General features: G+C 70.1%; 50 protein-coding genes (1 of these 50 cut by a window edge). 22 read left to right on the forward strand and 28 right to left on the reverse strand.

The genetic code is table 11. From position 1 onward, the window contains the following. The 3 genes from ASF44_RS19130 to pdxH all read right to left on the reverse strand — a co-directional run. Window positions 1–902 (reverse strand): sugar ABC transporter substrate-binding protein (locus tag ASF44_RS19130; protein WP_056901120.1); only part of this gene is annotated, 902 nt, incomplete at its 3' end. A 239-nt stretch (window positions 903–1,141) separates the two neighbouring features. After that, window positions 1,142–3,529 carry a bifunctional diguanylate cyclase/phosphodiesterase gene (locus ASF44_RS19135; RefSeq protein ID WP_156374597.1) on the reverse strand — a complete coding sequence of 796 codons (2,388 nt, stop codon included), beginning with the start codon at window positions 3,527–3,529 and terminating at the stop codon, window positions 1,142–1,144. Window positions 3,530–3,709: 180 nt separating this feature from the next. After that, window positions 3,710–4,357: a pyridoxamine 5'-phosphate oxidase gene (gene pdxH, locus ASF44_RS19140; RefSeq protein WP_056900844.1), complete on the reverse strand. Its 648-nt coding sequence runs from the start codon at window positions 4,355–4,357 to the stop codon at window positions 3,710–3,712. Window positions 4,358–4,444: 87 nt separating this feature from the next. Here pdxH and ASF44_RS19145 point away from each other — a divergent pair, with 87 nt between their 5' ends. The 4 genes from ASF44_RS19145 to ASF44_RS19160 all read left to right on the forward strand — a co-directional run bounded on the left by ASF44_RS19145 (window position 4,445) and on the right by ASF44_RS19160 (window position 8,470). Further along, window positions 4,445–5,017 carry a TetR/AcrR family transcriptional regulator gene (locus ASF44_RS19145; protein ID WP_056900845.1) on the forward strand — a complete coding sequence of 191 codons (573 nt, stop codon included), beginning with the start codon at window positions 4,445–4,447 and terminating at the stop codon, window positions 5,015–5,017. 83 nt (window positions 5,018–5,100) lie between these two features. Beyond that, on the forward strand, window positions 5,101–5,559 hold the full coding sequence (locus ASF44_RS19150) for a (2Fe-2S)-binding protein (RefSeq protein ID WP_056900846.1): 459 nt from the start codon (window positions 5,101–5,103) through the stop codon (window positions 5,557–5,559). A gap of 53 nt (window positions 5,560–5,612) precedes the next feature. Continuing rightward, on the forward strand, window positions 5,613–7,829 hold the full coding sequence (locus ASF44_RS19155) for a xanthine dehydrogenase family protein molybdopterin-binding subunit (RefSeq protein ID WP_056901121.1): 2,217 nt from the start codon (window positions 5,613–5,615) through the stop codon (window positions 7,827–7,829). Between the two features lie 107 nt (window positions 7,830–7,936). Continuing rightward, the gene (locus ASF44_RS19160) at window positions 7,937–8,470 is read left to right on the forward strand and encodes an NTP transferase domain-containing protein (protein WP_056900847.1); all 534 of its coding nucleotides are present in this window, start codon (window positions 7,937–7,939) and stop codon (window positions 8,468–8,470) included. Here the strand turns inward: ASF44_RS19160 and ASF44_RS19165 are convergent. Continuing rightward, window positions 8,454–8,999, reverse strand: coding sequence for a gamma-glutamylcyclotransferase (locus ASF44_RS19165; protein WP_056900848.1), 546 nt, complete (start codon window positions 8,997–8,999; stop codon window positions 8,454–8,456). The genes ASF44_RS19160 and ASF44_RS19165 overlap by 17 nt on opposite strands. A 229-nt stretch (window positions 9,000–9,228) precedes the next feature. On the opposite strand from ASF44_RS19165, the gene edd reads away from it, so the two are divergent. The 7 genes from edd (at window position 9,229) to ASF44_RS19200 (ending at window position 15,673) form a co-directional block, all read left to right on the forward strand. Next, on the forward strand, window positions 9,229–11,073 hold the full coding sequence (gene edd / locus ASF44_RS19170; protein WP_056900849.1) for a phosphogluconate dehydratase: 1,845 nt from the start codon (window positions 9,229–9,231) through the stop codon (window positions 11,071–11,073). After that, window positions 11,064–11,708 (forward strand): bifunctional 4-hydroxy-2-oxoglutarate aldolase/2-dehydro-3-deoxy-phosphogluconate aldolase, encoded by a 645-nt coding sequence (gene eda, locus ASF44_RS19175; RefSeq protein ID WP_056900850.1) that lies wholly within the window; start codon window positions 11,064–11,066, stop codon window positions 11,706–11,708. The genes edd and eda overlap by 10 nt, the downstream gene beginning before the upstream one ends. A gap of 138 nt (window positions 11,709–11,846) precedes the next feature. Further along, window positions 11,847–12,824: a tripartite tricarboxylate transporter substrate binding protein gene (locus ASF44_RS19180; RefSeq protein WP_056900851.1), complete on the forward strand. Its 978-nt coding sequence runs from the start codon at window positions 11,847–11,849 to the stop codon at window positions 12,822–12,824. A 31-nt stretch (window positions 12,825–12,855) separates the two neighbouring features. Next, the gene (locus ASF44_RS19185; protein ID WP_056900852.1) at window positions 12,856–14,037 is read left to right on the forward strand and encodes a CaiB/BaiF CoA-transferase family protein; all 1,182 of its coding nucleotides are present in this window, start codon (window positions 12,856–12,858) and stop codon (window positions 14,035–14,037) included. Between the two features lie 40 nt (window positions 14,038–14,077). Continuing rightward, window positions 14,078–15,073 carry a tripartite tricarboxylate transporter substrate-binding protein gene (locus ASF44_RS19190; protein WP_056900853.1) on the forward strand — a complete coding sequence of 332 codons (996 nt, stop codon included), beginning with the start codon at window positions 14,078–14,080 and terminating at the stop codon, window positions 15,071–15,073. A gap of 95 nt (window positions 15,074–15,168) precedes the next feature. After that, a complete protein-coding gene (locus ASF44_RS19195; RefSeq protein WP_056900854.1) occupies window positions 15,169–15,441 on the forward strand; it encodes a BrnT family toxin in 273 nt (90 codons plus the stop codon). Continuing rightward, window positions 15,401–15,673 carry a BrnA antitoxin family protein gene (locus ASF44_RS19200; RefSeq protein ID WP_056900855.1) on the forward strand — a complete coding sequence of 91 codons (273 nt, stop codon included), beginning with the start codon at window positions 15,401–15,403 and terminating at the stop codon, window positions 15,671–15,673. Before ASF44_RS19195 ends, ASF44_RS19200 begins: the two co-directional genes overlap by 41 nt. Before the next feature lie 27 nt (window positions 15,674–15,700). On the opposite strand, the gene gloA is transcribed toward ASF44_RS19200, so the two are convergent. Continuing rightward, window positions 15,701–16,111, reverse strand: a complete 411-nt coding sequence (gene gloA, locus ASF44_RS19205; protein WP_056900856.1) for a lactoylglutathione lyase — start codon at window positions 16,109–16,111, stop codon at window positions 15,701–15,703. A 35-nt stretch (window positions 16,112–16,146) separates the two neighbouring features. Next, on the reverse strand, window positions 16,147–16,689 hold the full coding sequence (locus ASF44_RS19210) for a PaaI family thioesterase (RefSeq protein WP_056900857.1): 543 nt from the start codon (window positions 16,687–16,689) through the stop codon (window positions 16,147–16,149). A 204-nt stretch (window positions 16,690–16,893) separates the two neighbouring features. Here ASF44_RS19210 and ASF44_RS19215 point away from each other — a divergent pair, with 204 nt between their 5' ends. After that, complete coding sequence (locus ASF44_RS19215; protein ID WP_235579288.1) at window positions 16,894–20,688, forward strand: EAL domain-containing protein; 3,795 nt, start codon at window positions 16,894–16,896, stop codon at window positions 20,686–20,688. A 20-nt stretch (window positions 20,689–20,708) separates the two neighbouring features. On the opposite strand, the gene ASF44_RS19220 is transcribed toward ASF44_RS19215, so the two are convergent. Next, entirely contained in the window at window positions 20,709–21,347 is a 639-nt protein-coding gene (locus tag ASF44_RS19220; protein WP_056900859.1) for a 2-dehydro-3-deoxy-6-phosphogalactonate aldolase, read from the reverse strand. Between the two features lie 4 nt (window positions 21,348–21,351). Continuing rightward, entirely contained in the window at window positions 21,352–22,248 is an 897-nt protein-coding gene (locus tag ASF44_RS19225) for a 2-dehydro-3-deoxygalactonokinase (RefSeq protein WP_056900860.1), read from the reverse strand. A 72-nt stretch (window positions 22,249–22,320) separates the two neighbouring features. On the opposite strand from ASF44_RS19225, the gene ASF44_RS19230 reads away from it, so the two are divergent. Continuing rightward, window positions 22,321–22,704 carry a hypothetical protein gene (locus ASF44_RS19230; protein ID WP_056900861.1) on the forward strand — a complete coding sequence of 128 codons (384 nt, stop codon included), beginning with the start codon at window positions 22,321–22,323 and terminating at the stop codon, window positions 22,702–22,704. A 5-nt stretch (window positions 22,705–22,709) separates the two neighbouring features. Here the strand turns inward: ASF44_RS19230 and ASF44_RS19235 are convergent, their stop codons facing one another. Then, a complete protein-coding gene (locus tag ASF44_RS19235) occupies window positions 22,710–24,449 on the reverse strand; it encodes a DEAD/DEAH box helicase (RefSeq protein WP_056900862.1) in 1,740 nt (579 codons plus the stop codon). Between the two features lie 259 nt (window positions 24,450–24,708). Here ASF44_RS19235 and ettA point away from each other — a divergent pair, with 259 nt between their 5' ends. Then, entirely contained in the window at window positions 24,709–26,370 is a 1,662-nt protein-coding gene (gene ettA / locus ASF44_RS19240; RefSeq protein WP_056900863.1) for an energy-dependent translational throttle protein EttA, read from the forward strand. A gap of 12 nt (window positions 26,371–26,382) precedes the next feature. Here ettA and ASF44_RS19245 read toward each other — a convergent pair whose 3' ends face one another. Beyond that, on the reverse strand, window positions 26,383–27,735 hold the full coding sequence (locus tag ASF44_RS19245; RefSeq protein ID WP_056900864.1) for a TAXI family TRAP transporter solute-binding subunit: 1,353 nt from the start codon (window positions 27,733–27,735) through the stop codon (window positions 26,383–26,385). Continuing rightward, complete coding sequence (locus ASF44_RS19250; protein ID WP_056900865.1) at window positions 27,732–28,745, reverse strand: P1 family peptidase; 1,014 nt, start codon at window positions 28,743–28,745, stop codon at window positions 27,732–27,734. Before ASF44_RS19250 ends, ASF44_RS19245 begins: the two co-directional genes overlap by 4 nt. Before the next feature lie 139 nt (window positions 28,746–28,884). Here ASF44_RS19250 and ASF44_RS19255 point away from each other — a divergent pair, with 139 nt between their 5' ends. Then, the gene (locus ASF44_RS19255) at window positions 28,885–31,059 is read left to right on the forward strand and encodes a bifunctional diguanylate cyclase/phosphodiesterase (RefSeq protein WP_056900866.1); all 2,175 of its coding nucleotides are present in this window, start codon (window positions 28,885–28,887) and stop codon (window positions 31,057–31,059) included. A gap of 9 nt (window positions 31,060–31,068) precedes the next feature. On the opposite strand, the gene smpB is transcribed toward ASF44_RS19255, so the two are convergent. Further along, a complete protein-coding gene (gene smpB, locus ASF44_RS19260; protein WP_056900867.1) occupies window positions 31,069–31,545 on the reverse strand; it encodes an SsrA-binding protein SmpB in 477 nt (158 codons plus the stop codon). A 69-nt stretch (window positions 31,546–31,614) separates the two neighbouring features. On the opposite strand from smpB, the gene ASF44_RS19265 reads away from it, so the two are divergent. Next, entirely contained in the window at window positions 31,615–32,058 is a 444-nt protein-coding gene (locus ASF44_RS19265; RefSeq protein ID WP_056900868.1) for a type II toxin-antitoxin system RatA family toxin, read from the forward strand. A gap of 73 nt (window positions 32,059–32,131) precedes the next feature. Then, a complete protein-coding gene (locus ASF44_RS19270) occupies window positions 32,132–32,473 on the forward strand; it encodes an RnfH family protein (RefSeq protein ID WP_056900869.1) in 342 nt (113 codons plus the stop codon). A gap of 3 nt (window positions 32,474–32,476) precedes the next feature. Here the strand turns inward: ASF44_RS19270 and ASF44_RS19275 are convergent, their stop codons facing one another. After that, a complete protein-coding gene (locus ASF44_RS19275) occupies window positions 32,477–32,953 on the reverse strand; it encodes a DUF4124 domain-containing protein (RefSeq protein ID WP_235579276.1) in 477 nt (158 codons plus the stop codon). 117 nt (window positions 32,954–33,070) lie between these two features. Between ASF44_RS19275 and guaB the strand changes: the two genes are divergently transcribed. The 3 genes from guaB to guaA are packed head-to-tail and all read left to right on the forward strand — an operon-like array spanning window position 33,071 to window position 36,757. Beyond that, a complete protein-coding gene (guaB, locus tag ASF44_RS19280) occupies window positions 33,071–34,540 on the forward strand; it encodes an IMP dehydrogenase (protein WP_056900871.1) in 1,470 nt (489 codons plus the stop codon). 34 nt (window positions 34,541–34,574) lie between these two features. Then, entirely contained in the window at window positions 34,575–35,072 is a 498-nt protein-coding gene (lysM, locus tag ASF44_RS19285) for a peptidoglycan-binding protein LysM (protein WP_056900872.1), read from the forward strand. 59 nt (window positions 35,073–35,131) lie between these two features. Next, window positions 35,132–36,757, forward strand: coding sequence for a glutamine-hydrolyzing GMP synthase (guaA, locus tag ASF44_RS19290; protein WP_056900873.1), 1,626 nt, complete (start codon window positions 35,132–35,134; stop codon window positions 36,755–36,757). Window positions 36,758–36,836: 79 nt separating this feature from the next. Here guaA and ASF44_RS31215 read toward each other — a convergent pair whose 3' ends face one another. From ASF44_RS31215 to ASF44_RS19325, 8 genes are all read right to left on the reverse strand, one after another. After that, window positions 36,837–37,328, reverse strand: coding sequence for a hypothetical protein (locus ASF44_RS31215; RefSeq protein ID WP_156374599.1), 492 nt, complete (start codon window positions 37,326–37,328; stop codon window positions 36,837–36,839). Between the two features lie 14 nt (window positions 37,329–37,342). Further along, complete coding sequence (locus ASF44_RS19295; protein WP_056901122.1) at window positions 37,343–38,626, reverse strand: TIGR02679 family protein; 1,284 nt, start codon at window positions 38,624–38,626, stop codon at window positions 37,343–37,345. Continuing rightward, window positions 38,613–42,758 carry a TIGR02680 family protein gene (locus ASF44_RS19300; protein ID WP_056900874.1) on the reverse strand — a complete coding sequence of 1,382 codons (4,146 nt, stop codon included), beginning with the start codon at window positions 42,756–42,758 and terminating at the stop codon, window positions 38,613–38,615. The genes ASF44_RS19295 and ASF44_RS19300 overlap by 14 nt, the downstream gene beginning before the upstream one ends. Before the next feature lie 56 nt (window positions 42,759–42,814). Continuing rightward, window positions 42,815–44,065, reverse strand: coding sequence for a TIGR02678 family protein (locus tag ASF44_RS19305; protein ID WP_056900875.1), 1,251 nt, complete (start codon window positions 44,063–44,065; stop codon window positions 42,815–42,817). Next, complete coding sequence (locus ASF44_RS19310) at window positions 44,062–45,600, reverse strand: TIGR02677 family protein (RefSeq protein WP_056900876.1); 1,539 nt, start codon at window positions 45,598–45,600, stop codon at window positions 44,062–44,064. The genes ASF44_RS19305 and ASF44_RS19310 overlap by 4 nt, the downstream gene beginning before the upstream one ends. Beyond that, window positions 45,597–45,809: a hypothetical protein gene (locus ASF44_RS19315; protein WP_156374600.1), complete on the reverse strand. Its 213-nt coding sequence runs from the start codon at window positions 45,807–45,809 to the stop codon at window positions 45,597–45,599. Before ASF44_RS19315 ends, ASF44_RS19310 begins: the two co-directional genes overlap by 4 nt. Before the next feature lie 152 nt (window positions 45,810–45,961). Continuing rightward, a complete protein-coding gene (locus ASF44_RS19320) occupies window positions 45,962–46,807 on the reverse strand; it encodes a nucleotidyl transferase AbiEii/AbiGii toxin family protein (RefSeq protein ID WP_056900878.1) in 846 nt (281 codons plus the stop codon). Continuing rightward, a complete protein-coding gene (locus ASF44_RS19325; protein ID WP_056900879.1) occupies window positions 46,804–47,415 on the reverse strand; it encodes a type IV toxin-antitoxin system AbiEi family antitoxin domain-containing protein in 612 nt (203 codons plus the stop codon). The genes ASF44_RS19320 and ASF44_RS19325 overlap by 4 nt, the downstream gene beginning before the upstream one ends. 459 nt (window positions 47,416–47,874) lie before the next feature. Here ASF44_RS19325 and ASF44_RS19330 point away from each other — a divergent pair, with 459 nt between their 5' ends. Further along, window positions 47,875–49,122: a D-alanyl-D-alanine carboxypeptidase family protein gene (locus ASF44_RS19330; protein ID WP_235579278.1), complete on the forward strand. Its 1,248-nt coding sequence runs from the start codon at window positions 47,875–47,877 to the stop codon at window positions 49,120–49,122. A gap of 91 nt (window positions 49,123–49,213) precedes the next feature. Here the strand turns inward: ASF44_RS19330 and madM are convergent, their stop codons facing one another. Beyond that, on the reverse strand, window positions 49,214–49,978 hold the full coding sequence (madM, locus tag ASF44_RS19335; RefSeq protein WP_056901124.1) for a malonate transporter subunit MadM: 765 nt from the start codon (window positions 49,976–49,978) through the stop codon (window positions 49,214–49,216). Window positions 49,979–49,983: 5 nt separating this feature from the next. Next, window positions 49,984–50,397 carry a malonate transporter subunit MadL gene (madL, locus tag ASF44_RS19340; protein WP_056900880.1) on the reverse strand — a complete coding sequence of 138 codons (414 nt, stop codon included), beginning with the start codon at window positions 50,395–50,397 and terminating at the stop codon, window positions 49,984–49,986. A gap of 281 nt (window positions 50,398–50,678) precedes the next feature. Here madL and ASF44_RS19345 point away from each other — a divergent pair, with 281 nt between their 5' ends. After that, complete coding sequence (locus tag ASF44_RS19345) at window positions 50,679–52,805, forward strand: RecQ family ATP-dependent DNA helicase (protein ID WP_235579279.1); 2,127 nt, start codon at window positions 50,679–50,681, stop codon at window positions 52,803–52,805. Window positions 52,806–52,924: 119 nt separating this feature from the next. Here the strand turns inward: ASF44_RS19345 and ASF44_RS19350 are convergent, their stop codons facing one another. From ASF44_RS19350 to ASF44_RS19370, 5 genes are all read right to left on the reverse strand, one after another. Continuing rightward, window positions 52,925–53,344 carry a YeeE/YedE family protein gene (locus ASF44_RS19350; protein ID WP_056900882.1) on the reverse strand — a complete coding sequence of 140 codons (420 nt, stop codon included), beginning with the start codon at window positions 53,342–53,344 and terminating at the stop codon, window positions 52,925–52,927. A 10-nt stretch (window positions 53,345–53,354) separates the two neighbouring features. Then, window positions 53,355–53,915 carry a YeeE/YedE family protein gene (locus ASF44_RS19355; RefSeq protein ID WP_369820942.1) on the reverse strand — a complete coding sequence of 187 codons (561 nt, stop codon included), beginning with the start codon at window positions 53,913–53,915 and terminating at the stop codon, window positions 53,355–53,357. A gap of 9 nt (window positions 53,916–53,924) precedes the next feature. Continuing rightward, window positions 53,925–55,652: a cation acetate symporter gene (locus ASF44_RS19360; RefSeq protein WP_056900884.1), complete on the reverse strand. Its 1,728-nt coding sequence runs from the start codon at window positions 55,650–55,652 to the stop codon at window positions 53,925–53,927. Beyond that, window positions 55,649–55,966, reverse strand: coding sequence for a DUF485 domain-containing protein (locus ASF44_RS19365; RefSeq protein ID WP_056900885.1), 318 nt, complete (start codon window positions 55,964–55,966; stop codon window positions 55,649–55,651). The genes ASF44_RS19360 and ASF44_RS19365 overlap by 4 nt, the downstream gene beginning before the upstream one ends. Window positions 55,967–56,065: 99 nt before the next feature. After that, window positions 56,066–56,536, reverse strand: the 3' portion of a protein-coding gene (locus ASF44_RS19370; protein ID WP_056900886.1) for a response regulator transcription factor. It continues 276 nt past the right edge of the window; 471 of the gene's 747 nt are visible here — the last part of the coding sequence; the start codon falls outside the window, past its right edge; the stop codon is at window positions 56,066–56,068.

Below are 56,536 nucleotides of genomic sequence, written 5' to 3' on the forward strand. Positions count from 1 at the left end.
GCGGGCATGCCGGCCTGCGGCGTCTTGGCGGCCAGGGCCTTGAGCGCCGTCTCGATGCCGAACACCGCCTGCTTGGCCGCGAACTGGTCGGCCGTGGCCAGCACGCGCCCGTCCTGCAGCATGGGCTTGATCGCGCTGATGTTGTCGTAGCCCACCACCGCCACCTTGCCGGTCTTGCCCGCTGCCTTCACGGCCGCCACCRCGCCCAGCGCCATCGAGTCGTTGCCCGCCAGCAGCGCCTTGAGGTCCGGGTGCTCGCGCAGCATGCTGGAGGCCACCTGGTTGCCCTTGTCGATCTCCCACTGGCCCGACTGCACGCCCACCACCGTGATGCCKGCGGCCTTCATCGCGTCCTGGTAACCGAGCGTGCGCTGCTGCGCGTTGAAGGTGGTGGACACGCCCTCGATGATGCCCACCTTGTCGCCACTCTTGAGCGTCTTGGCCAGCGCATCGCCCACCAGCTTGGCGCCGGCGCGGTTGTCCGGGCCCACGAAGGGCACGGACAAGCCCTTCTCCTTCAGGGCCGCCGCATCGAGCCGGTTGTCGATGTTGACCACCAGCACGCCCTTCTCGGACGCGGCCTTGATGGCCGGCACCAGGGCCTTGGAGTCGGCCGGGGCGATGACCAGCGCATCGACCTTCTGGGCCACCATCTGCTCGACGATGCGGATCTGCGCGGCCGCGTCCGTCTCGTCCTTGATGCCGTTGGCCARCAGCGTGTACTGCTTGGCGTTGGCCTTCTGGTGCGCCTTGGCGCCTTCCTCCATGGTCAGGAAGAACTCGTTGGCCAGCGACTTCATGACCAGGGCCACCTTGGGCGGGCTCTGKGCCCAGGACGGTGCGAAGGCCAGGACACCGGCCAGGGCCAGCGCGGAGGTGAGGGTGCGGCGGGTCGGGTGCATGCGTGTCTCCTTGTGATGCGTGCCGGAACAGNCCACCTTGGGCGGGCTCTGGGCCCAGGACGGTGCGAAGGCCAGGACACCGGCCAGGGCCAGCGCGGAGGTGAGGGTGCGGCGGGTCGGGTGCATGCGTGTCTCCTTGTGATGCGTGCCGGAACAGRCAGGCAATATAGGGCTGCAAAAACGTTTGCGCAAACGTTTGCGACTCGGGATTTTCCCGGGCAGCGCAGCGGCTCCTGGAATCAGGCCGGCCGCTGCGCGGCGGCGTCGGCCATGTCGGTTGCACTGCCGTCCACGCAGGCCGGCGCGCCGAACAGGTAGCCCTGCACGGTGGTGCAACCCAATGCGCGCAGCACCTGGAGCTGCTGGGCCTGCTCCACGCCTTCGGCCGTGATGTCCAGATGCATGTTGTTGGCCAGCAGCACGAGGGAGGCGATGATGGATTGGGTCATGCCACCGGCAGGCTCGTGCGGCAGGGCCGCGGCAAAGGACTGGTCGAGCTTGATGCGGTCGAACGGCAGCTCGCGCAGCTGCGCCATGGACGAGTAGCCGACGCCGAAGTCGTCGATGGCCGTGCGCACGCCCAGCGTGCGCAGCCGCTGCAGTGCTACGCGCGCCCCTTGCGCGTCGCGCGCCAGCGCGGTTTCGGTGACTTCGAGTTCCAGCCGAGACGGCGGCAGGCCCACGCGGCGCAGCACGTCCATGACGTCTTCGACGAAGCTCGCGCAGGCCAGCTGCACGGCCGACGCGTTGACGGCCACCAGCTGGTGCCGCGGCCACGACATGGCATCGCGGCAGGCCTGCTCCAGCACCCACAGGCCGATCTGCACCACGATGCCGGACTCTTCGGCGACCGGGATGAAGGACGCGGGCAGCAGCCGGCCGTGCCGCGGGTGGCGCCAGCGCACCAGCGCCTCGTAGCCCTGCACGCGCAGGGAGCCGGCGTCGCGCAGAGACATGTAGTCGATCTCGAACTCGCCGCGTGCGACGGCCTGCGCCAGGTCGCCCACCATGGCCAGGCGTTCGCGCAGGCGGTCGCTCATGCCGGGCGCATGCAGGCGCGCGGCGTCGCGCCCGGCGTTCTTGGCCACGTAGAGGGCCGTGTCCGCCTGGCGCAGCAGTTCGCTGGCGCCGAGGACGCCGTCGGTCCACGAGGCGCCGATGCTGGCGCGCACGTCGATGTGGTCGTCGCCGATGCGCTCGCGCGTGCGCAGCGCGGCGAGCAGGCCCTGCATGCGCCGCTCGATCTCGCGTGCGCAGCCCTGCACGGGCAGCGTGCGCAGCAGCATCGCGAATTCGTCGCCGCCCAGGCGCGCCAGCGCATCGCCCTCGCGCGTGGCATGGCGCAGGCGGCGCGCCACCGAGCACAGCAACTGGTCGCCCGCGGCGTGGCCTAGGCTGTCGTTGACGGTCTTGAAGTGGTCCAGATCGAGCAGGGCCACGGCCCACCGGCCGCCGGTTGCCTGCTGGCGCTCGGCTTCCTCCACGAAGGCGCGCCGGTTCGGCAGGCCGGTGAGGGCGTCGTGGTGCGCCAGGTAGTGCAGGTGCTGCTCGCGCATGCTGCTCTCGGCCTCCCGCGCACGCGCGTCGGACACATCGACGCCCACGCCGCGCCAGCCCGTCCAGGCGCCGTCGGCGGCATGCAGCGGTTTGGCGCTCAGCGTCCAGCTGCGCAGCTCACCGCCGACGCGCGCCTCCAGCACCACGCCGCTGAACGGCTCGCCTGCGGCCAGCAGGCCGCGCAGTGCAGCGGCGCCCACCGCGCCATCGCTGCGGACCTCGAGCATGCGTTGCTGCGCGAACAGGCTGTCCAGCGGCCGGCCGAGCAGGCGGTCCTGCCCGAGCCCGAGCAGGTTGCACAGCCGCAGCCCCACGCGGGTCAGCTCGCCCGCGCGGTTGCTTTCCCACAGCCAGTCGCGCGCATCGGCCTCGAAGTCGCGCAACAGCAGGCCGACGATGTGGCGCTCCTGCTCCGCAGCCTGCTCGGCCGCGATGCACCGCACGAACAGGCGCGATGCGAACAGCAGTGCCACGGCCAGGATGAGCGCGTAGCAGCACAGCAGGGCGATGGTGACGCCCTGCGCCAGATAGCCGATCTGCGCCACCATCAGGCAGGCCACCACCGTCAGCACCGACAGCCAGATCAAGGACAGCAAGGGGGTGGTGATGCCCACCAGCACGCCCGCGGCGATCAGCCCGGGGGTGTAGGCGCTCAGCAGAAGGCGGCTGGCGTCGTCGCCCGCCTGGAGCGCGCCCACGTAGATGCCGATGCCCGAAAGCACCGCGCTCGCTGCGCACCAGAGCGCGGACACATGCATGTCGCGCAGCCCGAGCAGCCGTCCGCCCGGTCCTGCGCTGCGCAGCGCCATGATGGCGTGGCCGGCCCAGGCCACATGCGCGAGCAGGAAGGCGGCCACCCACGCTGGCCACGCCTCGCGTCGCACGAACGGCCACAGCGCGTACAGCACCATGCCGGCGGTGCAGATGTTCGACGCGACATACCAGGGCACGACGTGCAGCAGGTTGCGCATCTGCCCGTTCACGAGGATGGTGCGCACGTGGGCCGTGGCGTCGGGCAAGGCCCAGCACCCGCGCAGGCGCTTCCAGTGCATACCGATTCGATCGATCATGGCGGTCACCTCCGGATCGCGGCACCAGCGATCCATTGCATACGGTGATGATGATCATAGATTCATGCATGCCGAAGGTGGCCTGCCGTTGCGTTCGCGCCGCCTGCGGAGCGCGTAGGGCACGCGGCGTGTGAGAAGGGCAGGGCTTGGCCGGCCAGCCCGCTGGCCGCCCGGCGCGGCTCAGGGCGCCAGGCGCTCGCGCACCCAGCCGCCGCCGTCCTGGCGGTAGTGCAGCCGGTCGTGCAGCCGGCTCTTGCGCCCTTGCCAGAACTGCCATGCGGTCGGCACCAGCCGGTAGCCGCCCCAGTGCGGCGGGCGCGGCGGCCGGAGCAGGAATTGCGCGCCGTACCGGGCGGCATTGGCCACCAGCACGCCGCGGCCGGAGATCACTTGGCTCTGCGGACTGGCCCACGCGCCGATGCGCGAGTCCAGCGGGCGGCTGTCGTAGTAGGCGTCGCTCTCGGCGGCGCTGGTCTTCTCCACCACGCCTTCGATGCGCACCACGCGCTCGAGCTCGACCCAGTGGAACTGCAGCGCCGCGTAGGGGTTGCCTGCCAGCTCCTGGCCCTTGCGGCTCTCGTAGTTGGTGTAGAAGACCAGGCCACGCGCGTCGTAGCCCTTGACGAGCACGATGCGGGTGGACGGGCGCAGGTCGCTGCCCACGGTGGCCAGGGTCATGGCGTTGGGCTCGGGCACCTGCGCCGCGACGGCCTCGCCCAGCCACTGGTCGAACTGTTGCAGCGGGTCGGCGTGCGAGGCCGATTCGTCGAGTTCGGCCCGCTCATAACTCTTGCGCAGCGCCGCGATGGAGGTCTGGAGTTCGCTCATGGGCGCGGATTGTGCAGCGTCCGCCCTGCGATGGCCGCTGCAGGCACCCATTGACGACTGAATATTCATTCACCTAAGATCGCGGCCGTGAAACCCAAGGACGACGACAAGCAACAGGCCATCGCCGACGCGACCTTCGCGCTCGTGGCGCAGGTCGGTCTGTCGGGCCTGACCATGGCGGCGATTGCGCGGGAGGCCGGCATCGCCACCGGCACGCTGTACGTCTACTACAAGTCCAAGGAAGACCTGCTCAATGCCTTGTACGAGGAGGTCAAGGGCGCGCTGGCGCGGCTGATCACCGAGGAGTCGGTCGCCTCCATGCCGTTCCGCGCGCGCTTCCAGCGCAACTGGTTGCTGCTGCTGCGGCACCGCCAGGCCCACTATGCGGAGACGGTGTTCATGGAGCAGTACTACAACTCCCCGTGGTTCAGCGAGGCCTCGCGCCAGTTCTCGGCCCGGTTCACGGGCGAGTGCCTGGGCTTCTTCGACGAGGCGCGCGCGCAGCAGATCGTCAAGGACGTGCCCACGATGCTGCTGGCCTCCAGCTTCTTCGGCTCGGTGCGCGAGACCGCCAACCTGCTGCGCAGCGGCGATCTGCCCGACACCGAGCCGGCGCTGGCCCAGGCGTTCTCGATCTTCTGGGACGGCATCAAGGCCTGAACACCGCATGGCGGCCTGGCCACAAGAACACATAAAAGAATGAACATTCATTCGTCTAACCACCCCACCCAAGAAAGGTCCCCATGGCCACGCTGAACATCAACGGCAAGGACGTCCAGGTCGACGTCGACGACTCCACCCCCATCCTGTGGGCCCTGCGCGACACGCTGGGCATGACCGGCACCAAGTTCGGCTGCGGCGCCGCGCTGTGCGGCGCCTGCACCGTGCACATGAACGGCGCGGCGATCCGCTCGTGCGTGACGCCGATCGCCGCTGCGGCGGGCCAGAAGATCACCACCATCGAGGCCGTCACCGCCGAGCGCGTGGGCAAGGCCGTGCACGAGGCCTGGGTCAAGATCGACGTGGCGCAGTGCGGCTACTGCCAGAGCGGCCAGATCATGAGCGCCACCGCGCTGCTGCAGGCCAATCCACGGCCCAGCGATGCCGACATCGACGCCGCCATGGCCGGCAACATCTGCCGCTGTGGCACCTATGCGCGCATCCGCGGCGCGATCAAGGACGCAGCCGCGTCGCTGGCCTGAAACGGGAGCCCACCATGCATCTGCAAGACACCTCGGCTGACCAGATCCGCGCCATGCTGCCGCCCATGCTCGCGCGCCGGCTCGACGACGGGAACGACGTGGCCGGCCTGCCGCGCCGCAGCTTCCTCAAGATCGGCGCGGCCACCGGCTTCGCGCTGGGCATCTTCCCTCTGCTGGCCGATGCGCAGGGTCCGGCCACCGTGGCGCTCAAGCCCGGCCAGCAGCCGGCCGCGTTCGTGAAGATCGCGCGCGACGGCACCGTCACCGTGACCGTCAACCGCCTGGAGTTCGGCCAGGGCACGCACACGGGCCTGGCCATGGTGCTGGCCGAGGAGCTGGACGCCGACTGGAGCCGCGTGCGCGCCACCCATGGCGACGCGGCCATCGCCTACGCCGACCCGGCCTATGGCATGCACCTGACGGGCGGCTCCACCGCCATCAAGAACTCCTACACCCAGTACCGCGAGCTGGGCGCCCGCACGCGCGCCATGCTCGTGCAGGCCGCCGCCACGCAATGGGGCGTGCCGGCCGCGTCGCTGGCGACCGAGCGCGGCGTGGTCATCGGCCCCGGCGGCAAACGGCTCGAGTACGGCGCGCTGGCTGAGGCGGCCATGCAGCTGCCCGTGCCGACCCAGGTCACGCTCAAGGACCCGAAGAACTTCAAGCTGATCGGCCAGCCCACGGGCCGGCTCGACGCGCAGGCCAAGTCCAGCGGCCGGCAGAACTTCGGCATCGACGTGCGCCTGCCCGGCATGCTGACGGCCGTGTGCCAGCACCCGCCCGTGTTCGGCGGCAAGGTGGCGTCGCTGGACGATGCTGCCGCACGCGCCGTGAAGGGCGTGAAGGCCGTGCTGCGCGTGCCGCTGCACGATGGTGGCGAGGGCGTGGCCGTGGTCGCCGACGGCTACTGGGCCGCCAAGCAGGGCCGCGACGCGCTCCAGCTGCAATGGAGCGATGCGGGCCGGCAGAAGGTCGACAGCACCGCGCAGCTGGCCGCCTACCGCGCGCTGGCCGCCAAGCCCGGCCATGTGAAGTACCAGGCCGACATGGCCCCGCTGGCCGGCGCGCCGCACAAGATCAGCGCCGAGTTCCACTTCCCCTACCTGGCCCACGCGCCCATGGAGCCGCTGAACTGCACCGTGCAGCTCACCGGCCGTGGCGCCGATGGCAAGGCCAAGCTCTGGGTCGGCACGCAGATGCCGGGCCTGGAGGCTGCGGCCGCCGTGCGCGTGCTGGGCATCAAGCCCGAAAACCTGGCCATGGAGGTGCAGATGGCCGGCGGCGGCTTCGGCCGGCGCGGCCTGCCGACCAGCGACTTCGTGGTCGAGGCCTGCACCATCGCCAAGGCCGCGCAGGCCGCCGGCATCGAGGCGCCGATCCGCACGCTCTGGAGCCGCGAGGACGACATCCGCGGCGGCTACTACCGGCCCATGCACGTGCACCGCGCCGAGATCGGCTTCGACGCCAAGGGCAAGGTGCTGGCCTGGGACCATGTGGTCGTCGGCCAGTCCATCATGGCAGGCACCTTCTTCGAGTCCGCCATGGTCAAGGACGGTGTGGACACCACCATGGTCGAAGGCATGCGCGCACCCTACGACGTGCCGATGCGCCTGTCGGCCCACCACCCCAAGGACAACGTGCCGGTGCTGTGGTGGCGCAGCGTGGGTTCCACCCACACCGCCTACGTGATGGAGACGCTGGTCGACGAGATCGCGCGCGCCACGCAGCAGGACCCGGTCGCCTACCGCATGGCGCTGATGGACGCCAAGGCCACGCGCCACCGCGCCGCGCTGCAGCTGGCGGTGGACCGCTCGGGCTACGGCAAGCGCCAGCTGCCGTCCGGCCGCGCGTGGGGCGTGGCGCTGCACGAGTCGTTCGACTCGGTGGTGGCCTACGTGGTCGAGGCCTCGGTGGAGAACGGAACGCCCAAGCTGCACCAGGTCACGGCCGGCGTGCACTGCAACCTGGCGGTGAACCCCAAGAGCGTGGAGGCGCAGATCCAGGGCGCCGCGCTGATGGGCCTGTCGATGTGCCTGCCCGGCGCGGCCGTCACGCTCAAGGACGGCGTGGTCGAGCAGAGCAACTTCGGCGACTTCGTGGTGCCGCGCATCACCGACATGCCGGTGATCGCGGTGCACATCGTGCCCAGCGCCGACGCACCCACCGGCATGGGCGAGCCGGGCCTGCCGCCGCTCGCCCCGGCCTTTGCCAACGCTGTCGCGCGGCTGACCGGCAAGCCGCTGCGCGAGCTGCCGTTCAAGCTGGCCTGACGGCGATGAGCGCCGCGCCGGGCCGCCCCAGGCAAGCGCGCCCCCCCTCGGGGGGCAGCGAACCTCGTGCAGCGGGGAGCGTTGGGGCCCCATCTGGCGCGCCCGTCGTGCTGGTGCTCGCCTCGGGCCGGGGCGAGCGCTTCCGCGCCTCGGGCGGCCAGGTGCACAAGCTGCAGGCGCTGCTGGCCGGCAAGCCGGTGCTGCAGCACACGCTGGACGCCGTGCGCGCCAGCGGGCTGGCCTGGCACCTGGAGGATGCGGGGCATCCGGGCATGGGCGACTCCATCGCGGCAGCCGTGCGCGCCACGCAAGCGGCGGGCGGCTGGCTGGTGCTGCCGGGCGACCTGCCGCTGATCGAGCCTGCCGCCTTGCAACGCGTGGCGGCGGCGCTGGGCGGGGCCGCCGTGGTGCTGCCGCAGCATGCGGGCACGCGGGGGCATCCGGTCGGCTTCTCCGCCGCCTGCCGAGACGAACTGCTGGCCCTGTCGGGCGAAGCCGGCGCGGCCGCGATCGTGCAGGCGCGCAAGCGGGCAGGGCAGGTGCTGGAGCTGGCGCTGGATGGCGCCGGCTGCGTGACCGACATCGACACGCTGGACGATCTGGCGCGGGCCGAGCAGTTGCTGCTCAGCCAGCCAGCCTGAGCAGCTTCTCCAGCGCCTTGTCGCGGATCTGGTGCTTCCGCAGGCTCTCGAAGGTCTCGCGCGCGTAATCCAGCGTGGTGCCGAAGCGCCCGCAGGACTGCGTGAACACGCGCCGGTAGTCTTCGTCGCTCAAGGTGCGCGTGAAGCTCGGGCTCTGGCGCGACAGCGTGAAGGCCAGGGCCTTGACCGGCCCCTCGGGCGTGGTGCAGTGCAGCCAGCGCGGGTCGTACACCCCCATCAGCATCTCGCGCGCCCAGAGCCGGTCGAGCACCGCATCGCCATCGCGCTGCGGGATGCGGAACACCACGCCCTGGCAGCTGCCACCGGTCAGCAGTGCGAACACCAGCCCCGGGCACTCGGGCGTGCCGCGGTTGATGCGGCTCCACATCTTGAGCGCGCGGTGCCAGCCGTGCACGCGCGCGAGCCGGTGTTCGACATGCTCGAACTCGGGCCGCCAGATCAGCGAGCCGTAGCCGAAGACCCAGTAGTCCTGCTGACCGCCCCATTCGCGCCGGGCGCGCTCCAGCATCGGCAAGGGGTCGCGCAAAGGCGCGGGGTGGGGATGGGGCTTCACGGCTGCCACTCTAGCAAGCCCCGGGCCGCCTGGCCATGTGCGCCTTGCCGTTCGCGCCCTGCGATTGCGCCTTGCCGTTTGGTAACCCACTGGTAACCCCTTGCGGCCGGGGCGGCATCCTTCGGGAGTAGGATCACCGCGCCCTCCCAAGCCCCCCCGCCGCGCCGTCCCCCGGCCCAGAACGATGAACACCCACACCACCGTCGCCGCCGTCACCGACCGCATCCGCACGCGCAGCGCCCCCGCGCGCACGGCCTACCTCGAACGCCTGGCGGCCATGGCTGCGCGCACGCGCGGCTCGGACCGCATGGGCTGCGCCAACGTGGCGCATGCCTTCGCCGCGATGCCGTCCAACGACAAGTTCAAGGTCGTGGCCGAGCGCGCGCCCAACATCGCCATCGTCAACGCCTACAACGACATGCTGTCGGCGCACCAGCCGCTGCAGCACTACCCCGATCTCGTGAAGGACGAGGCGCGCCACTTCGGCGCCACGGCCCAGGTGGCCGGTGGCGTGCCGGCCATGTGCGACGGCGTCACGCAGGGCCTGCCGGGCATGGAGCTCTCCTTGTTCAGCCGCGACGTGATCGCCATGGCCACGGCCGTCGCGCTCACGCACGACATGTTCGATTGCGCGCTGATGCTGGGCGTGTGCGACAAGATCGTGCCGGGCCTGTTGATCGGCGCGCTGCACTTCGGCCACCTGCCCACGGTGTTCGTGCCAGCCGGGCCGATGCCCTCGGGCCTGTCCAACAACGCCAAGGCCAAGGTGCGCGAGCAGGCCGCGCAAGGCCTGGTCGGCCGCAAGGAGCTGCTGGAGGCCGAGTCCGCCGCCTACCACGCGGCCGGCACCTGCACCTTCTACGGCACGGCCAACAGCAACCAGATGCTGCTCGAGGCCATGGGCCTGCACGTGCCGAGCACGGCGTTCGTGGCACCGGGCGGCGCGCTGCGCGATGCGCTCACGCGCGAGGCCGCGCGCACGGTGCTGGGCTGGGGCACGGCGCTGGATGGGCAGGCCGCCACGCAGCGCGCCGCCTGCCCGCCCATCGGCCAGCTGGTGGACGAGCGCGCCATCGTCAACGCCATGGTCGCGCTGCTGGCCACGGGCGGCTCCACCAACCACCTGATCCACTGGGTGGCCGTGGCGCGCTCGGCCGGCATCACGATCGACTGGGACGACTTCGCCGCGCTGTCGCACGTGGTGCCGCTGCTGGCCCGCGTCTACCCGAACGGCAGCGCCGACGTGAACCAGTTCCAGGCCGCCGGCGGCACGGGCTACGTGATCCGCGAGCTGCTGGACGCCGGCCTCATGCACGACGACGTGCTGACCGTGCGCAGCGAAGGCATCCGCGCGTACACGCACGAGCCCGCGCTGGCCGATGCCGCGCTCACCTGGCAGGCCACCGGCCCCAGCAAGGACGAGGCCATCGTGCGGCCGGCCACCGCGCCGTTCAGCCCCACGGGCGGCCTGCAACTGCTGCAGGGCCCGCTGGGCCGCAGCGTGATCAAGGTGTCCTCGGTGCCCGACGACCGCCACGTGGTCGAGGCGCCGGCCCGCATCTTCGATTCGCAGGAAGACCTGCAGAAGGCCTTCTCGGCCGGCGAACTCGAGCGCGACCTGGTCTGCGTCGTGCGCTGGCAGGGCCCGCAGGCCAATGGCATGCCCGAGCTGCACAAGCTCACGCCGCCGCTGGCCGTGCTGCAGGGCAAGGGCTTCAAGGTGGCGCTCGTCACCGATGGCCGCATGAGCGGCGCCTCGGGCAAGGTGCCCGCCGCCATCCATGTCTCGCCCGAGGCCGCCGCCGGCGGGCCACTGGCCAGGCTGCGCGATGGCGACGTGGTGCGGCTCGATGCGCCGGCTGGCCGGCTGGAGGTGCTGGTGCCGCAGGCCGAATGGGAGGCCCGCCCGGTGGCCACCATGCCCGAGGCCCTGCGCGTGGCCAACGGCCTGGGTCTGGGCCGGGATTTGTTCGCCGGCATGCGCCGCAATGCCGCCACCGCAGAAGAAGGAGCGCCGACATGGCTTTGAATTCCCAACTGACCGCCCGCGACGTGATGCGCGACGCGCCGGTCATTCCGGTCATCGTGCTGCACGACGTGGCCCATGCCGTGCCGATGGCGCGCGCGCTGCTGGCCGGCGGCATCCGCATGCTCGAGGTCACGTTGCGCACGCCGCAGGCACTGGCCTGCATGGAGGCCATCGCCCGGGACGTGCCCGAGGCCGTGGTCGGCGCAGGCACCATCCGCACGCCGGCCGACGTGGCCGCCTCGGTGCGGGCCGGCGCGCGCTTCGGCGTGAGCCCGGGCTACACCTCCAAGGTCGGTCAGGCCTGCCGCGATGCCGGCCTGCCGCTGCTGCCCGGCGTGGCCACGGGCAGCGAGATCATGATGGCGCAGGAGGACGGCTTCACCGAGCTCAAGTTCTTCCCGGCCCTGCAGGCCGGCGGCATCCCCATGCTCAAGGCCTGGCAGGGTCCGTTCGGCGAAGTGAAGTTCTGCCCCACGGGCGGCGTCAGTGCGGCCAATGCGGGCGAGTTCCTGGCGCTGTCCAACGTGGCCTGCGTGGGTGGATCGTGGATCGTGCCGAACGACGCCATCGCTGCCGGCGACTGGGGCCGCATCGAGACGCTGGCGCGCGCCGCGGCCGCGCTGCCGCGCGGCTGAGCCTCCTGCCCCTTCGGCGGGGCGGAACACCGGCTTTCGCAATCGCTGATTGCGGGGGCGGGTGGGGCGCGGGATGATCCGCGGCTTCCAAGCTAAGCAGCGGTGGCCTTTGGGCGGCACCGCCAGGAGACGCCGCCCATGTTCCCCATCTCCCCGAGCCGCCGCGCGTTGCTGGCCCTGGCCGCCGCGTGCGCGCTGCCAGCCGCCGCGCAGTCCAGCTACCCGGCCCGCCCCATCGTGCTGGTGGTGCCGCAGGCCGCCGGCGGCACCAACGACATCGTGGGCCGCATCGTCGGCCAGAAGCTCGGCGAAGTGCTGGGCGGTAGCGCCGTGGTCGAGAACCGGCCCGGCGCAGGCGGCAACATCGGCACGCAGTACGTCGCGCGTGGCCCCAAGGACGGCCACACGCTGCTGATGACCATCAGCAGCAGCCAGGCCATCAACCCTTCGCTGTACAAGAACCCGGGCTTCGACCCGGTCAAGGACTTCGTGCCGCTGGGCCTGGTGGGCGCGGTGCCCAACGTGCTGCTCGTGAACCCATCCTTTCCGGCGCAGAACCTCGCCGAATTCCTGGCGCTGGCCCGCAGGAGCGGTGCCGACCTGCAGTACGCATCCGCCGGCAATGGCACGCTGAACCACCTGCTGGGCGAGATGCTCAACAGCATGGCCGGCCTGAAGCTGCAGCACGTGCCCTACAAGGGCGTGGCACCGGCCTTGAACGACGTGCTGGGCGGCCAGTTGCCGATGCTGTTCGCGAGCCTGCCGTCGGCGCTCTCGCACATCCAGGCCGGCAAGCTGCGCGCCATCGCGGTCAGCGGCGCCAAGCGCTCGCCGACCCTGCCCAACGTGCCGGCCATCGCCGAAGCCGTGCCGGGCTACGACGGCCAGCTGTGGATCGGCCTGTTCGCGCCCACCGGCCTGCCGGCGCCGGTGCAGGCCCAGCTGGAAGACGGCATGCGCAAGGCCCTGGCCGCCAAGGACCTGCGCGACAAGCTGGAGCAGCAGGGCGTGGAGATCGCGCCGTCGACCACGCCCGCGCAGTTCGCCGCGCTGCTGAACGACGACCTCGCCAAGTGGGCCCGCATCGTCAAGTCCTCCGGCGCTTCCGTCGACTGATTTCCGTCCTTCTCCTTTGCCAGCACACACCATGACCCTCCCGCTCCAAGGCATCACCGTCGTCTCGCTCGAACACGCCATCGCCGCCCCGTTCTGCACCCGCCAGCTCGCCGACCTCGGGGCGCGCGTGATCAAGGTCGAACGGCCCGAGGTGGGCGACTTTGCGCGCGCCTACGACCAGCGCGTCAAGGGCTTGTCTTCGCATTTCGTCTGGACCAACCGCTCCAAGGAAAGCCTCACGCTGGACTTGAAGAATCCCCAGGCCATGGCCGTGCTGACCAAGCTGCTGGCCGGCGCCGACGTGCTGGTGCAGAACCTGGCACCCGGCGCCGCCGCGCGCATGGGGCTGGACTACGCCACGTTGAGCCAGTCGAACCCGCGCCTGGTGGTCTGCGACATCTCGGGCTACGGCGAGGACGGCCCCTACCGCGACAAGAAGGCCTACGACCTGCTGATCCAGAGCGAGGCCGGCTTCCTGTCGGTGACCGGCACGCCCGAGCAGCCCAGCAAGGCCGGCAACTCGATCGCCGACATCGCCGCCGGCATGTACGCCTACACCAACATCCTGGCCGCATTGCTGCGCCGCGCCAGCACGGGCGAGGGCGCGCACATCGACGTCTCGATGCTGGAGTCGCTGGCCGAGTGGATGAGCTTCCCGATGTACTACGCGTTCGAGGGTGCCACGCCGCCGCCGCGCAACGCCGCATCGCACGCCACCATCTATCCCTACGGCCCGTTCCAGGCCGGCGACGGCGGCACGGTGATGCTGGGCCTGCAGAACGAGCGCGAGTGGAAGGTCTTCTGCGACGTGGTGCTGCAGGACCCGGCACTCGCGACCGAGCCACGCTTTGCCAGCAACGCCCAGCGCAACGCCAACCGGGCCGCGCTGGCCGCGCGCATCGACGAGACGTTCTCGCTGCTGTCGACCGACCAGGTGCTGGCGCGGCTGGACGAGGCGCAGATCGCCAACGCGCGCATGAACGACATGGCGGGGCTGTGGGCGCACCCGCAACTGAAGGCGCGCGAACGCTGGCACACCATCGGCTCGCCCGCCGGCGACCTGCCGGCCCTGTTGCCCCCGGGCCGCAGCAACCGCTGGCAAGCCCGGATGGACGCGGTGCCGGCAGTCGGCCAGCATACGGATGCGCTGCTGCGCGAAGTCGGCCTGGATGCGGCCGCCATCGCCGCGCTGCGTGCGGCCGGGGCTGCCTGACGCCCTGGCGGCCTCTGTCCACCACCCCATAGGAGACTCCATGCGCTTGTGTTCCCCCACCGGCATCCGCCGCTGTGCGCTAGTTGCCGCCGCCTTGCTGCTGCAGGGCGCGGCCTGGGCCCAGTCCGCCTGGCCTGAGCGGCCCGTGACCATGGTCGTGCCGTACTCGGCCGGCGGCCCCACCGACGTGGTCGCGCGCATGCTGGCCATTCCCATGGCCAAGTCGCTCGGCCAGCCGGTCGTGGTGGAGAACACCGTGGGGGCCGGCGGCACCATCGGCCCGGCCCGCGTGGCCAAGGCGCCGGCCAATGGCTACATGATCCTGATCCACCACATGGGCATGGCGACCGCGCCGGCGCTGTACAAGAAGCTGCCCTACGACCCGCTGAAGGACTTCGAGTACATCGGCCAGGTCATGGACGTGCCCATGACGCTGCTCTCGCGCAAGGATTTCCCGGCCAACACCTTCCCCGAACTGCTGGCCTACGTGAAGCAGCACAAGGACAAGGTCACGCTGGCCAATGCGGGCATCGGCGCCGTCTCGCAGCTGTGCGGCATGCTGCTGGCGCACCAGATCGGCGTGGACCTGACCACCGTGCCCTACAAGGGCGCCGGCCCGGCGCTGGCCGACATCATGAGCGGCCAGGTCGACCTGATCTGCGACCAGACCACGCAGACCGTTCCGGTGATCAAGGACGGCCAGCGCGTGAAGGTGTTCGGCGTGACCACGCCCAGGCGCCTGGCCAGCCTGCCCGACATCAAGACGCTGGACGAGCAGGGCCTCAAGGGCTTCGACGTGAAGGTCTGGCACGGCGTGTACGCGCCCAAGGGCACGCCGCCCGAGGTGCTGGCCAAGATCAACCAGGCACTGCGCAGCGCGCTGCAGGACGACATGGTCAAGCAACGCCTGGCAGACCTGAGCTCGGAGATCGTGCCGATGGACAAGGTCACGCCCGAAGGCCTGCGCAGCCACCTCGTGGCCGAGACCGAGAAATGGGGCAAGGTGATCAAGGCTGCGGGCGTCAGCGCCGAGTAGCCGGCCGCGGAGCCGTCAGCGCAGCGGATGCAGGTCGCATGGGAGCGTGACGCGCTTGTTGACTTTTCTTATTTATTGGGTGCACAATAAATACGATGGAGATCGAGTTCGACCCTGTCAAACGGGCCGAGGCTTTCGCTGCGCGCGGTTTGGATTTCGGTCGCGCCGCCGAGGTGTTCATCGGGCACCATTTCACGGCGCCCGATCTGCGTGAAGACTATGCCGAGGACCGCTTCATCACGGTCGGGCTCCTCGATCGCCGTATGGTGGTGATGGTCTGGACTCCGCGCGGCGCGGCTCGCCGCATCATCAGCATGAGGAAAGCCAATGAACGCGAGCAAGCGCGCTACGCCCAAAAGCTGGGTTGACCCCGACGACGCTCCGGCGCTGGACGACGCTTTCTTCGAGCGTGCCGATGAGTACCACGACCAGGTGCTGGTCAAGCGCGGCCGACCCAAGGCGGCGGCGACCAAGGAACCGGTGAAGCTGCGGCTGGACCCGGACGTCTTGGAGGCGTTGCGGGCCACCGGCGATGGGTGGCAGACGCGCATCAACGACATGCTGCGCGCCTCGCTCGTGCTGGCCGGCCGGCTGGGTTGAAACCGCGGCATTGCCGCCGCGCAGGTTTCAGCGCAGCCCGCCGCCGCCCTGGTCCTCCGCGCGCTGGATCAACTCCACCTTGTATTCGTCAGGATCCGTGACGAAGGCGATCACCGTGGTGCCGCCCTTCACGGGCCCGGCCTCGCGCGTGACCTTGCCGCCGGCGGCCTTGATGCGCTCGCAGGCCGCATGGGCGTCGGGCACGCCCAGCGCGATGTGGCCGTAGGCCGTGCCGAGCTCGTAGCTCTCCACGCCCCAGTTGTAGGTCAGCTCCAGCTCGGCATGGTCCGGGTTGTTGCCGTAGCCGACGAAGGCCAGCGAGTACTTGTACTCGGGGTTCTCCGAGGTGCGCAGCAGCTTCATGCCGAGCACCTGGGTGTAGAAGTCAATCGAGCGCTGGAGGTTGCCAACGCGCAGCATCGTGTGGAGTAGTCGCATGCGGCCATTTTGCCGCCATGCCCTTGCTCACGCGTTCAGCGGGCCTCGAACACCAGGCAGGTGGTGGTGGCGTGCGCGTAGAGCCTGTCGTCCGGGCCCACGATGCGGGCCTCGGCCGTGGCCAGTTGGCGGCCGCTGTGGATCACCTTGCCGATGGCGCGCAGCGGCCCGGTCTTGAGCGTGGCCGCGCGCACGATGTTCACGCCCAGCTCGGCCGTGGTGTAGCCGCGCCCGGCCGGCAAGGTGGTGTGCACGGCGCAGCCCAGCGCCGAATCCAGCAGCGTGGCGAACCAGCCGCCGTGCACGCTGCCCAGCGGGTTGTAGTGCCTGAGCTGCGGCGTGCCCTGGAACACCGCCAGGCCATGGGCGATCTCGACGAGGGCGAAGTCCAGCGTGTCGGCGATGTGGGGGTAGGGGAGCTCGCCGTCCAGCATGGCCTGCATGGTCTGCAGGCCGGTCTTGCCGGCAACCTGCTCGGGCCGGGCCAGGCCGGCCTGGCCGCCGCCCTCGCGCATGCGGCGCACGACGGCCTCCATTTCACGTTCCCAGCGGGCGCGGGTTTCTTCTTCCGTGCTCATGTCTTCTCCATGGTTTGCGGCTGCCCCGGTCAGGCAGCCCCGGCGATCCTAGGGCAAAGCCGCACCGCCTGCCGGTGCATGCCGTCGGCGCGCCGCGGTGCAGCCGCCGCGGCGGACCGCGCCGGACGGCCAGCCGGGGCCGACGCGCGGCACCGTCGCCGCCCGGATGCGGTGCGGGCCTGTGCCAGCATGCCGACCGTGAACATGTTGCCGCCCGACGTTCCGCCAGACAACGTGCGACGCCCGCCGGCTGGCCCACCGGACCCCGAGTTCGACTGGATGCTCGCACCGGTGCTGCACGCGCTCGGGCCGCAGGGCGAGCAGGAGCCGCTGCGCAGCGCCGTGGCGCTGAGCCAGCAGCGCTTTCTCGAGATGGCCGGCCGGGTGGACCTGTCGGTGCACACGCGGGCGCAGCAGGAGAGCCGGCGCGACGCGCAGGACCGCATCCGGATCGCCCAGCTGCAGCAGGAGTTCGCCGCGCTCGACGTGCCGCTGCAGTCGCTGATGGACCGCGCCGTGCAGCGCACCCGGGAGTTGCTGCACGCCGACGGGGTCACGCTGGAACTGGTGCAGGACGATGGCGTGCTGATGATCGTGGCCGGCTGCGGCCTGCTGGCAGAGCGCATCGGCCGGCGCGCCAACATGGCGATCAGCCTGACCGGCAAGGCGCTGGCGCAGCGCCGCGTGATGGTCTGCGACGACACCATCCTGGACGACCGGCTGGACCGCGAGCGGGCCCTGGGCGACGGCGTGCGTTCCATGGTCATCGCGCCGCTGCGCTCCGGCGAGGCCATGATCGGCGTGCTGCTGGCGGCTTATGCCGAGCCCCATGCCTTCTACGACCGCGACATCGGCAACCTGCAGATCCTCGGTGAATCGCTGGGCGTGACGATCGACCGGCACCGTCTGCACGCCCAGTTGCGCGCAGCGGCCGAGAAGTACCGCGCGCTGTTCGACCTCAATCCGCAGCCCATGTTCGTGACCGAGCTGTCGACGCTGCGCGTCATGGCCGTGAACCGCAGCGCGGCGCAGATGTACGGCTACCACCCGCAGGAGCTGATCGGCAGGCCGATGACCGACCTGCGTGCGCCCGACGAGACCGCGCCGCGCATGGCGATGCCGGGCGATTCCTTCTCGGGCCTGCGGCTGCGGCACCGCCACCGTAATGGCCACGCATTCGATGTGGAGGTCTCGGGCACGACCATCGACTTCGACGGCCGGCCTGCACGCCTGGTGCGCAGCCTGGACGTCAGCGCGCGCCTGCGCGCCGAGGCCGCGCTGGCGCGCGTGAGCCGGGCCCAGCACGTGCTGTCGGCCTGCAACGAGAGCCTGGTCCGCGCCACCTCCGAGCAATCCTTGCTGGAAGAGCTGTGCCGCATCGCCGTGGACATCGGTGGCTATGCGATGGCCTGGGTCGGCTTCGCGCGCGAGGATGCCCACCGCAGCGTCGAGGCCGCCGCGAAGGTCGGCGACCCCGCCGGCTACATCGGCAGCTTCCCCTTGAGCTGGGCCGCCGACGAGCCCGCGGGACAGGGCCCGGTGGGGCTGACCATCCGCACCGGCCAGCTCATGATCGTGCCCGACGTGGAGACCGATCCGCGCTGCCGACGCTGGGCGCACCATGCGCTCGCGCATGGGTTCCGTGGGCTGGTGTGCCTGCCGTTGCGCGATGGCGAGCGCACCTTCGGCCTGTTCTACCTGTACCTGAACGAGGTGGCGACGCCGACCGAGGACGAGGTCGCGCTGCTCAAGGCGCTGGCCGACGACCTGGCCTTCGGCCTCGTGAACCTGCGCGCGCGCGAGCAGCAGCGCCTTGCGCAGGAGGCGCAGCAGCGCGTGCAGACGGCCATGCTCAAGGTGGCGGCCGCGGTGTCGGCCAGCACCGGCACCGAGTTCTTCGAACAGCTGGCGCTGAACATGGCCGACGCGCTGGGCGCGCAGGCCAGCTTCATCGCCATGCTGGAGCCGGGCGGCGCGCTGGTGGCCCGCACGCTGGGGGCGGTGGTGCACGGGCAGGTGCGGCGCAATTTCGATGCGCCGCTGGCCGGCAGCCGGCTGGCAGGCCTGCTGGACCGTGGCGCCTACGTCGTCAGCGAAGGCGTGGCCGAGGCCTTCGCGCCGTATCCGCTGCTGGCCGCCATCGGCGCGCAGGCCTATGCCGGGCACAGCCTGTTCGATGCCGGGCAGCGCGTGATCGGGCTGGTGCTGGTGGCGTTCTCCGAGCCGCTGCGCCACCAGGAGTTCCTGGGGCCCACGCTGCGCATCTTCGCGGTGCGCGTGGCGGCCGAGCTGGACCGCCGCAAGGCCGACGAGCACAGCCGCCATCAGGCCTCGCTCCTGGACAAGGCGCGCGACGCCATCGTCGTGGCCGACATGGCGTGCCGCGTGCAGTACTGGAACAAGAGTGCCGAGCGGCTCTACGGCTGGCGCGCCGACGAGGCGATGGACCAGTCCGTCGCCACGCTGCTGTTCGAGGACGAGGCCACGGCCGACCACGCCCAAGCTGAACTGATGGGCAGCGGCGAATGGAACGGTGAGGTCGCGCGGCGGCGCAAGGCGGGCCAGTCGGTGCAGGTGGAGGCGCGCTGGACCCTGGTGCGCGACGACCAGGGCGCGCCGCGCTCGATCCTGATGATCGACACCGACATCACGCAGCGCAAGCAGGCCGAGGCCAAGATCCAGAAGCTGGCCTTCTACGACGGCCTGACCAGCCTGCCCAACCGGCAGCTGCTGCAGGACCGGCTGCACAAGGCGCTGGCCGGCTGCGTGCGCCACCGCGCCGGCGGTGCCCTGCTGTGCATGGACCTGGACAACTTCAAGACGCTCAACGACACGCTGGGCCACGACAAGGGCGACATGCTGTTGCAGCAGGTGGCGATGCGGCTGGTGTCCTGCGTGCGCGAGGTCGACACCGTGGCGCGGCTGGGCGGCGACGAATTCGTCATCGTGCTGGAGGAACTCAGCGCCGTGCCCGAGGAGGTCGCGGTGCAGGCACGCAAGGTGGGCGAGAAGATCCTGGCCACGCTGGCCCAACCCTACAGGCTCGATGGCTACGAGCACCAGAGCACCGCCAGCATCGGCGTGGCGCGCTTCGGTGCCGACACCGAGAGCGCCGGCGAGCTGCTCAAGCAGGCGGACATCGCGATGTACCAGGCCAAGGCCGCCGGGCGCCACACGCTGCGCTTCTTCGATCCCGGCCTGGAGGCGGCGGTGACGGCGCGCGCGGCGCTGGAGGGCGATCTGCGCCAGGCCTTCGTGCAGCGCGAGTTCTTCCTGCAGTACCAGCCCCAGGTCGACAGCGAAAGCCGCATCACCGGCGTGGAGGCGCTGGTGCGCTGGCGCCATGCGGCGCGTGGCCTGGTCTCGCCGGCGGAGTTCATTCCGCTGGCCGAGGAGACCGGCCTCATCCTGCTGCTGGGCCACCGCGTGCTGGAGATCGCCTGCACGCAGCTGGCCGACTGGGGCCGGCAGCCGGCGCTGGCGGCGCTGACCATGGCGGTGAACGTGAGCGCGCGGCAGTTCCGCCACCCCGACTTCGTGCGCCAGGTGCGCTCGGTGCTGGAGCAGACCGGGGCCGACCCGCAGCGGCTCAAGCTGGAGCTGACCGAGAGCGTGCTGGTCGACGACATGCAGGCCATCGTGGCCAAGATGGGGGCGCTCAAGGACCTGGGCGTGCGCTTCGCACTGGACGATTTCGGCACCGGCTATTCGTCGCTGACCTACCTCAAGAAGCTGCCGCTGGACCAGCTCAAGATCGACCAGTCCTTCGTGCGCGACGTGCTCGTCGATGCCAACGACGCGGCCATCGCCCGCACCGTGATCCGGCTGGCCCAGAGCCTGGGCCTGAACGTGATTGCCGAGGGTGTGGAGACGGCCGGGCAGCGCGACTTCCTGGCCAGCGAGGGCTGCGAGGCCTTCCAGGGCTACTTCTTCAGCCGGCCGCTGGCCGCCGATGCGCTGGACCGCCTGCTGCGCCAGCAGGGCGTGGCCGGCGCGTAGGCCTCTCGTTCAAGCCCTTTTCAGGCGGCCTGCGTGCCGTGCCAGGCGGCCGCGAAGGCGCGGGCGTCCTGCTGCACCGCGGCGGCGCTCTTGCCCGGCTTGTACAGCGCCGAGCCGATGCCGCAGCCGGCCGCGCCGGCCGCGCGCCAATCGGCGATGTTGGCCACCGAGACGCCGCCCACGGGCAGCAGCGGCGTGCCCGCCGGCAGCACGGCCAGCAGCGCCTTGACCACGGCGGGCGAGCCCATCTCGGCCGGGAACAGCTTGAGCCCGTGCGCGCCGGCGGCGAGCGCACCGAAGGCCTCGGTCGGCGTCAGGATGCCCGGCAGGCAGACCATGTCCAGGCGCACGGCCTCGCGCACCACCGCGGCGTCGAAATTCGGCGCCACCACGAGCCGGCCGCCGGCTGCGTGCACCTCGCGCACCTGTGCGGCCGCCAGCACGGTGCCGGCACCGACCAGCTTGGCCGGGTGGCGCGCCGCCAGCAGCGCGATGCTGTCCAGCGGCTGGGGCGAGTTGAGCGGCACCTCCAGCATGGCGAAGCCGGCAGTGTCCAGCGCCTCGCCGATGGCGGGCGCCTCGGCAGGCGACAGGCCGCGCAGGATCGCGACCAGGGGCAGGGTGCGCATCGAGGCGCTCAGGAAGTCGTTGGCGGGCATGGGATCAATCCAGCGAAAGAGACAGGGCGTGCAGCCCGGCCCAGGTGGCCTCGGAGCCGAGCCGGCGGCTCGCGATGCCGTGGACTTCGAGCGCCAGTGCATAGCGGGCGGTCAGCAGGTCGGAGCCGATCAGCACGACCGGCGTTCCGGGCGCTGGCGCGGCACCGTGCAGTTCAGCGCCGATCACCAGGCCCGAGAGGTAGCTTGCCAGCCGGTCGGCATCGAGCTGGCCGAACAGCGTGAGCGCGCGTGCGCCGAAGGCATGGTGCAGCAGGCCGCCGGCATCGCGGGCGCGGGCCACGCCCTGCACGAAGGCGGCCTCGTCGAACGGCGCCTCGGCGTTCAGCGTGCGCGCCAGGATGGAATGCTGGCTCAGCAGTGCATAGACCTCGCCGGTCATGAAGCTGCGGAACCCGGTGACGCAGCCGGTCTCGGCCTGGGCCCATTTGCTGTGCGTGCCGGGCAGCACGAAGACGCCGGCGGACTCGCCGCACAGCTGCATGGCGCCGAAGATCTGCACCTCCTCGCCACGCATCACGTCGGGCAGGCCGCCCTGGTCCATGGACAGGCCCGGCACGATGGCCACCGGGCTGCGCGCGCCAGGCACCCAGGCCAGGTGCGCCGCCAGTTCGGCGAAGCCGGCCGGGCAGGGGCAGTAGGGCGCCTCGGTCCAGCCCTGGCGGCTGCCGGCCATGCCGGAGACCAGGCAGCGCACGCCCTGCGCGCGCCAGTCGCCGAACGCTTCGTCGAGCACGGCCTCGAAGCCGCCGGCCGGAACGCTCAGGATGCCGCGCGGAAATGCGCGTTGCTCCAGCACCCGGCCGTCGGCCGCGATGCGCGCGCCACGCAGGGAACTCGTGCCCCAGTCGATGGCCAGCAGGGGGGAAGAAGGGGATGGCATGGCCGGCGTTTATACCGCGCCTGCACCGCAGGCCAGGGAGGGACAATGCGCGGCTTTGCAAGGACCCGCCGCATGCCCACTTTCCGCAAGACGATTCTGTTCACCGACACCGATGGCCGCGCCCGTTTCAAGGACGAGGACGTGGCCCTGGACCAGGGCACGCCGCAGTCGGCGCTGTCGGCGCTGCTGCCCAGCGGCGGCTACCAGCTGCGCGAAAGCCCGGTGGGCTTTCGCAGCCAGTTCCATGTCACGGTCACGCCGCAGTGGGTGGTGATCCTGTCGGGGCAGATGGAGATCGGCCTGCAGGATGGGAGCTCGCGCGTGTTCGGTCCGGGCGAGCATTTCTATTCCGCCGATGTGCTGCCGGCCGGCAGCAGCTTCGACGCCAGCGTGCACGGGCATTGGAGTCGCCAGGTCGGCGACCAGCCCTTGCGCACGCTGTTCGTGCGGGATTGAGCGGCTCAGCGGCCGTAGCCGCCGCCACCACCACCGAAGCCGCCGCGGGAACCACCGCCACCGCCGCCGCCGTGGCCACCGCTGCGTCCGCCACGGCCACCACCGCCGCCGCCGAAGCCGCGGTTGCGGCCACCGCCGCCCATGCTGTCCACGCTGGTGCGCATCGGATCGGGCTGGCCGCCGGCATTGCTGCGCTGCGCCGGCTTGGCACGGCCGCCGAGCGTGGAGGTGCGCAGCGGATCGGGCTGGCCGTGGCCGCCACCGAAGCCGGCGCCACCACCACCACCACCGCCGCCTGCGCCATGGTGGCGCGGGCCGCTGTGGCCACCGGCCGGACGGCCACCGCCACCGCCGCCGCCTTGGGGCGCGCGCTGCTGCTGGCCCTGCGCGGAACGTCCGCCGCCATTGCCGCCACCACCCTGGCCGCGACCGCCGCCACCGCCACCGCCAGCGTTCTGGCCCTTGTTGTCGCGGATGCGCTGCATCATCTCGCTGCGCGCGGCCTTGGCCGCAGCGGCCATGACTTCACGGCTCGGCGGCTTGCCGGCACCGCCCCACAGGGTCTGCCGGCCCATGGCGATGGGCTCGGCCTTCTCGCCGGACTCGGGGCCGAAGCCTTCGAGCAGTTGCACGGGAATGCGTTGCTTGGTGAAGTCTTCGATGTCCTGCATGAAGCCTTCCTCGTCCATGCAGACCAGGTTCACGGCCTCGCCGCTGGCACCGGCACGGCCAGTGCGGCCGATGCGGTGCACGTAGTCTTCGCTGATGTTCGGGATCTCGTAGTTCACCACGTGCGGCAGCTCGTCGATGTCGATGCCGCGGGCCGCGATGTCGGTGGCCACCAGCGCGCGGATGTCTCCGCTCTTGAAGCCCGCCAGCGCCTGCGTGCGCGCGCCCTGGCTCTTGTTGCCGTGCAGGGCCATGGCGGTCACGCCGTTCTTGCCCAGGAACTCGGCCACGTGGTTGGCGCCGAACTTGGTGCGCGTGAAGACCAGCACCTGGCTCCAGTTGTGCTGCTGGATGATGTGCAGCAAGGCCGCCTTCTTCTTGCTGCGGCCCACGGGGTGGATCACCTGCGTGATGCGCTGCACCGTGGTGTTGCGCGGCGTCACCTGGATCGATTGCGGGTCGCGCAGCAGCGTGGCCGCCAGCTCGCGGATCTCGTCGCTGAAGGTGGCCGAGAACAGCAGGCTCTGCTTGGCCTTGGGCACCACGGCCAGCACCTTCTTCACGTCGTGGATGAAGCCCATGTCCAGCATGCGGTCGGCCTCGTCCAGCACCAGCATCTGCACCTGGCCGAGGTCCAGCACGCCTTGCTGCAGCAGGTCGAGCAGGCGGCCGGGGGTGGCCACCAACACGTCCACGCCCGCCTTGACCTTGTTGATCTGCGGGTTCATGCCGACACCGCCGAAGACGACGGTGGAGGTGAGGTCCAGGTACTTGCCGTAGGTCTTGACCGATTCCTCGACCTGGGCGGCGAGTTCGCGCGTGGGCGTCAGCACCAGCGCACGGATGCCTTTGCCGTTGAACTTGTTGCGGGGGGCTTCGGATTGGGAGAGGCGCTGCAGCAGCGGCAGCGTGAAGGCGGCGGTCTTGCCGGTGCCGGTCTGGGCGCCGCCCAGCAGGTCGCGGCCTTCGAGGATGACCGGAATGGCCTGGGCCTGGATCGCGGTGGGGGTGTCGTAGCCCTGCTCGCGCACGGCTTGCAGGATGGCGGGAGCCAGGTTCAGTTCGTCAAATGTCATGGACAGCAATGGGGCACCCTTCCAGGGCGCTAGGGAATCGGCCTGTCGCGATGGGGAGCCATCGGACCAGTCTTAGGCAGACGTATTGGATCGAGAGTAGGGCGTCGGCTGCAGCAGTGATGCGCGATACCCCCCAGCAGAGTGCTGGTGTGATGACCAACTGGAAGGCCATCGACCGGCGCATTGTCGCACGCAGACGATAATCCCCCATTCGGCCGGTCTCCACGGCCCTTCTTTTTTGCCCTGTCAGGACCTTCGCATGGCCCAGTACGTCTACACCATGAACCGCGTCTCCAAGACCGTGCCGCCCAAGCGGCAGATCTTGAAAGACATCTCCCTGTCGTTCTTTCCCGGCGCCAAGATCGGCGTGCTCGGCCTGAACGGCTCCGGCAAGTCCTCGCTGCTCAAGATCATGGCCGGCGTGGACAAGGAAATCGACGGCGAGGCCATGCCGATGGCCGGCCTGTCGATCGGCTACCTCGAGCAGGAACCCAAGCTCAATCCCGAGCACACGGTGCGCGAGGCGATCGACGAAGCCATGGGAGAGGTCAACACCGCCAAGGCGCGGCTGGAGGAGATCTACGCAGCCTATGCAGAGGAGGGCGCCGATTTCGACGCACTGGCGGCCGAGCAGGGCCAGCTGGAAGCCGTGATCGCCGCGGCCGGCACCGACTCGGAGCACCAGATCGAGATCGCTGCCGATGCACTGCGCCTGCCGCCGTGGGACGCCAAGATCGGCCTGCTGTCCGGTGGCGAGAAGCGCCGCGTGGCGCTGTGCAAGCTGCTGCTGTCCAAGCCCGACATGCTGCTGCTCGACGAGCCCACCAACCACTTGGACGCCGAGTCGGTGGAGTGGCTGGAAGTGTTCCTGCAGCGCTTCAGCGGCACCGTGGTGGCCATCACCCATGACCGCTACTTCCTGGACAACGCGGCCGAGTGGATCCTGGAACTGGACCGCGGCCGCGGCATCCCATGGAAGGGCAACTACAGCACCTGGCTGGAGCAGAAGGGCGAGCGCCTGGCGCAAGAGCAAAAGAGCGAGGAAGCCCACGCCAAGGCCTTGAAGAAGGAACTGGAATGGTCGCGCCAGAACCCCAAGGCGCGCCAGGCCAAGAGCAAGGCGCGGCTGGCGCGTTTCGAGGAACTCTCGGACGTCGACTACCAGAAGCGCAACGAGACCAACGAGATCTTCATCCCCGTGGCCGACCGCCTGGGCCAGCAGGTGTTCGAGTTCAAGGACGTCAGCAAGAGCTTCGGCGACCGGCTGCTGATCGACAAGCTGAACTTCAACATCCCGCCGGGCGCCATCGTCGGCATCATCGGTCCGAACGGCGCGGGCAAGTCCACGCTGTTCAAGCTGATCGCCGGCAAGGAACAGCCCGACAGCGGCGAAGTCATCGTCGGCCAGACCGTCAAGATGGCCTTCGTCGACCAGCACCGTGACGAACTGGCCGACAACAAGACCGTCTGGGAAGACATCTCGAACGGCCTGGACATCATCAACGTCGGCAAGTTCCAGATGGCCAGCCGCGCCTACGCGGGCCGCTTCAACTTCAACGGCCAGGACCAGCAGAAGAAGGTCGGCAACCTGTCGGGCGGCGAACGCGGCCGGCTGCACCTGGCCAAGACGCTGATCCAGGGCGGCAACGTGCTGATGCTCGACGAACCGTCGAACGACCTGGATGTGGAAACCCTGCGCGCGCTCGAAGACGCGCTGCTGGAGTACGCGGGCACCGTGCTGGTCATCAGCCATGACCGCTGGTTCCTGGACCGCATCGCCACCCACATCCTGGCCGCCGAAGGCGACTCGCAATGGGTCTTCTACAACGGCAACTACCAGGAGTACGAGGCGGACAAGAAGCGGCGCCTGGGCGAAGAAGGCGCCAAGCCCAAGCGCGTGCGCTTCAAGGCGCTCAAGTAGCCTGCGGGGGGCTCAGTCCCCCATGTCCAGCCGGCGCGCGACGATGCGCTTGCGCGCCGCATGGATGTTGTGCCGCAGCGCGTACAGCTCGTCCGCATAGGACAGCGGCACCGCCACCTTGTCGACCACGCGGTCGAGGTGGTCGAGTTCCTGCAGCAGCCGTTCCGGTGCCTCGCTGGTGTGCGCGGTGCGGCCCTCGATGTCGCGCAGCTGCGCATACCAGCGGAACACGCGCCGGCGCACCCGGAAGGTGTAGAGCGGCGGCACCACGCGCGACAGCGGCAGCAGCAGCACCAGCAGGCCACCCAGCACCAGCCACATGCGTTCGACCAGGTTGCTGGCCCAGAACGGCAGGTAGCGCTGCCAGAAGGGTGGCGTGCCGTTGATGGCGCGGTCGCCTTCGCTGCTGACGGGCAACTCGCTGGTGCGGGTGTTCGGGAAATCGCGCACGCGGTTGAACCATCCTGCCCCGCCATGGATGCCTTGGGCCGCCTGGGCCAGCAGCTGGCGCAGCGCGGGGTGGGTCTGCTCGCGCACCAGCAGCGAGGTGGTGGCCGCCAGCATGGACACGTCGTCGCCCGGCAGGTCGGCGGCCAGGTCGACGATGCCGCGCGGCAGGCTCACGGACGACAGGAATGGAAAGATGCGCGTGTAGGCGTCGCTCTGGCGCAGGTCCACGAGCGCGATGCCCGTCGCGCGCAGCAGGCGCTGCACCAGCGGGGATTCGGGCGCCGAGGCCAGCACCACGGCGTCGAGCAGGCCGCCTTCCAGCGCTTCCGTGGCCGGGCTCTGCGCCAGGTGCGACAACTGCACGGTGGCCGGGTCGATCCGGTTCGCGCGCAGCATGCGCTCCATGATGTCGGGCACGCCGCTGCCGGCCTTGTCCACGTTCACACGCAGCTGCTTGAGCGCCGCCAGCGACTGCAGCGGGCCGGCGCGCCGCACTCCGGGGCGCAGTGCGTCGGGCCGGTAGAAGATCCACAGCGGTTCGTAGAACAGCGCGCCCAGCGACTGCAGGCCGGTTTCCTCGTCGGCGACTGGATCGGCACTGCCGCCGCGCACGAAGGCGGCATCGGCCTGGCCGCTGCGCAGCAGCGCCAGGTTGTCCAGCGAGCCGTCGGTGGGCTGCAGCTCCACCGTGATGCCATGGCTGCGCAGTGCGTCGGCATAGCGCTGGCCGAAGGCGGCATAGGCGCTGCCGGCCGGGCCGGTGGCCAGCCGCAGGTGGGTGGGCGGCTGCGGCTGCAGGTACCAGTAGGCGGCCGCCAGGATGGCGATGGGCAGCAGCACCAGCGGGCCGGCCGAGACCAGCAGGTCGCGCAGGCCCAGCAGCGCGAGCCTCAGCGTGCGGGGCAGCGTCCTCATGGACGGGAGAAATCGCGCGCCGCGGGCAGCTGCAGCGCGCCCACGCTGACGGCCTCGGCCGCCCACACGGCCTGCAGCACGGCGCGCGCCACGGCCTCGGCGGCCATGGTCGCCAGCACCATCATGCCGGGCGAGGGCGATGGCGCCAGCCCGGTGGCCAGCGCGAAGACGGTGTCGCCGTCCGACATCGTGTGGACCGGGTTGATGGTCCGGGCCAGCCCGTCGTGGCCGGCCTGTGCCAGGCGGTGCGCCTGCGGTTTGGTGATGGCGGCGTCGGTGGCGATGACCGCCAGCGTGGTGTTGGTGCCGGCCAGGATGGGGCGGGGCGCCTCGCCGGCCAGCAGCGCGCGCCGCGTGTCCAGCAGGGCCAGGCCGTCGGCCGTGCGCGCGCCCGCGATGACGCGGCCGGTGCCAGGGTCGACCACGTCGCCGAGCGGGTTGCAGGCCACCAGCGCGCCCACGGTCACGCCGCCCACGCAGACGCTGGCCGTGCCGATGCCGCCCTTCATGGCGCGTGCCGCGCCGAACACCTTGCCCACCATGGCGCCGGCACCGGCGCCCACATTGCCCTGGGCCGGCGCACTGCGGCTGGCGGCTGCACAGGCCGCGTAGCCGGCGGCGGCGTCGGGCCGGATGCGGGCATCGCCCAGCGGCAGGTCGAACAGCACGGCAGCCGGCACCAGCGGCACGGTGGCGAAGCGCACGTCCAGCCCCACGCCCTGTTCCTCGAGCCAGCGCATGGCGCCGTCGGCCGCCGCCAGGCCGAAGGCGCTGCCGCCGGCCAGCATCACCGCGTGCACGCGCTCGACCAGGTTGGACGGCGCCAGCAGGTCGGTCTCGCGCGTGCCGGGCGCGGCGCCGCGGACGTCCACACCGGCCACTGCACCGTCCCGCGCCAGCACCACGCTGCAGCCGGTCGGCCGGCGCGTGTCGGTGAAATGGCCGACCGCGATACCGGCGACGTCGGTGATGGCGCCGGCTGGCGCCGGCAAGGGTGGAGGCGAAGACATGGGCGGCGATTATGGGCGGGCGGCCCGACGCGATTGGTCCGTGATCTGGTAGCAAAGGATGGGCAGAATCGGACGGTTTTGGCAATAATCAAGGTTTGGTCACAGTGCGCGCCGGCATCCACGGGGCCGCAAGGGTTCGATGAACTTTCTTCCCTCCTCGTACGACTTCTGGGGCGTCCTGGCCTCCGTGCTGATCGCCAGCGCGGCGTCCTATGTGACGCTGGACCTGGCGCGGCGCGTGCGCCGGCCCGAGCGGCTGGCGGCCGTGCTGTGGTGGTTGTGCGGATCGCTGGTGATGGGCACGGGCATCTGGTCGATGCACTTCGTCGGCATGCTGGCGTTCTCGCTGCCGATCGCGCTGGGCTACACGCCGGGCCTGACGGCGGCCTCGTTCGTCGCGGCGGTGTTCACCTCGGGCGTCGCGCTGGGCATCGCCAGCCTGGGGCGGCTGGGCCTGTTGCGCGTGCTCGTCGGTGCGGTCGTGATGGGCCTGGGCATCTGCGCGATGCACTACACGGGCATGGCGGCACTGGACATGGCGCCCGGCATCGTCTGGAACATGGGCTGGGTGGCGGCTTCGGCGGCCATCGCCGTCGGCGCCTCGGCCGTGGCGCTGTGGCTGTTCTTCTGGCTGCGCGGCTTCCACGGCCTGCGGGCCTGGGTCTACCAGCTCGCGGCCGCGGCGGTGATGGGCCTGGCGATCTCCGGCATGCATTACGCGGGCATGGCCGCGGCCTCGTTTCCGCAGGACACCGTCTGCCTCAGCGTCGACGCCCTGAGCGGCCGCGGGCTGGCCATCGCGGTGGGCCTGACCTGCGTGCTGCTGTTGATGCTGACGCTGGCCGTCTCGTCCTGGGACTACCGCGTGCAGCGCAGCACGGCCCGGCTGTCTTCTTCGCTGCAGGCGGCCAATGCCGAGCTGCAATCGGCCAACGACGAGCTGCACCGGCGCGCCTTCAGCGACCCCCTGACCGGCTTGCCGAACCGGCTGCTGTTCGAGGACCGGCTGGCGCACGCGCTGTCGCGCCACGACCGGGCCAACGAGAGCATCAGCCAGCGCAAGGCCGAGCGCATCGGCGTGCTCTTCATCGACCTGGACGGCTTCAAGCCGGTCAACGACATCTTCGGCCACGCCGCGGGCGACGCGGTGCTCAAGGCCGCCGCCAGCCGGCTGCAGCAGCTGGCGCGCGGCAGCGACACCGTGGCGCGCGTGGGCGGCGACGAATTCCTGCTGCTGCTGGAGGATGCCGGCAGCGTGGCCGACTGCATGGCGCTGGGCGGCCGCGTGGCGCAGGCACTGGGCCAGCCGTTCGACGTGGCGGGGCGCAGCGTGCAGATCGGCTGCTCCATCGGCGTGGTGGTCTATCCGGACCAGGGCGACCGCAACAAGCTGGTGGCCAATGCCGATGCGGCCATGTATGTCGCCAAGCGCAACGGCGGCAACAGCTGTGCCTTGTTCGAGGCGCACATGGGCAGCAATGCCGGCGAGCAGCTGAGCCTGCTCAGCGACCTGCGCCAGGCCCTGGCGCGCGGCCAGATGGCCTTGCATTACCAGCCCAAGATCGACGGACGGCGTGGCCAGGTGCATGGGGTGGAGGCGCTGCTGCGCTGGCAGCATCCGGAGCGCGGCCAGGTGCAGCCGCAGGAGTTCATCCCGCTGGCCGAGCGCTTCGGCCTCATCAACCAGCTGGGTGGCTGGGTCATCGACGAGGCCTGCCGGCAGATGCACGCCTGGGCCGACCAGGGCCTGCGCATGCGCGTGTCCGTCAACCTGTCGGTGCACCAGCTGCGCGAGAGCGACCTGGTGCAGCGCATCGAGCAGGCGCTGCTGCGTAACTTCGTGCCGGCCTCCCAGTTGCTCTGCGAGATCACCGAATCCGTGGCGATGGAAGACATCAAGGCCACGCAGCGCACCTTCGACGACCTGGCGCGCATCGGCGTGTACCTGTCGATCGACGATTTCGGCACCGGCTATTCCAGCCTGAGCTACCTGCGCCAGCTGCCGGCGCGCCAGCTCAAGATCGACCGCAGCTTCGTGCAGGACCTGGAGCACAGCAACGACGCCCGCGCCGTGGTGGACGCCGTGATCCGCCTGTCGCACGCGCTGGGCCTGCGCGTGGTGGCCGAGGGCGTGGAGACCTCGGGCCAGAACGACATCCTGCTGCAGATGGGGTGCGACGAGCTGCAGGGCTATCACTTCGCCCGGCCGATGTCGGCGCAGGCGCTGCAGGCGTGGGCCCAGGACGGCGAGGGCAGGGGCGATGGCGGCAACGGGCCGCTGAAGTTTTCCGATTCGGTGCTCGGCAACGCCTGAGCGGCTGCCTCAGCGGTTGCGCGACTTCATGGCGCGCTCGACCTCGCGCTTGCCCTCGCGGTCCTTGATCGTGTCGCGCTTGTCGTGCTCGGCCTTGCCCTTGGCCAGCGCGATCTCGCACTTCACCCGGCCGTCCTTCCAATGCAGGTTGAGGGGCACCAGCGTGTAGCCCTTCTGCTCGATCTTGCCGGTCAGGCGCTTGATCTGCTCCTTGTGCAGCAGCAGCTTCTTGGTGCGCACGGCGTCGGGGTTGACGTGCGTCGACGCCGAGCGCAGCGGATTGATCTGGCAGCCGACGATGAACATCTCGCCGTCGCGCACGATCACGTAGCCATCGGTCAACTGCACCTTGCCTTCGCGCAGCGCCTTCACCTCCCAGCCTTCCAGCACCATGCCGGCCTCGTACTTCTCCTCGAAAAAGTAGTTGAAGGCGGCCTTCTTGTTGTCGGCGATGCGGGAGGAGGTTGCTTGGGGTTTCTTGGCCATGGCCTGTGCAGGTGGGGACAAAGGCCCGCGAAGCAAGCCTGTCTAGAATCCGGCGGAACCAGCGATTCTATGAAAACCGTCCAGAAGTCCGTCCTGATCTGGTACAGCGCCGAGCAGATGTTCGATCTGGTGGCCCAGGTCGACCAGTATCCCCAGTTCCTGCCCTGGTGCGACCGCGCGGCCGTGGTCGAACGCCATGCCGACGGCATGACGGCCGAGGTCGGCATCGCGTTCGCCGGTATCCACCAGAGCTTCACCACGCGCAACACGCACGTGCCGGGCCGGCAGATCGGCATGCGGCTGGTCAAGGGGCCGTTCTCCCGGCTGGAGGGCGACTGGACGTTCCAGCCCGTGGGCGACGGCACGCAAAGCGCCTGCCGCGTTGGGCTGGAGTTGCGCTACGGCTTCTCCAGCCTGGCGCTGGGCGCCGTGGTGGGGCCCGTGTTCGACCGCATCGCGGGCAGCCTGGTCGACGCCTTCGTCAAGCGCGCAGAGCAGGTCTACGGCGGATGACCGCTGCGCCGGCCAGCCCCTGGCAGGCGCGCTCGCGCCGGGCGAGGCAGGCCGCGGGCCGCAGGGGGCTCCGGTGACCGCATCCATCACCGTCGAAGTGGTTGCGGCGGCCGGCCCGCGCCAGGCGGTCGAAACCCGCCTGCAGCTGCCCGCCGGCGCCTGCCTGGCCGACGCGCTGCGCGCAGCGCAGGCGCTGGCGCCGTTCGAAGGCCTCGTGCTGGCCGACATGCCCACCGGCATCTGGGGCCGCAAGGCCACGGCGGCCCAGCGGCTGCGCGATGGCGACCGCGTCGAGTGCTACCGGCCGCTGCTCGTAGACCCCAAGGTGGCGCGGCGCGAGCGCTTCGCGCAGCAGGGCGCGCGCTCGACCGGCCTGTTCGCCAAGCGCCGGCCCGGCGCCAAGGCCGGTTACTGAGCGCTAGCGGGGCTGTGCGCCCGGCGCGCAGTCGCGCGCGATGATCTCTTGCGTGCGGCTGGCCTCGGCGGCACGCTGCGCATCGTCGAGGAATTCGCGCTCGCCCTGGGCGTTGGTGCGCGTGATGCGGATGCCCGAATCCAGGCTGGCCTTGTTCTGCCGTGCCCGGGCGCAGTTGTCGGCGCGGGCCCTGGCCTGCACTTCCTGCGCGGCTTTCTGCCTGGCGGCTTCGGCGGCCTCGGCCTGCTGGCGGCGCTGCTCGAGTTCCTTGTCCTGGCCGCCGGCCGGGGTGGGGGTGGCAGTCGCCGCGGGCGCGGATGCGGTGGCTGCTGCAGGTGCAGGTGCAGGCGCCACGGCCCGCGCCGCGCCGCTGGGCCGCTGCAGCACGTTCTTGTCCGGGATGTCGGCCGGCGGCGGCCGGTCGCTGAACACCGGCTTGCCGGCGGCATCGCGCCACATCCATTGGGCCGCAACCGGCATGGAAAGGGCCGTTCCAAGCATGAACAACAGGGCAACCACGGTGCGCATCGGGGCAGTGTAGCGGCCGACTTCTGCGCGCATTACGCGCGGGTACAATCTTTTTTTTGGAGCTTTCTCATGCGCCTCCTCGGAAAAGCGCTCACCTTCGACGATGTGTTGCTGGTGCCGGCGTACTCCCAAGTCCTGCCCAAGGACACGTCCCTCGCGACCCGTTTCTCCCGCAACATTGCCCTGAACCTGCCCCTGGTGTCCGCCGCCATGGACACCGTGACGGAGGCACGCCTGGCGATTGCCATCGCACAGGAAGGCGGCATGGGCATCGTGCACAAGAACCTCACGGCGCAGCAGCAGGCCGCCGAAGTGGCGCGCGTCAAGCGCTACGAGTCCGGCGTGCTGCGCGACCCGGTCGTCATCACCGCGGACCACACCGTGCTGCAGGTGATGCAGCTGTCCGATGAGCTGGGCATCTCCGGTTTCCCCGTGCTCGAGGGCGGCAAGGTCATCGGCATCGTGACCGGCCGCGACCTGCGCTTCGAGACCCGTTACGACGTCAAGGTGCGCGACATCATGACGCCGCGCGAACGCCTGATCACCGTGCCGGACGGCACCACGCTGGTGGACGCCAAGGCCCTGCTGAACAAGCACAAGCTCGAGCGCCTGCTGGTCGTCAACGACGCCTTCGAGCTCAAGGGCCTGATCACCGTCAAGGACATCACCAAGCAGACCAGCTTCCCGAACGCCGCACGCGATGCCTCCGGCCGCCTGCGCGTGGGCGCCGCCGTCGGCGTGGGCGAGGGCACCGAGGAGCGTGTCGAAGCCCTGGTCAAGGCGGGTGTGGACGCCATCGTCGTCGACACGGCCCATGGCCACAGCAAGGGCGTGATCGAGCGCGTGCGCTGGGTCAAGCAGAACTATCCGCAGGTCGATGTGGTCGGCGGCAACATCGCCACCGGCGCCGCCGCGTTGGCGCTGGTCGAGGCCGGCGCCGATGCGGTCAAGGTCGGCATCGGCCCCGGCTCGATCTGCACCACGCGCATCGTGGCCGGCGTGGGCGTGCCGCAGATCATGGCCGTCGACAGCGTGGCCACCGCCCTGCAGGGATCGGGCGTGCCGCTGATCGCCGATGGCGGCGTGCGCTACAGCGGCGACATCGCCAAGGCCATCGCTGCCGGCGCCCACACCGTGATGATGGGTGGCATGTTCGCCGGCACGGAAGAGGCACCCGGCGAGGTGATCCTGTTCCAGGGCCGCAGCTACAAGAGCTACCGCGGCATGGGCAGCATCGGTGCCATGCAGCAGGGCAGCGCCGACCGCTACTTCCAGGAATCGACCACCGGCAACCCCAACGCCGACAAGCTCGTGCCCGAAGGCATCGAAGGCCGCGTGCCCTACAAGGGCTCGATGATCTCCATCGTCTACCAGATGGCCGGTGGCGTGCGCGCCAGCATGGGCTACTGCGGCTGCGCCAGCATCGAGGAGATGCGCAACCAGGCCGAGTTCGTCGAGATCACCACAGCCGGCATCCGCGAGAGCCATGTGCACGACGTGCAGATCACCAAGGAAGCGCCGAACTATCGGGCAGAATGACCCGCGCCTCTCAACCGTATACAAGGAGCGATCCATGGGTCTGATGTCCTTCATCAAGGAAGCCGGCGAGAAGCTGTTCGGCAAGAAGCCCGAGGTGGCCGCCGCAGCTGCCGAGCCCGGCAGCCAGGAAAAGCTGGCCGCGGCGAACGCGGTGGCAGCCAAGGCCATCGGCGACTACATCCGCACGCAGAACCTGCCGGCCGACGCGCTGACGATCGCTTTCGACGGCGCCACCCAGATCGTGACGGTGTCCGGCACCGTGGCCACGCAGGAGATCAAGGAAAAGATCCTGCTGTGCTGCGGCAACGTGGAAGGCGTGGTCGGCGTCAACGACGAGATCGTCTCGACCGAGCCGGCCGACCTGAGCCAATACCACACCGTGGTGCGCGGCGACACGCTCTCGGCCATCGCCAAGAAGTTCTACGGCAACGCCAACGCGTATCCCAAGATCTTCGAGGCCAACAAGCCCATGCTGACGCACCCGGACAAGATCTACCCTGGCCAGGTGCTGCGCATCCCGCCGCAGGCCTGATTCCGACCGCATCTCCACGGCACGGGCAGCACACGCTGCCCGTTTCACTTTCGCAAGCCATGAACCACGACAAGATCCTCATCCTCGACTTCGGCTCCCAGGTCACGCAACTGATCGCCCGGCGCGTGCGCGAAGCCCATGTCTACAGCGAAGTCCATCCCTGTGACGTGACGGACGAATGGGTGCGCGCCTACGCGGCCGATGGCCATTTGAAGGGCGTGATCCTGTCGGGCAGCCATGCCAGCGTCTACGAGGACACCACCGACAAGGCGCCGGCGGCCGTGTTCGCGCTGGGCGTGCCGGTGCTGGGCATCTGCTACGGCATGCAGACCATGGCGCACCAGCTGGGCGGCAAGGTCGAAGGCGGCCACAAGCGCGAGTTCGGCTTCGCCTCCGTGCGGGCGCGCGGCCACACCCGGCTGTTCGACGGCATCCAGGACTTCGCCACGGCCGAAGGCCACGGCATGCTGGACGTGTGGATGAGCCATGGCGACAAGGTCACCGAGCTGCCGCCCGGCTTCAAGCTCATGGCCAGCACGGACAGCTGCCCCATCGCCGGCATGGCCGACGAGGAGCGCCGCTTCTACGCCGTGCAGTTCCACCCCGAGGTCACGCACACGAAGCAGGGCCACGCCATCCTGGAGCGCTTCGTGCGCGGCATCTGCGCTGCGCAGGCCGACTGGGTCATGCGCGACCACATCGCCGAGGCCGTTGAGAAGATCCGCGAACAGGTGGGCGACGAGGAGGTGATCCTGGGCCTGTCCGGCGGCGTCGATTCCAGCGTGGCCGCGGCGCTGATCCACCGCGCCATCGGCGACCAGCTGACCTGCGTGTTCGTGGACCACGGCCTGCTGCGCCTGCACGAAGGCGACATGGTGATGGACATGTTCGTCGGCAAGCTGCACGCCAAGGTCATCCGCGTCGATGCCAGCGACCTGTTCCTGGGCAAGCTGGCCGGCGTGAGCGACCCCGAGGCCAAGCGCAAGATCATCGGCGGCGAGTTCGTCACGGTGTTCAAGCAGGAAGCCGCGAAGCTCACCAGCGCCGGTGCCAAGGGCGCCAAGTGGCTGGCCCAGGGCACGATCTACCCCGACGTGATCGAGTCCGGCGGTGCCAAGAGCAAGAAGGCCGTGACCATCAAGAGCCACCACAACGTGGGCGGCCTGCCCGAGCAGCTGGGCCTCAAGTTGCTGGAGCCGCTGCGCGACCTGTTCAAGGACGAGGTGCGCGAGCTGGGCGTGGCCCTGGGCCTGCCGTCCGAGATGGTCTATCGCCATCCGTTCCCCGGCCCCGGCCTGGGCGTGCGCATCCTGGGCGAGGTCAAGAAGGAATACGCCGACCTGCTGCGCCGCGCCGATGCGATCTTCATCGAGGAGCTGCGCAACTTCCGCGACGAGGCACCCGGTCCCAACTTCGGCAAGAGCTGGTACGACCTCACGAGCCAGGCCTTCACCGTGTTCCTGCCGGTCAAGAGCGTGGGCGTGATGGGCGATGGCCGCACCTACGACTACGTGGTCGCGCTGCGCGCCGTGCAGACCAGCGACTTCATGACCGCCGACTGGGCCGAGCTGCCCTACGCGCTACTCAAGAAGGTTTCCAGCCGCATCATCAACGAGGTGCGCGGCATCAACCGCGTCACCTACGACGTGAGCAGCAAGCCGCCGGCGACGATCGAGTGGGAGTGAGGGTCGCGGGTTTGCCAGCGTGCCGTGGCGCGCTGGTCTTGCTTTTGATCCACCGGTAGTTTTTCGTCGACGGCGAAGGTTAATTGGACCTCTTGCCTCCAGAGCCGATAACCACGCCAGGGCTCGGGCAAGACGTCTGTGCCTGGGATGGGGATGTGTTGGAGACGCGCAGCCAGACAGCGCGCCTGCGCGCAGCGGCGATAGGCGTAAGACACCGAAATACGAAGATGATGAGTGGTGGCATCCATTCCGTTGTCGAAGTGGCGCAGCAGGCGGATGTAGGCGGCCGCCAGTGATCCATGGGACTGCAAAGGGGATGCCAGAGACATATCTGTTCGGTGTAGCGTACGAGGCGATGGTCCAGGTAAGCCAGCAGCCATTGTTGATGTGCCTCGTCCCAGACGTCCAGCGGACCGCCATCGTCAGCACTCACGGTGCGCGCCATCAACCAAGCCTCCTGCACCACGTCTTCGTATTGCTGTTCTCCGGCAGTCTTCCAGGCGATGCCGCGCAATTTTTTCTTCCGCTGGGTGACGAATTGATTGAAGGCATCGTCAACGGTGGTTGTCACGCAGGACTCCTGTGTCAGGTGAGGCACAAGTCATCGAGCAGGGACTCGGCCAGCGCTTCCTCGGCAATCGCCAGGCCGTATCGACGCATGGTGGGGGCCAGATGTGCGTCCCAGAGCGCCTCTGTTTCGGAGCCGGTCAGGGCGTGGCGTGCGGACGTTGCGGCCCGTGCGGCCGTTTCGTAGTCGGCCATTTCCATGCGCCAGGGTGCAGCACCGGCATAGCGTAGCAAATGGTTGGCAATGCGCAGGCCGGCCCAATCGAAGTCACCGTGATAGCGCAATAGCGCGCCGGACCTCGCCAACTGTTGCAATAGCGTTCGCTGTGCGGCGGCCGGCATGCCATCGGTGCAAACCAGAGGCGCGCAACGGGTGTGGAGTTGGTCGGCGGCGATGGCCAGCAGATTGGGGTTTTCGCAGACGAACACCGTGCGGCCGGCCATGGCCCATTGAGGTGCAGCGCGCAGCAGCCAGCGCAGCGACAGGTAGGCGGGTTCGCCGGGCAGCCAGGGCGCGGTGTCCAAGCCTAAGGGTAACGGCAAGTTCAGCACCAGCACCGGTCGGGCGAGTTCATTGACGAGCACACCAGCGCGCGCCCAGATGTCACGCGCGCGTTCGTCGACAGCGGGGCCGGGCGGCTCCTCCCGGGAGTCATCGAGAGCCTCGTCACCGATTTCGGCAGCGGGCACGCCGCGCGCTGCTTCGGCATGGCGCCAGGCTGCCAGCACCAATGCCGCGACGGGTCGGCCGGGGTCGAGGGCGTGCGCATCACCGAGGATCTGTGCGGCCAGCTGCGAGCGCGGCAAGCCGGTAGCCGGCAAGCGGCCGAGGACTCTGCCGGCCTGCATCAGCAAGATGTCGGCGGCATTGGCATCCTGTCGCGACAGGCGCTTTAGCAATCCGGCAGCGGTGGCGGATTGCAGCCAGGCATGCAGGAACGGATGGCGGTCGGGCCTGGACAGTATGACCAGCCAGGCGGCCTGGGTCACGGCGCGTTCGGCAAGGAAGTCTGTGATCGGCCCGTCCAGCCGCTCCAGAGCTTCGCGCAGCGAACCTGCGATGCCGGCAGACTGTAGTCGGGCCTGCAATTCGGCAAGATCCAGGCGCAGCGAGCTCGTCACTTTGGCGGGCCGGCCGCTCAGCAGCGCCAGCGCCTCGCGCTCAACTGGCTGCAATTGGCTGAGTTGCAACATGCCCTCGGCCGCGCCGCCGCGCTCGAAATGGCGCCGCAGGCGTTGCCGAAGCGCGGCCAGCTCGGGGCCGCCAAGCAGGCGCTGCAGGCGAGGGTCAGGTGTTGCCATCGGCTGGCGGCGGTGGGGGTGCCGGCGGGAAGCGGCGGTCCGGGTCGTCCTCGCGCCGCCGCATGCGCCCGTCCCAGACCCAGCGCGAGACATGCACCGCGTCCACGCCCTCGCGGCGCTGCAGCTGCGCAATGGCCACGCCCGGCAGCTCGGCCGAGCAGGCCCATTCGCGTTCGCTGGTGATGACGAAGTCGAGGTCGAACTCGCGCACCAGCGCCCAGCAGTGGGCGCGTGCGGCGTCGTCGATGCCGGCGAAGGCTTCGTCCAGCAGCACTAGCCGTGGCGCCTGCGCGCTGCCGGCCTGGCTGTAGAAGCTGGAAACGGCGGCGAACAGGGGCACGGTGAGGCCGAGTGCGCGTTCGCCGCTGGAGGCGGGGCCGGACAGGGCGCGCCATTGCCCATCCTGCCAGCGCTGCACGCGGAAGCGGTGCCAGCGCCGGTAGTCCAGCGCACGTGCCAGTTGCTCCTGCAGGCTGCCGCCTTGTTCGGCATCGGCGCGGCTGCGCTCGGCCGCGATGCGCTGCTGCAGCATCTCGCCGACGACGCGACGGTCCTCCGCGGTCCACAGGTCCGAACTGGTGTTGAGCAGGCGGCGGCGCGCGGCTTCCAGGCCGACGGGGGCACCCTCGGCGCCTTCGGGCAGCGTTTGCCATTGCAGGCGGAAGCGCACGCCGGTGGAGGTGGGGCGCTTGTGCAATTCTGTGTTGATCGCCTCGACCTGATGCTCGGCCTCGCGCAGCAGCTTCTGCACCGCGGCGGCGATCTCGGCCTGCAGGTGGTTCTCCAGCACCTCACGTTCGCCGGCCGTCAGCAGCTCGCGGCGCTGCGCGATCTCGGCCGCCAGTTGCAGGCTGAGCTGGTCGGGCCGCTCGGGCCGGTTGCGGTAGACGATGCGGACCACGAAGCCATGGTCGCTGGTCTCGGCCTGCGCCTGGTGGCTGAGCGCGGACAGCGCGCGGCCGAGCTCGGTGAAGTCTTGCGACACCTGGGTCTGCACCCGGCTCCAGGCTTCGTCGTCGTCCTTCACGTCCGACAGCGCCTGTTCCGCGCGGCGCGCCAGGGTCAGCGCGGACTCGATGGTCCAGGGCGTTGTCTGCGGTGGCTGTTCGGCGTCGGGCAGCGCAGTGGCCAGCAGGCCGGTGGCGGCGAAGCCTTGCAGCTGGGCCACGGCGTGCTGGCGCGCGGCCGTGCGCTCGTCCAGCATGGCGGTGGCGGCGAGGGCTTTTTGTTCGGCTTTGGCGCGGCCTTCGCCGGCCTGTCGGCGGGCTTCGTGCTGCTGGTTCAGCCGCTGTTGGCCGGTGCTCACGGCGCTGCGCGCTTCGCTCAGGCGCCGGCGCACGTCCTCGACCGCTGCGCCGATGGACTCCACCAGGGTCTGCCAATGGATCTGGGCTTCCTCGGCCAGCGCCGCGCGCTCGGCGGCTTGCTCCGCGGCGCTCTCGGCTGCGGTGATGGCCTCGTGTTCACGCGCGCGCTGCTGCGCCAGCTCGACCGAGGCATCCCGCAGCTCGCGTGCGGCCGTTGCCAGCGCGTGGATGGCCTCGCCGAAGGTCTGCAAGGCCAGCGCAATGGCGGCCAAGGCCTCGCGGTTCGCCGGCAGCGCGAGGTCTTCGGCGTCGCGCGCCAGTGCGTGCTGGGCCAGCTCCCAGGCTTGCGCGGCCTCGCGCCAGCGGCGCTCGGCCTGGTCCAGCCGCAGGCGGGCGGCTTCGTATTCGCGGGCGCTGGCGGCGGCCTGGGCATGGGCACCGCGCAATGCGTCGTCGCCGGGCGCGCGCTCCCATTCCTGCGTGGCTTGTTGGCGAGCGGCTACGAGCTGGTCGAAGGATCGCGCCAATGCGACGGCATCCGTGGCCAGCTCGGACAGGCGCTCGACGATCTCCTGCAATCGCCGCGCGCGTGCGGCGGCACGTGCCGCGTAGCCGATGAATTCGGCGCGCGGCTTGGACCAGGCGCCAGCCAGCGCGCCGAGGCGAAAGCGCCCGTCGGGCGAGAGCCAGGCTTCGGCGGCCGGTGCATCTTCGGTTCCGCAGGCCACGCCTTCGAGCAGGCGCCGCAGCACCACAGGCGCCACCGTGCTGTTGTCTGCGGGTTGCAGCCAGTCCGCCAGCGAGGCGGCTTGCGTGGGCCGGGCCAGCCACTGCGTGTCATGCAGCAGTGGTGAGCCGTCGGCGCCGAGTAGCCCGCCGTCCGGTGTGACCCAGGCGTCCAGCAGATCGGCGGCCTGCAACGCGGCTTCCAGACCAGCGCGCTGGCCATCGGCAAGCCCGGATGCGAAGTCGACGAGCTGCCACAGCGGCGCCCCCGCCCGACCGGCACGGGCGGATTCGCTGCGCCAGTGCGGGGCCGGCGGCAGCGCGTCTTCACCCTGTTCCAGTCGTGTGCGTTCGGCCTGCAGCGTCTGCTGTTCTTCGGCCAGCGTGCGGCGCTGTGCCTCCAGCTCGGCCTGGCGCCGGGCCAGGCGGTCGGCGCCGGCCTGCTGGGCCGACAGCAGTGCCGCACTGGCCGGGTTCTGCCCTTGCGGATCGAGGGCCCAGGTCGTCAGCCGGTCCAGCACCTGGGGCGCGTCCAGCAGGTGCAGCTCGCGCAGGCTGTCGAAGTGGTTCTGCCAGGCGTCTTGCAATACCTGGGCCTGTTCGTTGACGGCAGCGTCGGCTTCGGCGCGGCGGGCGGCGGCATCCTCGGCTTCGTCGCGGCACAGGTCGCGGTGCTCCTGTTCGCGGCGATGCATTTCGGCCTTGCGCTCGACGGCGTCGCAGCGCTGCAGCAGCAAGGCGGCCTGCTCGCGGCGCAAGGTGAGCGCGCGGCGCAACTCGTCCTGTGCCGCCAGAACGGCCGAGGGTTCCAGCGTGGCGAGCTCGGCAACGGCTAGGGGATTCGCGTCGAGCGCGCGCGTCAGGCCGGCGTTGGCGGCATCCTGCGCCGCATCCCGGCGCCGGGTGGCCAGTACGCGCGCGGCCTGTTCGCTGCGCTCGCCGCGCTGGCGGCTGGCCTGCTGTTCCCGCGCCAGGCGGGCTTCGGCCTCGCGGCGATCGACTGCTGCCTTGCCCGCTTCGTCCTGCCGGCGCCGGGCTTCGCGCTCGGCGTTGTCGAGTTGCCTGGCGCCGGCCATGGCCGGGTCGTTCTGCAGCGCTTCGTGGCGCAGGCGTGCGGTGGCCAATGCGGCGTCGTCTGCCGCCAATTGCGCAATTGCCTCGGTTTCTGCTGCCTCGGCCTGCGTCAGTGCGCTGCGGCTGTCGTTCAGCGCGCGGCTGGCGTTGTCGAAGCCGGTCTGCGCGCCGCGCAGATTGCGCGCCTTGCGGCGGGCCTGCGTGGCGGCATAGCGCCGGTAGCGCTGGTTGAACTGATCGACGGCGCGTTCCAGCGCCTCGTACTCGGCCAGCTCTCGGCGGTCTTCCTCCAGCCGGCTCAGTGCGTCGGCCACGTCGGCCAGCAGGTCGGTGGGCAGCGGCGGCAGTGCTTCGGTCAGCGCCTGCGACAGGTTGACCTCGTCGGGCTTTTTCGACAGCTGGGGTTGGCGCAACTGGATCAGCGTGTCCATCAGCGCGGCGTAGCGCACCGGGCCGAGGTGGAACAGGCGCTCGTCCACGGCGCGCCGGTACTCGGCGGCGGTGGGAAAGAGCTGGCCGCCCAGCGGCTCTAGCGCGTCGCGCAGCCGCTCGCGTGTGAGCACCACGCGCGTGGGGCCGATCAGCCAGAGGTCCTGCCCGACGCGTCCGCCTTCGAGCAGGAAGAACCAGCTGTCCACCTGCGCCCGCGCGGCCGTTGCCGCGAGGCCGCAGCCGAGCGTCAGGAAGTGCGGCGTGCCGTCGGCATCGACACGGCCGAACTCGATCCAGGCATAGCCCATGCGCCGCTCATGGCGGCCGAGCAGCAGGTTCCAGGCCATCTTCTTGCCGGGATCGCCGTCGGGCTCGATGCGCGAGGACTTGAGTTGCGCGTCGAACAGGAAGGGCAAGGTCAGCGACAGCACCTTGGACTTGCCGGTGCCGTTGTTGCCGCGCAGCAGCAGGTGGCCGTCGCGGAACCAGAACTCCTCGCTGTCGTAGTGGAACAGCTCGACCAGGCCCAGGCGCAGCGGCTGCCAGCGTGGCAGATCGGGTTGGGGCAGGGCGGGGCGGGCGTTGTCGGTCATTGGGATACCTTCGCCTGCGGCTGCGGTGCGAGCCTCTTCGGGCGGCCGGGCGAGGCTCATGCGGCGTCGAACAGGGAGTTCTGTGAAGGGGCGGTGGCGGCTCGCAGTTCGGTCTCGCCGAGTGCGAAGCGGGCCAGTGCAGGCAGCGGGCGCACCTGCTCGCCCTGCGTGGAGATCAGGCGCAACTGCGCCAGGCGCTGCACGGCAGTGCGGGCGAGTTCGTGCTCGGCACCGGGCTCGCGCGCGGACTTGCGCCAGTAGTTTCCGTAGCGCTTGCGCGCCTCGGTGATGAAGGCGGCGATCTCGTCCAGGCCGCAGCCTTCGGCCGCACCGGCGCGTTGCCGGCCGGCCAGGAACTCGGCCACCAGCAAGGTGGCGTGGGCCTCGGTGCCTTCGGCCGGCATGGCCACGTCGGTCAACGCGCCGTCCTCGTCGACCAGCGCGAGCCCTTCGGCCCGTTGCTCGGGCACCAGGCCGGTGGCCTCGCACAGGCGTGTGGCCATGGCGCCACGCTGGTTGGCGAAGTACGCACGCGGGGCTTCTTCCAGCGTGTCGAAGTAGACCACCGGGTCGTCCAGCAGACGGCGGGCCAGGTGATGGCGCAGGGCCGTGCGCTGGCTGTCCTCGCTGTCGGGCACGTGTTCGTCCACCAGCGACGCCAGGCGCTCGTCCAGCGTCACCGGTGCCTGCGTGTCCGGCCAGGTGGAGGGGCCGCGCACGGCGGTCAGCATGCCGGCCAGCACGCGGCGCTGCACGTCGTAGAGCGCATCGGCGCCTTCGCCGCCGGCCGTGGCATCGCGCACGAAGCCTTCCTCGTCGCCGGCCACGCGCTGCAGCACGCCGAGCGCCAGCAGCGTGCGGCACACGGCCACCAGCTCGCGCCGCTCGTGCGGGGCGGTCAAGTTGAAAGTGAAGCCGCGCGAGTCCAGCATCGGATCGGCCGCCAGCGTCAGCAGCCGGTCACCGAGCAGGCGCAGGGTGATCTGGGCCTCGGCGCGCTCCAGCACGGCGCAGGCCAGGCACAGCAGCACGTAGCGCCGGCGCTCGTAGCCTGGCAGGCCGCGGCTGGCGTCGGACAGGTCGGCCGGGCGCTTATACAGGCGCGCGCAGTCGCGCTCGATGTGCAGCGGCCAGCCGGCCTCGCGTGCGAACCAGGCGCGCAGGTCGTCCGCATGGCGGCGCACGGCCGCGAAGTCTTCGTGCGCCGGCGTCATCAGCGGAGTCATCAAGAGCGCGCGCAGCGCGTGGACGCGCTCGTCGTCACGGTGGCTCTGCTGCTGGCGGGCGATCTGGCGGGTGTCTGTCATGCGCGTGTGTCCACCTCGGAGATGGTCAGCAGGTGGTCGCGGCCGGAGAACACGCCGGCCGGTGTGTGGATCTCGGCCCGGCTGCCGGGCGCCAAGGGCTGCAGCCGGATGCGCAGCAGGCCGTCGCCACTGGCTTGCTCGACCGAGGCCTCGGGGTCGGGTTGCGCGGCCAGCGCTTCGCCCAGCAAGGCGAGGAACAGGCCGAAGGCATGCGGGTCGAGCGCGCCCAGCTCCGAGAGCTTCACGGGTCGGTCCGTGGCGAGGCGCTGGCGCGCGGCTTCGATCTGCGCATGTTCCTCGTGCAACTGGGCTGCGAGCAGGCGCCGGGCGTCGTCGCGCGCCTGTACGCGGGGCATTGGGCCGCGCGGCGCGGCCTCGCCATACTCGCGCAGCCGCGGGTGGATGCGCAGCGGCGGCGCTTCGGCCCAGGGCGTGCTGGCGGGCAGTTCGGCGGCGCCGGGTTGCAGCGCGGGGTTCAGCGCGAAGTGCCGTGCCGGCTGCAGCGCGAAGGCCGCGCGCGCCAGACGATGCGTCTGCGGATCGTCCTCGCAGGAAGCGAACCAGCCGGCCAGCACGCGGAAGTCGGCCGAGCGATCGCTGCGCCCGCTGCGGCGCTCGTTGAGCGCGGCGACGGCGGCCAGCAGCAGCGGGATCGCGGCGCGTGCCTTGGCCCGCAGCAGCTCGGCCTGGGGTGGGTCGTGCCGCTCGGCAATGAACCAGCGCCGCAGGCCGCGCCAGCGCTCGCGCCAGGCCCGCAGGCTGCGGACTTGCGCCTCGCGTTGCTCCTCTTCGTTGCCGGGCGCTGCGTCGCGCGATTCACGCTCCACGGCCAGCCACAACAGCATCTCGATACGCGGCGCCACCGCCAGGATGCGCTGTGCGATGCCGCCGGAGCGGCTGACCAGATCGCCAATGAAGCGCTCCAGGTAGTCGATCAGGCGGCGCTTGTAGGCCACCACGGCCTGTGCGTCGGCCTGCTGCAGCTCGATGCTGCGCGCGATGCCGGCCATGAAGGCTTGCGCGTTGTCTGCCAGGCCCTCGAACACGCGCACCAGGTCGCGCAGCGTGGCGTGCACCTTGGCGGCGTCGGGCGCTTCCTCCTCAGCCAGGGCTTGCAGGGCTTCGAGCCGGTGCGCGATGTCTTCCAGCGCCACGGTCTGCAGCTCGGCACGGCGCGAGAGCGCTCGCGCGAAGGTTTCCAGGGCCGACTCCACCGCCTCGCCGCCCTGCGACAGGCGGTACAGGAACTTGGCACGGTAGAAATCGGCGATGCTGGCCACGCGCGTGGTGTCGGGCTGCGATTCGAGGTTGCCCCATTCGGTGAGCTGGGCCAGTGCGGCCTGCAACTCCTCCAGCCGTGGCGCAGCGGGCATGCCCTGCCAGTGGCCTTCGATCAGCACCTCGTCGGGCCGCAGGTGCAGGCGGAACTGGCGCTTGGCGGCTGCAAAGGTCTGCATCACGGCGCGGTAGAGCGCAGTCTTTTCGGCGCTGACGTGACGAAAAAGTTCGGCTTGGACGCCGGCGCGGACTGTCATGAGGTGAAGTCCGGCATCCACGTCCGGCCCGCATCGTCGACATCGCGCCCAACCAGCTCTGCCGCGCTGGTGGAGACCCAAGGAAGATTGGCCGGCTCCGCCCGTGCACGCATCAACAATTGATCAGTCAGCGACACCAACTGCGCCGAGTGGAAGTTGACGCCGATGTCTACCAATTGCGCGCGTTCGAATCTTGACCCTGTGCTCATGCGCCGATGGTATGAGGTGCTGCTGATCGTCTATCTGCGCTCAGGTGCGGGACTGTGCTTGAGTGCCGCCGCAGCAGGCACACCCTCGACGTCTTCATCGGCAATCCCGTACAGGATCGTTCCACCACCAGCGTTCGCGAAGGCAGCGCAATTCAGAAGGTCCCGAGTTTCTGGAACTCGCCGCGCAACAGCGCGACGACCTGGGCGAGGTCCAGGGCCTCGAGTCGATTCTTTTTCAGGAAGGCCGCCCACTGTCGTTGCTTCGCGGCATCCTGCATGAATGCATCGCTTAAGCCCGAAGGGAGGGTGCTGGGCATTGCGAGTTTCCGGCGATCAAACGTGGCCTCGACTGCGCGGCGCAGTTCGGCGGTTTCCAAGGCATTCTCGGCAAGCAGTACCCAGAGATCGAAGTAGTCCTTCATGCGGGTATTGGCCATGCCGAGCAGGCACAGCGCATGAAACTTCTCGGCCACCACCGTGTATTTCGGATAGGAGCGCAGTTGCGGGGCGGGCAGGTCTTCGAGCAGCACCGGGTAGCTGACCGTCTCCGGCGCCAGCGTGACCGCGTCGCCAAAACCGATGTCCACCTGCAGCGCGATGCGCGCACCATCCAGCTTCGCCCGCAGGTCGATCCGCACACCGCCGTAGCCCGCCTCTCTGCGGATCACCGAGCCGTTGACCGAGGCAGGATCGAATGCGATGCCATCCTCCACCACGATCTGGCACATCTCGCGGAAGGCCGCCACGGCGGTGTCGAGATCGTCTGGACCGAAGCCCAGCAGGTCCGCATCCCGCGTCGGCCGATGTGGTTGGTCGTACCACAGCGAAAACAGCAGTGCGCCCTTGAGCAGGTAATTGGCGGCATGCGGCGATACCGACAGCCGGTACAGAAGCCGCTCCAACCCATAGTGAGTCAGCGTCAGGTTGAAGTCCTGTTTCGTGGCATCGGCGCGCTGCTTCAGGCGGGCGCGGATGGAAGCGGCCAGGTTGCGGCTCATGCGGTGGCGCTTTCCAGGTAGGGCCGCATGACATTGGCAACGCGATCCACCGTGGCGTAGTGCCAGAGCGCATCCATGGTCAGCTTGCGCTGCGACCAGCCATCGCGCAGCGCTTCCAGCGCCACGTCCAGGCCAATCTTGTTGCGGTACTTGAAACAGTCGGCCACCGTCTTGGCCGCGTTGAACACCGGGACTTTCACGCCGTCGATCTCGAACGGCTCGATGCCCTCGGTCAGAGCGGCGCCCGACATGCGCACCACGCGCAGGGCAGGCTGGTCCAGCCGGGGTGTGGGCGAGTGATGGGGGATCGCCATCCAGACCTCGAAGGGCGCTTGCGTTCCGATGCCATGGACGCGCAGCGCCGACAGCATGCACACCACGCCACGCGGCACGCGCAGGGCTACCTCGGCCAAAGACCGGTGCTCGCTGAGCGGGCGCCCTGGCAGGCTGTAGACGCCGCGGGCGATGCGCTCAAGCTTGCCGGCTGCAACCAGCCGGCTGAGCACCACGGTTGGAAAGCCCTGCTCAGCCAGATCTCGCGCGCGCAGCAGTGGGCGACGTCCGGCGAACGCGAGGACGGCTTGTTCGAGCGTGGAGTCCGAGCCCATCCCCTGAAGTTTGTTGCAATAATTAGTCATTTGTCAACAAACGACTAGCTAACGCAATGCTAATGAAAGCTACCTGGAAATTCCGAACGCGTGAGTTTCGGAACAGCGCTCCCAACGTATAAGGCGAACTCATCCCGGAAGCCGGGTAGGACACCCTGCCTGCGCCGTTTTGCAGAGAGCGCGTTCAACGCGGGCAAAATAGAGCCACGGTCGCTGGCGATTTTTGACGATTGATGCGCTGGAGTAGCCGCCCCGCGAACCAAGTCCATCTCCCGCGCCAGCAAGAGCGCCCATTTTTGAACGGTAGAAGTGACGGTAAAGCACAATGCCCCACCCCCCCAAAGCAAGGATCCATGCGGGTCTCCGGCTCTCGGAAACCATTGAGTGGGAATGAGCACCCGTCGCACTCCGATCGAACCCGCATCCGAATCACCATCCGTTTTCCTGTCCCTGAGCATCGTGCAAGCCAACCGTTCCCTGGTCCTTACCGCCGTCCTCGCCATCGCCGTCGGCGGCTTCCTCCCGTCATCGGCATCCTTCGCCGCCCAGCACCATGCCGGCAAGCCCGCCGCGCAAAAGGCCGGCGCGCAGAAGAAGGCCGCGGCCACGCCGCCCTCCGTCACGCAGTCCGCCGAGCCCGGCGGCCCGCCGGTGCTGGCCGCGAAGGCCTGGCTGCTGATGGACTACGACTCCGGCCAGGTGCTGGCGTCCGAGAACCCCGACGAGCCGCTGCCCCCGGCCTCGCTGACCAAGATGATGACCAGCTTCCTGGTCGAGCAGTCCATCCGCAACGGCAAGCTCAAGCAGGACGACCTCGTCTCGGTGAGCGAGAACGCCTGGTGCCGCGGCTCCAGCACCGAGTCGTGCATGTACCTGCCGCTCAACGCCCAGGCCAAGGTGATCGACATCCTGCGCGGCATCATCGTGCAGTCGGGCAACGACGCCTCCAAGGCCATCGCCGAGCACCTCGCCGGCACCGAGGAGAACTTCGCCAAGCTCATGAACGCCGAGGCCAAGCGCCTGGGCATGACGCACACCAACTTCGTCAATGCCACGGGCCTGCCCGACCCGGAGCACAAGGCCTCCGCGCGCGACCTGGCGATCCTGGCGCGCGCCATCATCCACGACAGCGCCGACTTCTATCCGATCTACGCCGAGCGCGAGTTCACCTACAACAAGATCAAGCAGGGCAACCGCAATGCCTTGCTCTACACCGACCCGTCGGTCGACGGCCTGAAGACCGGCCACACGCAGGAGGCGGGCTATTGCCTCGTCACCTCGTCCAAGCGCAACAACATGCGCCTGATCACCGTGATCCTGAACACCAGCAGCATGCAGGCGCGGGCCGACCAGACGCGTGCGCTGCTGAACTGGGGCTTCGCCCGCTTCGAGAAGGCCACGCCGATCCAGCCGGACGCGCAGGTGGCCGTGGCCAAGGTCAGCTTCGGCAAGGCCGACACCGTGCCGGCCGTGCTGGGCGCGCCCTGGACCATCACCGTGCCCAAGGGCCAGAAGCTGGAGACGGCCGCCCAGATCAACGCCGACCTCGAGGCCCCCGTGGCCAAGGGCGCCGTGATCGGCAAGGTGGTGGCCACGTCGGGCGGCAAGCCCGTGGCAGAGGCGCCGCTGGTCGCGCAGGCCGACGTCGAGCGCGCGGGCTTCATGCTGCGCGCCTGGCAGCACCTGCTGCGGCTGTTCGGCAAGTAGGCCGGCGGCTTCGGTTCTCCCGGAAGTCCGCACGCATGCAGGGCTCCGGCGTTGGAGGCCGTCCCGGCCCGTCGCGGGACAGCCCGGCCGGTCAACCGACGATGGCCTTGACGGCGAAGAACAGCAGCGACGGCCCGAGCAGGCAGCCCAGCCCGGTGTGGAAGGTCGCGACGAGGGCGCCGTACGGCACCAGCTTGCGGTCTGTGGCCGCAAGGCCTGCGGAAACACCGCTGACCGTGCCGGCCAGGCCACCGAAGACCATCGCCGAGCGGGGCGTCTTCAGCCCCAGGAACTTGGCGGCGATGGGCGTGCCCACCATCACCATGATGGCCTTGACCAGGCCCGTGGCGATGCTCAGCGCCATCACGTCCGAGCTCGCGCCGATCGCCGCGCCGGTGACCGGGCCGACGATGTAGGTGATGGCGCCGGCGCCGATCGTGGTCATGCTCACGGCGTCGGAATAACCCATGCTCCGCGCCACCGACGCGCCGACGATGAACGGCAGCACGGTGCCCAGCAGCAACGCGACCGCGCCGACCATTCCGGCCTTGCGCGCTTCGGTGGCCTGCACCTCGAAGGCGGTCGCGACGATCGCGAAGTCGCGCAGCATCGCCCCGCCCATCAGCCCCATGCCGCTGAACAGCGACATGTCGGCCAGCCCCTTGTGGCCGCCGGTCTTGATGCCGCCCCAGTAGGCCAGCGCCAGGCCGATGACGATCGCGATCGCCGAGCCGTGCACCCGCCCCATGGTCAACCGCTTGGAGATCTGCATGGACAGCAGCATCACCACGCCCACTACAGCGAAGGCGGTCACGAGGCCGTTCTGTTCGGCCGCTTTCTGAAGGATTTCCATCATGGCGATCACTCCGCCTTGGCCAGCAGTTCGTTGTGCGGTCCGGACGGGGAGTCCGTCTCGGCGCCCGGGCGTTCGGTCCGGTTGATCAGCGCGATGACGCAGGCGCAGACTGCGACCGAGCCGAGCGCCGACAGCAGTGCGACCGGCCCGCCGCGCAGCGCGGCGACCACGTCCTGTTGCGCCGCCATGGCCACGACGACGGGGATGTACATCGCGCCCCAATACTCCACGCCCAATTCGGTGAGCTTGGGCAGGATGCCTTTGCGCGCCATGTAGATGCGCGCAAAGATCAACAGCATCATCGCGATGCCGACGCCGCCCACGTTGGTCTTGACGCCGAGCGCATGGCCCAGCAGGTCGCCGAGGAAGATCCCCAGCAGGTGGCAGGCCGCGAGCAGCGCGGTTCCGTAGATGATCATGTCCGAGTCTCCTGTGGGTGGGCCGCGGTGCGGCGTGTCGAGGCGGGTTGGCCCGATGCGCCCCTGCATGCATCGTTGCCAGTGTCTCGGCAGCGAAGGTAACGGGCCGCTCGTGGCCGATCAATGAAGCCCCGTTGCGAATGCTTACGAAGCCCGCAACGATCGAGGGTTAACCCGATGCCTCGCGTGCTGCGCGGCATCCATCGGCATGCCAGCGGCAGTCCCACGCTGGCCGGGGATGCTGGCGCGCACCGCTGGCGTGGGCTCCGAAGGGCGGGACGGTGGCTTCGTCGACCCCTGCGGGACTACCATCGGCACTCGCCAACCTCGTCACTTCCGCCGCCGCCATGGGCCTCGCCGACACCCACCTGCGCCAGGTCCTCGCCGCCATGGCCGGGCCCGCCGCGCACCCGCGCGACGACCAGACGGCGGCCGTCGCCGCGCTGGTCGAGCACCACGCCCGCGTGCTCGTGGTGCAGGCCACCGGCTGGGGCAAGTCGGCCGTCTACTGGGCCGCGACCTCCGCCCTGCGCGCCAGCGGCAAAGGCCCCACGCTGATCGTCTCGCCGCTGCTGGCGCTGATGCGCGACCAGGTCGACGCGGCCGCGCGTGCCGGGCTGCGCGCGGCCACCATCAACTCCACCAACCTGGACGACTGGGACACGGTCTTCGCCGACATTGCCGACGACCGGCTCGACGTGCTGCTCGTGTCGCCCGAGCGCCTGGGCAACCCCGGCTTCGCGCGGCGCCTGCCGCAGTTGCTGGCCAGCGCGGGGCTGGTGGTGATCGACGAGGCGCACTGCATTTCCGACTGGGGCTTCGACTTCCGGCCCGACTACCAGCGCCTGTCCAGGACGCTGCTGGGCATCGCGGCCGGCACGCCGGTGCTGGCCACCACCGCCACGGCCAACCAGCGCGTGACCGAGGACATCGCGCGCCAGCTGGGGCCGGACACGCAGACCTTCCGCGGCTCGCTCGCGCGCTCCTCCCTGCGCCTGGCCGTGGTGCCGGGTCTGGGGCCGCTGGAGCGGCTGGCCTGGGTGGCCGATGCGCTGGCCACCTTCGCCGGCTCGGGCATCGTCTACGCGCTGACGGTGGCCGACACCGAGCGCATCGCCGGCTTCCTGCAGTCCTGCGGCTTCGACGTGGCGGCCTACCACGGCGGGCTGGAGACCGCCGCGCGCCAGCAGATCGAGGACGCCCTGCGCCGCAACGCGCTCAAGGCCGTGGTCGCCACGTCCGCGCTGGGCATGGGCTACGACAAACCCGACCTGGCCTTCTGCATCCACGTCGGCTCGCCCTCGTCGCCCGTGGCCTACTACCAGCAGGTCGGCCGCGCCGGCCGCGCGCTGGACGATGCGGTGGCCGTGCTGCTTCCGGCCGAGACGGACGAGCGCATCTGGGCCTACTTCGCCACCGCCGGCGTGCCGGACGAGAAGCGCGTGGGCCAGATCCTGGGCGCGCTGGCGGGCGGGCCGCAGGGCTTGGTGGCGCTGGAGAACAGCACCGGCATCCGGCGCGGCCGGCTCGAAGGCCTGCTCAAGATCCTGGCGGTGGAAGAGGTGGTGCAGCGCGAGGGCTCGGCCTGGGCGCCGACCGGCCGGCCCTGGACCTTCGACGCCCAGCGCTGGCAGGCGCTGGGCGCGGTGCGTGCGCGCGAGGCCGGCCTGATGCGCGCGTTCGCGGCGGGGCAGGGCTGCCTCATGCGCTTCTTGCAGGAAGCGCTGGACGACCCCGCGCCCAGCGACTGCGGCCGCTGCAGCGTGTGCACCGGCCGCCTGCCGGAGCCCGGCGCGCATCCCGGCGCCGCACGTGTGGAGGCGGCGCGCGCCCACGCGCGCGGGCAGGACGTGGTGATCGCGCCGCGCAAGCTCTGGCCCGCCGGCGGCGCGCGCAAGGGCCGCATCGCGGGCTGCAGCGAAGGCCGCGCGCTGGCCTTCGCCGACGATCCCGGCTGGGCCGACGCGCTGCTGCCGCTGTTCGCAGCCGCCGATGCCGAGGCGCCGCCGGAGGTGCTCGGCGGCGTGGTGGACGTGCTTGCCCGCTGGGGGCGCAGCTGGGGGGCGCGGCCGGTGGCCGTGGTGCCCATGCCCTCGGCCACGCACCCGCGGCTGGTGGCCTCCGTGGCCGCGCATGTGGCGCAGCGGGGGCGCCTGCCGGTACTGGAAGCCTTGCGCCTGGCCGGGCCCTTGCCGCAAGGGCCGGATGCCGACCTCGCATCGGGCGCCAAGGTGGCGGCGCTGAACCGGGCGCTGGCGCTGCGGCCCGGCGTGGAAGTGCCGCCGGGCCCGGTGCTGCTGGTCGACATGCGCTACCGCAGCGGCTGGACCATGACGGTGGCCGCGGTGCTGCTGCGCGAGGCGGGGGCCGCGGCGGTGCTGCCGCTGGTGCTGCACCAGGCGCCCTGAGCTGCCGACCGCCGGTTCCAGCGGGGCCGGTGCGCGCTTGCGCCCGCGGCCAACCGCGCCGTACTTCCAGCATCAGGTATGGGCCATTGCGTTCCCTGCTGTGGCGGCAGGGGCAGCCGTCACCGGCGCGCGCGCCGCTCCAGCCACTCGAAGATGCCCATGCCGGCCAGCATGGCGCCCACGAACACGGCCGCCTTCACCTCGCCCATGCCGAGCGCCACCAGGGCCGGGCCGGGGCAGAAGCCGGCCACGCCCCAGCCGATGCCGAACAGCAGGCCGCCCAGCACCAGGCGCCGGTCGATGCCGCGGCCCTGGGGCAGCTGCATCGGCAGCCCGAGCAGGCTGCGGGCACGGCGCCGGGCGAGCGTGAAGCCCACCAGGCCGACGGCGATGGCACCGGCCATCACCAGCGCCAGCGAGGGGTCCCAGGCGCCGGCGAGGTCGAGGAAGCCCAGCACCTTGGCCGGGTCGGCCATGCCGGAGACGATCAGGCCCAGGCCGAAGACCAGGCCAGCGAGCAGGGCGGTGACGAGCGGCATCGCGTGCGTCTCAGGTGCCCAGCAGGTGGCGGACGACGTACACGGTGGCAAAGCCCGCGCCCATGAAGGCCAGCGTGGCCACCAGCGCGCGTGGCGACAGGCGCGACAGCCCGCAGACCCCATGGCCGCTGGTGCAGCCGGCGCCGTAGCGCGTGCCGATGCCGACCAGCAATCCGGCCGCCACCAGCGCACCCCAGCCGGCATCGATCTGCGGCCGGGGTACTGCCGCGGCCAGCGCATAGGCCAGCGGCGCTGCGACCAGTCCGGCCAGGAAGGCCAGCCGCCAGCCGACGCCGCCCGCGGACGGGCGCAGCAGGCCGCCCAGGATGCCGCTGATGCCCGCGATGCGGCCGTTGAACAGCACGAAGATGGTGGCCGCCAGGCCGATCAGCACGCCGCCGGCCAGCGCGGCATGCGGGGTGAAGGCGTTCCAGTCGATGGTCATGGTGCGTTTCTCCTGGGGGCAGGGCGGTGCCGCGGCTGCGGCAGTGTGGGGTCGGACGACTGTAGAAGATCTGTCGCTGCCAGTAAAAACGGCCACCGCAGGGTGGCCGTCAAGGCGAAAGGGCACAGGGGTGCGTCAGTGCGCCGATGCGGCCGAGGCGCCCAGCCCGGTCTCCGAGCGCACCTGCTGCGCAGCGAACAGCGCGCGCTCCTTGGCGGCCTGGCGGCTCTTGTCGGTGACGGAGAACAACCAGATGCCCACGAAGCCGATGGCCATCGAGAACAGCGCGGGCGATGCGTAGGGGAAAGGCGCCGAACCCACCGGATGGCCCAGGGTGGCCTCCCACACCGAAGGCGACAGCACCGTCAGGCCGACCGACGAGGCCAAACCCAGGAAGCCGCCGACCACCGCGCCGCGCGTGGTGCAGTCCTTCCACATGATCGAGAGGAACAGCACCGGGAAGTTGGCCGAGGCCGCCACGGCGAAGGCCAGCGAGACCATGAACGCGATGTTCTGCTTCTCGAACGCGATGCCCAGCACCACGGCCACGATGCCCAGGGCGATGGTGGTGATGCGCGAGACGCGCAGTTCGGCCTTGCTGTCGGCATGGCCCTTCTTGAGCAGCGTGGCATACAGGTCGTGCGAGACGGCCGAGGCGCCCGACAGCGTGAGCCCGGCCACCACCGCGAGGATGGTGGCGAACGCCACCGCCGAGATAAAGCCGTAGAACACGTTGCCACCGACCGACTTGGCCACCAGCACCGCCGCCATGTTGGAGGCGCCCGCGCCGCCATGGATCACGCCCGTCGCCACGTTGGCGAACTCGGGGTTGGTCAGCACCAGCGTGATGGCGCCGAAGCCGATGATGAAGATCAGCAGGTAGAAGTAGCCGATCCACACCGTGGCCCAGCCCACCGACTTGCGCGCCTCCTTGGCGTCGGGCACGGTGAAGAAGCGCATCAGGATGTGCGGCAGGCCGGCCGTGCCGAACATCAGCGCCATGCCGAAGGAGATGGCCGAGACCGGGTCCTTCACGAAGCCGCCCGGCCCCATGATGGACAGCCCGATGGCCGCGGCCTCCTGCGGCGTCTTGCCGGTGTTCGACGCGATCTGCGTGCGCACCTCGACCGACCTGGCGAACAGCGCCTCGGGCGAGAAGCCGAACTGCGCCAGCACCATGATGGCCATGAAGGTCACGCCCGACAGGAGCAGCACGGCCTTGATGATCTGCACCCAGGTGGTGGCCGTCATGCCGCCGAACAGCACGTAGACCATCATCAGCACGCCCACGATGACCACGGCCACCCAGTAGTCCAGCCCGAACAGCAGCTTGATGAGCTGGCCCGCGCCGACCATCTGTGCGATCAGGTAGAAGGCCACGACCACCAGCGTGCCGGAGGCCGCGAACGCACGGATGGGCCCCTGCCTGAAGCGGTAGCCCGCTACGTCGGCGAAGGTGAACTTGCCCAGGTTGCGCAGCCGCTCGGCCATCAGGAAGGTCAGGATGGGCCAGCCCACGAGGAAGCCGATGGCATAGATCAGCCCGTCGTAGCCCGTGGCCATCACGGCCGCGGAGATGCCCAGGAATGACGCGGCCGACATGTAGTCGCCCGCGATGGCCAGCCCGTTCTGAAAGCCCGTGATGCCGCCCCCGGCGGTGTAGAAGTCGGAGGCCGACTTGGTGCGGCCCGCGGCCCACTTGGTGATGCAGAGCGTGGCCAGCACGAAGACCGAGAACATGCCGATGGCGATCCAGTTGGTCGGCTGCTTGGCGACCTGGCCGACATCGCCGCCGGCGGCCTGCGCGAGGCCTGCGCAGGCGGCGAGCGCCAGCGCGAAGAGGGTGTTGCGGCGCGTGTTCATCGCGTGGCGTCCTGCAGGATCCGGGCGGTCTCGCGGTCGTACTCGCCGTTGGCCCGGCGGATGTAGAGCAGCGTGATGACGATGGTGAACACGATGACCCCGAGGCCGATCGGGATGCCGATGCTGGTGACGCCGGTGCCGATGGCTCGGGCCAGGAATGGCTTGTCGAACGCGATGAGCCCGATGTAGCCGTAGTACACGGCCAGCATCAGCAGCGTGAGTGTCCAGCCGAAGCGGTTGCGCTTGCGCCGCAGCGCCTGGTAGCCGGGGTGGGACTGGACCCTGTCCACCACCGTGGCCGTGTCGTCTTGCATGCTTGTCTCCAGAAAATGAAACCAGCAGGCATCTTGGACCTGGTGCACGGCACTGCGGCGGTGCCGCAACCATTCGTCACACGGCACTGCGGATTGCGCTTACTCCCAGCTGACATCCGCCGCGAACAGGTAGCCCGCGCCGTAGACGGTCTTGATGATGGCGGGCTCGTGCGAATCGGGTTCGATCTTCTTGCGCAGGCGCGAGATGCGCACGTCGATGGTGCGGTCGGTGGGCGAGAGGTCGCGCTCGCCCATGAGCTGCTCGCGCGTGAGGATCTGGTGCGGCCGCTCGACGAAGCAGCGCAGCACCTGGGTTTCGGCCGTGCCCAGCAGGTGCTCGGTGCCGTCGGGCGCGCGCAGCACGTTGGCCGCGCAGTCGATGCGCCAGCCCAGGAAGTTCGCATAGCGGCGCTGGCCGGGCGCGGTGCCCGCCGCCGCACCGCGCCGGCGCAGGATGCTGCGCACGCGCGCCACGAGTTCGCGCGATTCGAAGGGCTTGGTCACGTAGTCGTCGCCGCCCAGCTCCAGGCCCATCACGCGGTCGGCCGTGTGGCCGCGGCCGGTCAGGAT

Source organism: Pseudorhodoferax sp. Leaf274, from assembly GCF_001422445.1.
GTDB lineage: Bacteria > Pseudomonadota > Gammaproteobacteria > Burkholderiales > Burkholderiaceae_C > Pseudorhodoferax.

Coding starts and splice junctions, on each gene's coding strand:
- ASF44_RS19135 (WP_156374597.1), bottom strand. CDS start 3,529: ATGATCGATCGAATCGGTATGCACTGGAAGCGCCTGCGCGGGTGCTGG.
- pdxH (WP_056900844.1), bottom strand. CDS start 4,357: ATGAGCGAACTCCAGACCTCCATCGCGGCGCTGCGCAAGAGTTATGAG.
- ASF44_RS19150 (WP_056900846.1), top strand. CDS start 5,101: ATGGCCACGCTGAACATCAACGGCAAGGACGTCCAGGTCGACGTCGAC.
- ASF44_RS19155 (WP_056901121.1), top strand. CDS start 5,613: ATGCTGCCGCCCATGCTCGCGCGCCGGCTCGACGACGGGAACGACGTG.
- ASF44_RS19165 (WP_056900848.1), bottom strand. CDS start 8,999: ATGCTGGAGCGCGCCCGGCGCGAATGGGGCGGTCAGCAGGACTACTGG.
- edd (WP_056900849.1), top strand. CDS start 9,229: ATGAACACCCACACCACCGTCGCCGCCGTCACCGACCGCATCCGCACG.
- eda (WP_056900850.1), top strand. CDS start 11,064: ATGGCTTTGAATTCCCAACTGACCGCCCGCGACGTGATGCGCGACGCG.
- ASF44_RS19180 (WP_056900851.1), top strand. CDS start 11,847: ATGTTCCCCATCTCCCCGAGCCGCCGCGCGTTGCTGGCCCTGGCCGCC.
- ASF44_RS19185 (WP_056900852.1), top strand. CDS start 12,856: ATGACCCTCCCGCTCCAAGGCATCACCGTCGTCTCGCTCGAACACGCC.
- ASF44_RS19190 (WP_056900853.1), top strand. CDS start 14,078: ATGCGCTTGTGTTCCCCCACCGGCATCCGCCGCTGTGCGCTAGTTGCC.
- ASF44_RS19195 (WP_056900854.1), top strand. CDS start 15,169: ATGGAGATCGAGTTCGACCCTGTCAAACGGGCCGAGGCTTTCGCTGCG.
- ASF44_RS19200 (WP_056900855.1), top strand. CDS start 15,401: ATGAACGCGAGCAAGCGCGCTACGCCCAAAAGCTGGGTTGACCCCGAC.
- gloA (WP_056900856.1), bottom strand. CDS start 16,111: ATGCGACTACTCCACACGATGCTGCGCGTTGGCAACCTCCAGCGCTCG.
- ASF44_RS19210 (WP_056900857.1), bottom strand. CDS start 16,689: ATGAGCACGGAAGAAGAAACCCGCGCCCGCTGGGAACGTGAAATGGAG.
- ASF44_RS19215 (WP_235579288.1), top strand. CDS start 16,894: ATGTTGCCGCCCGACGTTCCGCCAGACAACGTGCGACGCCCGCCGGCT.
- ASF44_RS19220 (WP_056900859.1), bottom strand. CDS start 21,347: ATGCCCGCCAACGACTTCCTGAGCGCCTCGATGCGCACCCTGCCCCTG.
- ASF44_RS19225 (WP_056900860.1), bottom strand. CDS start 22,248: ATGCCATCCCCTTCTTCCCCCCTGCTGGCCATCGACTGGGGCACGAGT.
- ASF44_RS19230 (WP_056900861.1), top strand. CDS start 22,321: ATGCCCACTTTCCGCAAGACGATTCTGTTCACCGACACCGATGGCCGC.
- ASF44_RS19235 (WP_056900862.1), bottom strand. CDS start 24,449: ATGACATTTGACGAACTGAACCTGGCTCCCGCCATCCTGCAAGCCGTG.
- ettA (WP_056900863.1), top strand. CDS start 24,709: ATGGCCCAGTACGTCTACACCATGAACCGCGTCTCCAAGACCGTGCCG.
- ASF44_RS19245 (WP_056900864.1), bottom strand. CDS start 27,735: ATGAGGACGCTGCCCCGCACGCTGAGGCTCGCGCTGCTGGGCCTGCGC.
- ASF44_RS19250 (WP_056900865.1), bottom strand. CDS start 28,745: ATGTCTTCGCCTCCACCCTTGCCGGCGCCAGCCGGCGCCATCACCGAC.
- ASF44_RS19255 (WP_056900866.1), top strand. CDS start 28,885: ATGAACTTTCTTCCCTCCTCGTACGACTTCTGGGGCGTCCTGGCCTCC.
- smpB (WP_056900867.1), bottom strand. CDS start 31,545: ATGGCCAAGAAACCCCAAGCAACCTCCTCCCGCATCGCCGACAACAAG.
- ASF44_RS19265 (WP_056900868.1), top strand. CDS start 31,615: ATGAAAACCGTCCAGAAGTCCGTCCTGATCTGGTACAGCGCCGAGCAG.
- ASF44_RS19275 (WP_235579276.1), bottom strand. CDS start 32,953: ATGCCGGTTGCGGCCCAATGGATGTGGCGCGATGCCGCCGGCAAGCCG.
- guaB (WP_056900871.1), top strand. CDS start 33,071: ATGCGCCTCCTCGGAAAAGCGCTCACCTTCGACGATGTGTTGCTGGTG.
- lysM (WP_056900872.1), top strand. CDS start 34,575: ATGGGTCTGATGTCCTTCATCAAGGAAGCCGGCGAGAAGCTGTTCGGC.
- guaA (WP_056900873.1), top strand. CDS start 35,132: ATGAACCACGACAAGATCCTCATCCTCGACTTCGGCTCCCAGGTCACG.
- ASF44_RS19295 (WP_056901122.1), bottom strand. CDS start 38,626: ATGGCAACACCTGACCCTCGCCTGCAGCGCCTGCTTGGCGGCCCCGAG.
- ASF44_RS19300 (WP_056900874.1), bottom strand. CDS start 42,758: ATGACCGACAACGCCCGCCCCGCCCTGCCCCAACCCGATCTGCCACGC.
- ASF44_RS19305 (WP_056900875.1), bottom strand. CDS start 44,065: ATGACAGACACCCGCCAGATCGCCCGCCAGCAGCAGAGCCACCGTGAC.
- ASF44_RS19310 (WP_056900876.1), bottom strand. CDS start 45,600: ATGACAGTCCGCGCCGGCGTCCAAGCCGAACTTTTTCGTCACGTCAGC.
- ASF44_RS19315 (WP_156374600.1), bottom strand. CDS start 45,809: ATGAGCACAGGGTCAAGATTCGAACGCGCGCAATTGGTAGACATCGGC.
- ASF44_RS19320 (WP_056900878.1), bottom strand. CDS start 46,807: ATGAGCCGCAACCTGGCCGCTTCCATCCGCGCCCGCCTGAAGCAGCGC.
- ASF44_RS19325 (WP_056900879.1), bottom strand. CDS start 47,415: ATGGGCTCGGACTCCACGCTCGAACAAGCCGTCCTCGCGTTCGCCGGA.
- madM (WP_056901124.1), bottom strand. CDS start 49,978: ATGATGGAAATCCTTCAGAAAGCGGCCGAACAGAACGGCCTCGTGACC.
- madL (WP_056900880.1), bottom strand. CDS start 50,397: ATGATCATCTACGGAACCGCGCTGCTCGCGGCCTGCCACCTGCTGGGG.
- ASF44_RS19350 (WP_056900882.1), bottom strand. CDS start 53,344: ATGCCGCTCGTCACCGCCCTGCTCGCTGGCCTGGTCTTCGGCCTGGGC.
- ASF44_RS19360 (WP_056900884.1), bottom strand. CDS start 55,652: ATGAACACGCGCCGCAACACCCTCTTCGCGCTGGCGCTCGCCGCCTGC.
- ASF44_RS19365 (WP_056900885.1), bottom strand. CDS start 55,966: ATGCAAGACGACACGGCCACGGTGGTGGACAGGGTCCAGTCCCACCCC.